The organism is Rahnella sp. CG8 (assembly GCF_023701875.1).
Taxonomy (GTDB): Bacteria; Pseudomonadota; Gammaproteobacteria; order Enterobacterales; family Enterobacteriaceae; genus Rahnella; species Rahnella aceris.
On the sequence record NZ_JABAED010000012.1, the window covers coordinates 1 to 57,671 of the forward strand.

The following is a 57,671-nucleotide window of genomic DNA, read 5'->3' on the forward strand; positions in this document are numbered from 1 at the left end:
ATCGGGCTGCCGTGGGCATCAGCGGGAGCCATCCCGGGTCATCTGAAGCATTTTTACAGCAACGCAGCGATGCTAAAGCTGCCCTCGAGGCGTGAGCGTGAATATGCGAGGGAAGTGAGAGAAAAAAGGTCAAAATATCCCTTAAAAAACAATGCCGGTCACCTTAAGTGACCGGCATTACCTGCAAAGGGTGCCTTTTTATTGTCACACGGCTCGCGCAGCCGTAGGATCAGGCGCGGCGATCAAGGATTTCGAAGCAATAACCATGAGAGTTCTGCTCATCCGCATCGTGGAATTCGCTGAATGTGCTTTCCCAGTCATCCGGCTCATAATCAGGGAAATGTGTATCCCCTTCGACTTCGGCATCAATGTGAGTCAGATATAAACGATTGGCCTTCGGCAGCAGTTGCTCATACACGCGGCCGCCCCCCATCACCATCACTTCTTCCACATCGCCGGCAGCCGCCAGCGCAGCGTCAACAGACGTTACCCAGGTCACACCTTCATGCTCGCCCGGTTTAGAGCTGATGACAATATTCAGCCGGCCAGGCAACGGGCGTCCGATTGACTCAAACGTCTTTCGCCCCATGATGACGGGTTTGTTGAGCGTATTACGCTTAAACCAGGCCAGATCACCAGGTAAATGCCAAGGCATAGCGTTTTCCATGCCAATAACGCGATCGGTCGCCAGTGCGGCGATCAGGCTAATAATCATTGTGAAGCCCTGTGTAGAAAAAGGATTTGTGCGTGACCCCAAAAAAGAGCTGCCACTATACGGAAAGCCCCATCAGCCGTCGATAGGGAGACCCACGCTTTACAAAGATATAAGAGAGCTCTTACCCTGCCGGGATATTCCCCGCCAAAAGTAGCGGTTCCGGCGGTAAAGGACGCTCAAAAGCAGGAAGGTACCGCCGTAATCCAGTCGAAAATGCTGAAGCGCTCACCTGCTTTTTTGCATGGTAGCTCCACGTTGTACAACAACGCTTACACACCGGGGCGTTTACGGTACAGCCACAATCCCGGTAACGATAATCCGATAGATAATGCCCCGACGATAAAACTGGCTTTCAGAAAATTGGTGAGTGCCGTCGATAGCAATGCTTCGCTGTAGCCCAGATGCGAAATCTCCACGACTGAGATCATCGCCGTGTAGGCAGAAATGCCGGGGAACATCGGTATAACAGCGGCAACGGTGAAAACTTTAGGATGTGCCAGTAACCAGCGTGACCATCGAATGCCCATAATGCCAATCAGTATAGCTGCCAGCAGGGAGGCCCATTCGATGTTTATCCCGCCGTGGATCAGCAACATCCGCGTGCCATGGCCAACTGCGCCGAGCAGTGCGCAATAACGTAATGCCCGCGGCGGCACATTAAACACCATCGCAAAGCCCAGTGCGGGCACGGCAGCGAAAAGCATATCCTGAATCAGTGCCCATAAAAGGCTCATGACCACCCCCGTAAACCCCACAATGCCATTGCCATGACCACACCAATGCAGGTCGCCAGTGTCAGCAGGCTGGCCATAGTCCAGCGCGCCAGTCCGGTGTTCACATGCCCTTTGAACATGTCCGCCACGGCATTAATCAGCGGAAAACCCGGCACCAGCAATAACACGCTGGCAGCCATTGCGACGTTTGATGACTGCTGAAAAATGCCCAGCCGCAACAGCAACCCTGAAATGGAAGTCGCCACGAATGCCGTGCAGCAAAAGTTGATGAGCGGATTCATATGCCGTGCAGTAAGGCTCTGGCGTACGGCCATGGCGACGCCGCTGGCAAAAAAAGTGACAATGAATGCATCCCAGCCGCCACCATTAAGTTTGCTGAAACACCCGCAGGAGAGCGCCACCATCAGGATCATCAGCCAGCGCGGATACCGCAGCGGTTTGATTTTTTGCAGGCGTTTTGCCACCAGTTGACTGTCGAGCAGTTTATGCTCGGCCAGGATCACCGTATGTTGGACTTGTGTCACAACCTGCATGTTGATCCCGCGGTCAACATTTTTACGCGTCGAGGTCAGACAATAACCGCCGCTTAAGGTGCTGAGCACAATGGCATTGGCGGAAATCGAGCTTTCCACCCGGTCCATTCCCAGCGCGACGCCAAGCCTCGCCGACAGCTGTTCGACCAGCATACTTTCGGCACCATGCTGCAACAGCATCAGGGCACATTCGATGCACAAACGGGTAATTTCACGTTGATGATGCGCCTCGGGGCTTTCACGCACCGGGTATTCTATGACCGGATCCTGCATACCATTCACCGCCCGCAAAAAAAGCAATAAGAGTGATTTAACTTACTGAGGATTGGCGTATCATGCCGCCTTCTTTTGTTCCGAACATTGACGACGGTTATTTTCATGCTTGAAACCACCCTTTTTGTTGCCAGTATCGCCTTCCTCGGCATGCTTTCTCCCGGTCCCGATTTCTTTCTGGTCATCAAAAATGCGGCCCGCTATCCGCGCATCGCGGCACTCATGACGTCACTGGGTGTTATTTGTGGTGTGATTACGCATATGTCTTACTGCGTGGCCGGTCTGGCAGTGGTGATCACCACCACGCCGTGGTTATTTGATTTACTGAAATACGTCGGTGCGGCTTATCTGATCTGGGTCGGTATTCAGGCGTTGTTTTCCCGCAGCAACAGCAAAATGAACCTCGACGGACTGGAGCCACAGCAGGTAAAACTACGCACCGCGTTCGTGCAGGGTTATCTGTGTAACCTGCTCAATCCAAAGGCGACACTTTTCTTCCTGGCGATGTTTACGCAGGTCTTGCAGATTAACTCCACCTTCGGTGAAAAGCTGTGGTACGCCTCTATAATCGTCGGTTTGTCGGCCATTTGGTGGCCTTCGCTGGCGTTACTTATCCAGAGCCCGCCGGTGCGTCGTGGTCTGGCGAAAGCGCAGAAACTTATCGATAAACTGCTGGGCGGTGTACTGATCGGTTTGGGCATTAAAGTCGCACTGAGCTGAGTTCAGAAAGAAAAAACCGGTGCATCAGGCACCGGTTTTCTGTTTTAACGGCGGCTTAGCCCTTCGCTTCAATCACCTCTTTCTCAGGCGCTTTTCCGTCAATACTGCCACGCCAGCCCTGTTGCTGACCAGAAGCCAGACGCTCCTGATCCTGCTCGATAGCGGCTGTCAGCATATCTTTCGCACGCTGCATGCTGGCGATACGGAACTCAGTATCTTCGTAATTCTCGATAGTAGCCTCCAGCATTTTCAGGTTATAGCGGCGGAACAGATCTGCCTTCTCGCGGGCTTCATACGCATCCAGCCCCAGCGCCTCCAGCACATCGCGGCCGACGCGCAAGGAGCCTTCAAACAGTTCACGTTCCGGCGCTTCGACACCCAACTGACGCAACTGATACCAGTGATCGACATCACGGGCGCGGGCAATTACTTTCAGATTCGGGAAATGCTCTTTCGCCAGCGCCGTCAGCTGAAGGTTGGCTTCCACATCGTCGATGGCATTAATCAGAACCTTCGCCTGCGCGGCACCGGCGGACTCCAGCAAATCAACGCGTGTGGCGTCGCCGTAAAACACTTTGGTGCCAAATTTACGCAGCGTTTCGATGTGATCCGGATCGTGATCCAGGACCACCGTGTGGACGTTATTTGCCAGCAGCAAACGACCGGCAATCTGACCAAAGCGCCCGAAACCGGCAATAATTACCTGCGCGTTCTCATCATCAATGGTGTCATGCGGACGGTCATCTTTCGGCGCATTGCGCTCAAGGCGCGCGGACAGTACCAGCAGCAATGGCGTCACCGCCATGGAAAGCGCCACGGCCAGCGTCAGAGCTTTCGACCATTCTACCGGCAACACACCTGCCATTTGAGCGGTGCTGAAAATCACAAACGCGAACTCACTGCCCTGCCCGATTAAGATGGCAAACAGGCCGCGCTGCTTTTTCGGCACACCCAGCCACGGCGCAACCAGCCACAACAAGGCGGCTTTCAGCGCCATAAAACCGACCAGCAATGTGGCAATAAGCAGCGGCTGATGGACCAGCGTGCCGAAGTCAATAGACATGCCGACGCCGATAAAGAACAAGCCGAGCAGCAGACCTTTGAACGGCTGGATATCGCTTTCCAGCGCGTGACGGTATTCAGAGCTTGCCAGCAATACGCCCGCCAGAAATGCGCCCATCGCCATCGACATACCGGCCATTTCCAGCAGAATACCGAAGCCGAATACCAGAAACAGCGCAACGGCACTGAACACTTCACGCATGCCGGAGCGTGCCACGAAGTGCAGCAAGGGCCGCGTAACATAGCGCCCGAGCAACACCACCAGCACCAACGCACCGACCACTTTTGCCGCTGACAAACCAAAACTCATCAGCGTTGTGGCTTCGCCGGTGCTCGCCAGTAAGGGGATCATCGCCACCAGCGGGATGGCGGCGATATCCTGGAACAGCAACACCGCAAAAGCGCTGCGGCCAATGGGTGAAGCCGTCAGGCTGCGCTCACTCATCGCCTGCATGGCAATGGCCGTTGAAGAAAGCGCCAGCGTCAGGCCGATCAACAGGGCGATTTTCCAGTCCAGTCCGAGGAAATAACAGAATGCGCTGAGCACTGCGCCGCAGCCCACCATCTGAATGCTGCCGCCGCCGAAAACCGAGGCACGCATCGTCCACAACCGTTTGGGATCCAGCTCAAGTCCGATGACAAACAGCATCAGCACCACGCCGATCTCCGCAAAGGTCAGAATTGATTCGGCATCAGAGACCAGTTTCAGCCCCCACGGGCCGATAATGCAGCCCGCAATCAGGTAACCGAGCACAGAACCCAGACCCAGACGTACCGCAATCGGCACAAACAGCGCCGCCGAGCCGAGATAAATCAGGCCTTCAATCATCAGGTTATGGTTATCCAAGGCTCACCTCCGGCGGGCAGCCTTCTTTCAGACTCAGGCAGGCGGTTAAACGGCGACGATATTCTTCTCCCGCCGCTTTCAGCGCCACTTCATCGCAAATGAAGGTGTTGTGCACGGCGAAATACGGCAGCCAGTGCATGCCGCAATAAATGGCTGTCGCCTGTAACGGCTGCGCCAGCACGTCAAAATCGGGGTGATCACCCAGCTCGAAATGGTGCTCGTTACCGCCGGTCGTTACCGCCCACAAGCAATGTTTGCCATTTAAGGCATTGCCTTCATGGCCGTACGCCCAGCCGTGCTCGAGCACTTTGTCGATCCACAGTTTCATCAGTGGCGGCAAGCTGTACCATTGGAGCGGATGCTGGAAGACCACCAGATCTGCACGTTCAACGGCTTTCTGTTCAGCGGCAATGTCGATATTGAAATCGGGATAGAGGTCGTAGAGCGAACGCACTTCGACGTTGGGCAAATCACTGACTGCCGACAGCAGCCCCTGATTGGCTCTTGAATGGCGCGGATAGGGATGGGCGTAAATTATTAAAATCATCTGTGAACTCATATCGACAAAATATGCATTCATCATAAAGTATTTTTAACATTTATTAACTGCCGTAAATACGATGAAAAACAGGGCCCTCAGGCCCTGTCGATTTACATGAAAGGATTCACGGACAACTGACTGCCCCGAGATCCAGCCAGTTGTCACCTGCAACCGGCGTGACACCCCGAGTCCAGACCTTCGCTTTCCAGTTATGGCCGCCGTAAGTGGCCATTTCCCCCTGAACATAGGTGGCCGCATTGTCGTAAGGCAATGTGATATTGCTGACGAGTTGCCACTGATCGCTGCTGCGCGATGGCGGGTTGTTTTGTGTCCAGTATTTCGCCTTCCATATCAGCTGGTTGTAGCTGACGGCATCGCCGGTATTGTAGATTTTGCTGCTGTCCCAGGCAGGCACTTGCGCCGCCGCAGGATCCGTTGTCACACCACACCCGCCCGTGCTCGCCGGGTTAACCGTCAGTTGTAAGCTGGCAGACGTGGATGATTTTCCATCGCTGACCATCACACTGACCGGATACACTGTGCTGCTGGTGACCGCCGGAGCGGTAACGTTGATGGAGCTGGTGGTCAGCGAGCTGGCGCTCAGACCGGCGGGCAACGTCCACTGATACGTGAGCGGATCGTTATTGGCATCCGTCGCCTGTGCCACCAGCGCGAAGGTATTACCTGCCGTTACAGCCATGGTCGCTGGCAACGTCACCACCGGCGGCTGGTTCGCCTGAACCGCCGAGTTTGTCACCTGAACCTGCGCCGTGGCGCTCAGCCCTTGTGGATCGGTCACTTTCAGCTGGAATACCCACACCTGATCTTGCGCGGTAGTAAGGACGTTAAACTGCGCTTTGGCTTTGTCTGCATTGGTCAGCGTCACCGCAGGCCCGGAGACTTTGGTCCACAAATACGTCAGGGCTGCATTTTCCGGATCACGGGAAGCAGAACCATCGAGCGTCACTGTCAACGGACCGGTCACGTTCTGATTTGTCCCGGCACTGGCCAGCGGCGCAAGGTTCGTCGTGCCGCCGCCGGTGCCATTCCCTAAGCCTTCATGCATGGCATTTAAAATATCGCCATTATCCGCATCAATTTCCCATGCAAACAGGCCACCCAGCTGATTAGCCAAAACATATTTACCTTTCGCGACCACTGAACGGTTGTCGTCGTAAGTGATCAAATCGCCGGTGGAAGGCTTCCACAAATACGGTGCTTCAGCTGCGGCATCATACTTGTACTGCCAGTCACTGTTGGCTTTAAGTTTCGCCACCTGACGGTAATCAAGAATGCCATTTTCCCAGGTACCGGCGGTCGGGCCGGTCGCGGTCCCGGTGAAAGGATCGTTATTCTGGAAATTCTTCACCCCCGTCCAGCCGCGCCCATACATGGCCGCACCCACTACAATTTTGCCCGGCGTCACGCCCTGTGAAAGCAACGCCTGCACGCCATGATCGGTGGTGTAATCGGTATCGGGTTTCGAGGCGGAGCCGTACAACGCAGTTTGGTGTCCCAGCGTCGTCAGTGAGAAAGCGCCATAGAAGTCATAGCTCATCAGGAAAATATGATCCATATACTGCTGCGCGGCGCTGTAATCCACGTTATCAATTTTGTCCCGGCCTGCACTGATCGCCGAACTCAGTTCATAGGTTTTTCCGGTTTGGGCGGATAATTCATTGAGCATAGTCCGCAGCTCTTTCATCAGCTGCACATAGGTATCTCCATCCGCCGTGCTGCCCAGTGCAGGATTTTCACCGCCACCGCCCGGAAATTCCCAGTCGATATCCACACCGTCGAAGAATTTCCAGGTTTGCAGAAACTCCTTCACCGAGGCCACAAAAACATCCCGCTTCGCTTTGTCTTTCATGAAATAGAACGGGTCGGATAGCGTCCAGCCACCGATGGAAGGGACAATTTTCAGATTCGGGTAGGCTTTCTTCAGCGCCATCAGCTGGCCGAAATTGCCTTTGTAAGGCGCAGAATATTCACTGACACCTTGCTGAGGCATTTGCACTGCAGCCCAGGGATCATGGATCGCGACTTTAAAATCCTGACGCCCTGCACAGGCGCGTTGCAAGGCCTGAAAACTGCCCTCAATGCTTTTTAAGCTGTCGTTAATCCCATCCCCGCCGCAAATCGGCGTAAAGCCGTACAGGATATGAGTCAGGTTCTGCGCAGGGATTTTATCCACCGGGAACCCGCGACCGTACACGCCCCACTCGACAAAATAAGCGCCTACGACCTTGCCGGATTTATTGTTATAAGGCTGGTTGTTTTCCTTCAGCGTGCTGGTCAATGGTAGCAAATGGCTGCCATCGGTATCCGCCACTACAATTTGTTTGGCGTCACTGGTGGTACAGCCTTCGCTGTTACATAACGCAACCTGCAACTGATAGCGCCCGCCTTTATTGACAGCAAACGTGGCGCTGCCCGTTGCGCCGGAAGGGCCGCTCCAGACCTGCGCACCGTTCAGTAACACTTTGGCCGTCTGCCCCGCATCGCCGGTCCACAAATTCCAGGTGACGGTGACATCCGCCGCATTCTTTACAGTGACCAGTTGATTGTAGGCCGAGGCGGACTGATTGATATCAATGATGGCAAAGGTGGTTTCATCCGCACCGAGTGTCGGCTTTCCGGGAAGTGCCGCCTGTGAGACCGGCGCAAGAACCGCGCCGATGAGTAAAGCCAGAAGGGTGACAGGTGTTTTGTACATGTGAAATTCCTCATTTTGACTGAAAGCGCTGCAAGAAGGGTTAATTCTCGATGTGAACTAACCCAAGCTCCGAGTATAAAATCAGGAACAAAAACATAACAATAATTAAACATTAAAACATCATGACACCCATCACATTAACACAAAATATCGATCTAAAATAATAACTTATGATAAATTCACTTTCATATGAAGACTTTCATACATAAAAAATATAATTTTAATGATAAACATATTTAATGATTATATTTAACATTCTAGCCAAACACATATAAAAAGACGCCCGCCCCTTTCGGGAACGGGCGTCTTAACGACCGGATGGAAACAGAAGATACTTATTTGCTGATTTTGGCGTGCATTTCCTGCACCGAAATTACCTGTTCAGTCGGGTCAGAAGATAATGCCATTGCCGTCGCGAAACCACCGTTCAGCGTAGTGTCGTAATGCACTTTGTATTGCAGCGCACTGCGACGGATAAGCTTGGAGTCTTCAATCGCCTGACGACCCGCCGTGGTGTTCACGATATACACATATTCGCCGTTCTTGATACGGTCCTGAATATGCGGACGGCCTTCATGCACCTTGTTGACCAGACGCGGGTTAATCCCGGCTTCGCCCAGCACTACCGCAGTACCGTGAGTCGCATCCAGCTCGAAACCGCGTTTCAGCAGTTTCGCGGCCAGATCCACCACACGGCCTTTGTCGCCTTCACGAACCGACAACAGTGCGCGTCCGGCTTTCTTCATGCCGGAGTTGCTTCCCAGTTGCGCTTTGGCAAAGGCTTCTGCGAAGGTACGGCCAACACCCATCACTTCACCGGTAGAACGCATTTCCGGCCCAAGAATCGGGTCAACGCCAGGGAATTTGTTGAACGGCAACACCACTTCTTTCACGGAGTAGTAAGGCGGGATGACTTCTTCGGTAATGCCCTGCTCTGCCAGAGTCTGACCTGCCATCACGCGCGCGGCGACTTTTGCCAGCGCCACACCGGTCGCTTTGGACACGAACGGAACGGTACGTGCAGCACGCGGGTTGACTTCAATCAGGTAGACTTCGTTGTTCTTCACGGCGAACTGGACGTTCATCAGGCCGCGAACGCTCAGCTCGAAGGCCAGTTTCTCGACCTGCTGACGCATCACATCCTGAATCTCTTTGCTCAGCGTGTAGCACGGCAGCGAACATGCAGAGTCACCGGAGTGAACGCCCGCCTGTTCGATGTGCTCCATGATACCGCCAATCAGCACGCGCTCACCGTCGCAGATAGCATCAACGTCAACTTCTACGGCGTCGTCAAGGAAGCGGTCCAGCAGAACCGGTGCGTCGTTCGACACGCTGACGGCGTTCTGGAAGTAACGGCGCAGGTCGATTTCGTCGTATACGATTTCCATCGCACGGCCGCCCAGAACATAAGACGGACGTACCACCAGCGGATAACCGATACCCGCAGCTTTCTCAACAGCCTGTTCGATAGTCGCGACTGTGGCGTTTGCCGGTTGTTTCAGGCCCAGACGGTTAACCGCCTGCTGGAAACGTTCACGGTCTTCGGCGCGGTCGATGGCATCCGGGCTGGTGCCGATAATTGGCACGCCAGCGGCTTCCAGTTCACGCGCCAGTTTCAGCGGAGTCTGGCCGCCGTACTGAACAATCACGCCTTTCGGCTGCTCGATACGCACGATTTCCAGCACGTCTTCCAGGGTGACGGATTCGAAGTACAGGCGGTCAGAGGTGTCGTAATCGGTAGATACAGTTTCCGGGTTACAGTTAACCATGATGGTTTCGTAACCGTCTTCACGCAGCGCCAGCGAGGCGTGTACGCAGCAATAGTCGAACTCGATACCCTGACCGATACGGTTCGGACCACCGCCCAGCACCATGATTTTTGGCTTATCATTAGTCGGGTTAGATTCACACTCTTCTTCATACGTGGAGTACATGTAGGCGGTATCGGTAGAGAATTCCGCCGCACAGGTATCAACACGTTTGTAGACCGGGTGCAGGTTGTATTTGTGACGCAGTTTGCGCACTTCGCTTTCTGACACGCCGACCAGTTTAGCCAGACGCAGATCCGCAAAGCCTTTACGCTTGAGCATGCGCAGGTAGTCGTGGGTCAGAATGTTGAAGCCGCCCTCGGCCACTTCATTTTCCAGTTTTACCAGCTCTTCAATCTGCACCAGGAACCAGCGGTCCACGTTGGTCAGGTTGAAGATGCCGTCAACAGACATCCCGGCACGGAAAGCATCAGCGATATACCAGATACGCTCGGCACCGGCTTCTTTCAGTTCACGACGAATTTTGGTCAGCGCTTCCGGATCATCCAGACTCACTTTCGGGTCGAAACCGCTCGCGCCGACTTCCAGGCCGCGCAAGGCTTTTTGCAGAGATTCCTGCTGTGTACGACCAATCGCCATCACTTCGCCGACAGATTTCATCTGCGTGGTCAGACGGTCGTTGGCACCGGCAAATTTCTCGAAGTTGAAGCGAGGAATTTTAGTCACAACGTAGTCGATAGAAGGTTCAAACGACGCTGGCGTTTTGCCGCCGGTGATATCGTTCATCAACTCATCGAGGGTGTAACCCACCGCCAGTTTCGCCGCCACTTTAGCAATCGGGAAACCGGTCGCTTTGGAGGCCAGGGCTGAGGAACGGGAGACACGCGGGTTCATTTCGATAACAATCAGACGACCATTTTTCGGGTTCACCGAGAACTGAACGTTGGAGCCACCGGTTTCTACGCCGATTTCACGCAGCACCGCCATCGAGGCGTTACGCATGATTTGGTATTCTTTGTCGGTCAGGGTCTGCGCTGGCGCCACGGTGATGGAGTCACCGGTGTGGATGCCCATCGCATCGAAGTTTTCAATGGAGCAGACGATGATGCAGTTGTCGTTTTTATCACGCACCACTTCCATCTCGTACTCTTTCCAGCCAATCAGCGACTCATCAATCAGCAGCTCTTTGGTCGGGGAAAGATCCAGCCCGCGTTCGCAAATCTCTTCGAACTCTTCACGGTTGTACGCAATACCGCCACCGGTGCCGCCCATAGTGAATGACGGACGGATGATGCACGGAAAGCCAACGTCAGCGGCAACCGCCAGCGCTTCTTCCATCGTGTGTGCAATACCGGAACGTGCGGTGTCGAGGCCGATTTTTTTCATCGCCACGTCGAAACGGCGACGATCTTCAGCTTTATCAATGGCGTCTGCGGTCGCGCCAATCATGGTCACACCGAATTCTTCCAGCACGCCCTGACGTTCCAGTTCCAGTGCACAGTTCAGTGCGGTCTGGCCGCCCATGGTTGGCAGCACGGCATCGGGACGTTCTTTTTCGATAATTTTGCGCACAACTTCCCAGTGGATCGGCTCGATGTAAGTCGCATCCGCCATTTCAGGGTCAGTCATGATCGTTGCCGGGTTGGAGTTCACCAGAATGACGCGGTAACCCTCTTCACGCAGCGCTTTACACGCCTGTGCGCCGGAGTAGTCAAATTCACAAGCCTGGCCGATAACAATCGGGCCGGCGCCCAGAATCAGGATGCTTTTTATGTCTGTACGTTTTGGCATTTTTTATTCGCTCCTGTTATCTGGCGTTGTTTGTGCGAAAAGCTTCAATCAGTTCGATAAAGTGGTCAAACAGCGGTGCCGCATCGTGCGGGCCCGGGCTCGCTTCAGGGTGGCCCTGGAAGCTGAACGCCGCTTTATCGGTACGGTGGATACCCTGCACCGTATGGTCAAACAATGATTTGTGCGTCACGCGCAGATTGGCTGGCAGGCCGGATTCATCAACCGCAAAGCCGTGGTTCTGTGCGGTGATCATCACGATATTTTTATCGAGATCTTTTACCGGATGGTTACCGCCGTGGTGGCCGAGTTTCATTTTCACGGTCTTCGCGCCGCTGGCGAGTGCCAGTAACTGATGGCCGAGGCAGATGCCGAAGACCGGTATGTCGGTTTCCAGGAAGGTTTTGATGGCGGCGATGGCGTAATCACAAGGCTCCGGATCGCCCGGGCCATTGGACAGGAAGATGCCGTCCGGATTCATTTTCAGGACGTCTTCTGCCGGAGTCTGTGCAGGAACGACCGTCAGGCGGCATCCGCGATCCACCAGCATGCGCAGGATATTGCGTTTCGCGCCGTAGTCATAAGCCACCACGTGGAATGGCAAGTCTTCGGCTTTTTTTGCTTCAGGCAGTTCGCCTTCCAGAGTCCAGCTACCTTGTTGCCAGCGGTAAGATTCCGTCGTGGTCACTTCTTTCGCCAGATCCATGCCTTTCAGGCCCGGGAATGCTTTGGCTTTTTGCAGCGCCAGTTCAGCATCCGGTGAATCGCCCGCGATAATACAGCCGTTCTGTGCGCCTTTTTCGCGTAACAGACGGGTCAGTTTGCGGGTATCAATATCGGCGATGGCAACGATATTGTTGCGCTTGAGGTAATCAGAAAGATTTTCTTCACTGCGGTAGTTGCTGGCTATCAGGGGTAAATCGCGGATGACCAGGCCTTGAGCATGTACTGCGGAGGATTCTTCATCAGCGGCATTGGTGCCGACATTACCGATATGGGGATAAGTGAGAGTGACAATCTGGCGGGAATAGGAAGGATCAGTGAGGATTTCTTGATAACCGGTCATCGACGTATTGAAGACCACTTCCCCCACTGCCGACCCTTCTGCCCCGATGGCCCGACCGTGGAATTGGGTTCCGTCTTCCAGAACCAATAGCGCTGACTTTATCAAAGCATCCTCCAAGAATAATAAATCACAATATCTGCATATTAATTCAGATAACCCGATCTAAATCAATGCAAAAATCGCTCCCGAAGCCAATTTTTGGCAAATTGCGCGCATTCTAATGATGGCAGTTCGGTTTGTCTACCAAAAGCGCCAATATTTCTCTGTTTTTCGCACAACTCAGTGAAAACAGACTCTCACTGCCATAAAAACACAGCCTAAGTCAGTATAGTAACCGTTTGCGGAAGAGGATGTCTGAAAAATGACGAAGAAAGGAGTTTTGTTACAGCTCAGGGAAACAAGGGAGTACAAAAAACAAACAATACAGCAAGAGAAATCGGGATAAAGTCAGTAAAACACAGGATTCAAAATTAAAACAAACCCAAATAGCCATTTTAAACAAAAAAGAGAAGGGCAATCAAGGAACTGCCCTTTTATCAAAAGATTATGACCAAAACAACCACATCACATCTAAAACGTTGACTACAAATCTTCTAAACCAAGGACATCCCGCATGTCATAAAAACCACTTTTATGCGAGAAAAGCCATTTTCCTGCACGAACTGCGCCATTTGCGAAGGTCATACGGCTGGAAGCCTTATGGGTAATCTCAACACGCTCCCCGATATCGGCAAACATCGCGGTATGTTCACCGACGATATCGCCGGCACGAATGGTGGCAAAACCAATACTTTTTGGATCACGTTCACCGGTATGACCTTCACGGGCATACACCGCACAATCTTTCAGATCACGCCCTAACGCATCAGCAATCGCTTCACCCATTGCCAGTGCTGTACCTGATGGTGCATCAACTTTATGACGGTGGTGCGCTTCTACGATTTCAATATCCGTGTAATCGCCCATGACTTTGGCCGCTTTTTCCAGCAGCTTGAGGACAACATTCACGCCCACGCTGAAGTTGGCCGCAAAAACCACCGGAATGACCTCAGAAGCCTGCTTAATTGCAGCCTTACCGGCATCGTCAAAGCCCGTAGTGCCGATAATCATACCTTTATGGTGTTTCTGGCAAAATTCCAGATGAGCCAGGGTGCCTTCCGGACGGGTGAAGTCGATCAAAATATCGAAGTCATTCTTCACGGCATCCAGATTGTCATGCACTTTAATGCCAGCAGTACCCACGCCAGCCAGTTCACCCGCATCGGTGCCCACTAAGGAAGAACCGGTACGTTCCAGCGCTGCGCCCAACACCACGCCTTCGGCGTCAGAGATGGCCTGAATCAGCTGCCGGCCCATACGGCCACCCGCGCCAACAACAGCCATGCGAATATCAGCGTTACTCATAATTACTCTCTTCTTTTTGTGGTTCTGCCGTGAAACAGAATCAGGTTATCGACCCCGCGATCTGGGAGCCAGCAAAATTGCCTCATAATTAGAAAATTATGATACAGCCCCGTTAATATCAGTAAAAGCCATCTGGTTTCAGGTTACGCAATCTGTGATTTTGTGTTAAACGACTGGCAAAACTGGAACTAACGGACAAAAAAACACCAAAAAGCCCGCCTTAATGCGGCTCGCATAACCATGCAATGTAGTGCATAAGTTTCAGCTTTCGTCCGCCCTTCTCCCTGCATCTTTCGCGACACTGATTTTATCACTCTCCCCCAGGGCACCGTCTGACAATATGTATTAAAGGAGAAAGAAGAATATGACGGTGATTTCTGAAAACGCGTATTCACATCCTTGCGTGAGACAGATAAGCAGCAAACAAAACATTTCTTAGATCTGAAACATTAAATTTTTATTATATATGGCGAAATAATATTGATAAAATCAATGATTATGATAATAAATAGCAACCTAATTTTAACTGCCGAAATTTGATTTAAACGACAGTCAAAATAAGTAGCCTGGCTTCATAAGGCGCGTCTTCACCCTTACCAGACAGTCATCAGTAAGGGGAATATAAAAAATACACACTGCCAATTTTGTTGCTGATTTTTCAGATCAGTATATTGGCACAGGGACTTAACATGAAATTCAAACTGAACAAAGTCACACAAGTGGCGACTGCAGGTCTTTTATTTGGTTTAGCTTCTTTTGCTGCACACGCAGAAATCACTCTGATTAAACAAGACCCACAGCCGAACGATCCGCTGAGCCGCCTGAACTTCCAGGTTGGCGGCAGTATTCGTCCGCAGTTCCAGTTCCAGAACGGGGTGAAAAACTACAAGACCAATGGTTTTGATGGCGGTACACGTTTCCGTTTTTCTGCTGATTATTATCTGTTTGATGACATCAGCTGGATTAACTACTACGAGCTGGGTGTGAATATTCCTGCCCTGACTGGCTGGGATAATCACCACGCAGATGGCGCGCATAACACCAGCCGTCGCATGCTCTACACCGGTCTGAAAAGCAAAACTTACGGCCAGTTGACCTTCGGTCAGCAAAACAGCGTTTATTACGATGTGGTCGGTGCGAAAACCGATATCTGGGATTACGACATGCTCGCCCAGGCACCGGGTAATGGTGTGAACGGCGATTACGATGGTTCTTACCGTTCCCGTAAGATGCTGAAATACAAAAACACCTTCGGCGATGCAGATGTGTATGCCTCTTACCTGTTCGAAGACAATGAGTTGCTCACCGGCAAAAACGGGCTGCGTTACAAACGTAACGGCGGCGGTTCTGTCGGTGTGGATTACCACATCACCAAAGATCTGACCTGGGGTACGGCGTACAACTACACCGACGCAGAAATGAGAAACCCGGGCGACAACACCTCTAAAGATTACAACCAGAGCATTGTTGGTACTGCGCTGAGCTGGAAACCCGGCAACTGGACAGCGTCCTTCGGTGGCGGTTACTACCATGACTTCCTGACGACTGGTGTGAAAACTGAAGATCGCTTCCTCGCGGGCGATGCTTATGGTCTGGAATACTTCCTGGGGTATGCTTTCCCAATCAATCAGCTGGCGGTCAAAACCATTCAGCCGTACTTCATGGGTGACCGTCTGACCTATGTAACCGGCCGTAATTACCAGCGTATTGATAACGGGTTGGGTGTGTCCTTCCAGCTCGATTACGGCTTCCGTGTTGATTACGAGCACGTGTTCACGTCCTCTACCGATAATCTCGGTGATATGAATCTGATCCGTCTGCGTTACGATTTCTAAATCTTAACGACTGAACTTTTGGGGCCAGCTTTACGTCTTATTGACGGGCTGGCCCTTTCTTTTTACACCATTTCATCTATCCCACGTACGCAAAGCCAGACTAAACTCATAGAGACAGCTGTCGCTATATCCACTATGTAACCTGCAGGAGAGCTTTGCGATGTCAGCATTTTTCCGGTCCGACGTGACTGCCATTGGCGACTACCGAGCCGAATTGGGTGAAACTCCCGTCTGGTGCCAGCGTACACAATCTTTGCTTTGGGTCGATATTCTGGCTCAGTGTGTTTTGCGCTACTGGCCCGACAACGGGCAAACTGAAATTCATGAACTCCCCTCGCTGACCAGCGCCGTGTTGCTGACCGAAAAAAGAAATCAATTTTTGCTGGTTTCCGTCGACGGGATCCATCTTTACGAGTACGAACAGAAAACCCGCCAGAAGCTTTGTGATTATCCCGGCGCAGAAGGCACCCGCCCGAATGAAGCAGCCATCGCGCCCGATGGTTCTCTGTGGTTTGGTACGCTGGATATAAAGGAAGAAAAAGATAACGGCGAATGGTTCCGCTATGAAGCGGGCGCAGAAAAGCCGGAAATGATGCTCGATGGCGTCGGTTGTACCAACACACTGGTCTGGTATGAAGGCAAAGTCTGGTTTGCAGACAGTAAGAAAAAACGCTTTTTCTCCGCCAACGCCCGCCGCATCAATCCACTGAAAATATCCTGTTTTTCTTCGGGCGATAAGATCCCCGATGGCTCTGCGCTGGCACAGAATGGCTGGCTGATCACTGCCTGCTGGGGTTCAAAATGCCTGCTGCGCCAGCAGATCAATCAGGGCGAATTACTGACACTGGATACCCAGCCAGTCCCGGTCACACAACCGAGTTGTTGCACGTTTGGCGGGCCGGATATGACTGAGCTGTTTATCACCTCGGCGCGAAAAAACCTCGATGCGCCACATGCTCTGGAGGGAGCGTTGCTGCACGTTGAAACCACCACCGTGGGTGCACCGCAGAATTTGTTTAAACTCCCGCCTCATTGATGCCGCAGGAGTGCAGACATAAAAAAACCGGCCACTTTGAGCCGGTTTTTCATTTAGGGTCTGAGATCAGTCGATCTGACGCACATCAACACGCAGCTCTTTTGGCACTTCGAACACGATATTTTCCTCGCGCCCTTCGATGTTGATCACATCAAGCCCGCCAAAGGTTTTCAGCTTGCTGATCACGTCCTGCACCAGAATATCCGGTGCGGATGCGCCTGCCGTAACGCCAATGCTTTTCGCATCTTTCAGCCAGTTTTCCTGAATATCTGCCGCAGAGTCGATCAGATAAGAAGGTACACCGACACGTTGCGCCAGTTCGGCCAGGCGGTTGGAGTTCGACGAGTTCTTTGAACCCACCACCAGCACAACATCTGCTCCGTCAGCCAGCGTACGCACGGCTTCCTGACGGTTAGTTGTGGCATAGCAAATATCATCTTTACGCGGCCCGATGATTTTCGGGAAGCGATCGCGAAGCGCATCAATCACCGCAGAAGTGTCGTCAACCGACAGCGTGGTTTGCGTCATAAAGCACAGGTTGTTTTCGTCTTTCACCTGCAATTTATAAACATCTTCCGGCGCCTCGACCAGATACATTCCCCCGTTCGGATTGCTGTACTGCCCCATGGTGCCTTCCACTTCCGGATGCCCGGCGTGACCAATCAAAATGGCTTCAGTGCCTTTACGGCTGGCGCGCGCAACTTCCATATGAACTTTGGTCACCAGCGGACAAGTCGCGTCAAACAGCATCGTCAGATCACGCGCTTTCGCTTCTGCACGTACCGCCTGAGAAACACCGTGGGCAGAGAAAATCAGAATAGACCCATCAGGTACTTCGCTGATTTGCTCGATAAAAACAGCACCGCGCTGACGCAGGCTGTCGACCACGTAGCGGTTATGCACCACTTCATGGCGGACATAGATAGGTGCGCCGTAAATTTCCAGCGCACGTTCTACAATACTGATTGCGCGGTCAACACCCGCACAAAATCCTCGCGGATTAGCCAGCAATATCTGCATGTTTCCCCTCAAGCTCCGGGTCAATTTCCAGCACTTCAATATCGAAATCGATATGTTGCCCTGCCAGCGGATGGTTGAAATCTACAGTGATTGAATCTTCTGTCACTTCACGGACAACGCCCGGCATTTCGCTGCCATCACGACCACTGAACAACATGATGGTGCCGACATCCGGCACCCCAGTTTCCTGAAAGTCACGGCGGGAGAAGAACTGAACCAGATCCGGACTTTTGCTACCGAATGCCGATTCAGGGGCTAACGTGAACGCCCGTTTATCCCCTACGTTCAACCCTAACAGCTGATTTTCCAGCGCGTCAGACAAGCTGCTGTCGCCAAGGCGAAACAGTGCAGGTTTGCCATTGGCGCGGGTTGATTCCGCCGTAGAGCCATCTTCCAGCTTCAACGTAAAATGCACCAGTACAGCGCTGTCATGTTTCACCTGTTGAGACATAGACCTTATCCTTTACTCTTTGTAGCTTCTGATGGCTTTGCCAGAAAACCTTCCAGCACCACCATGGCTGCGCCGACACAGATAAAGCTGTCAGCCAGATTGAACGTAGCAAAATGCCAGTTACCGACGTAAAAATCGATAAAATCGACCACAAAGCCGTGATACAGGCGATCAAACAAGTTGCCCAGCGCCCCGCCGATAATCATCGCAAAAGCGATATTGTTCAGCTTTTGCTTCGCGGTGCCGCGGTACATCAGCACGACCAGCGCCACGACAATCACCAGCGCGATTAACGCAAAGAACCAGCGCTGCCAGCCGCCTTTATCAGCCAGGAAGCTGAACGCAGCGCCATGATTTTGGGCGTAGAACAGATTTAAATACGGGATCAACGGCATGGATTCACCGAGCTGGAAGTTTCCCATAATGAGAAACTTACTGCCCAGATCCACGATGATGACCACGACCGCCAGCCAGAGCCAGCGGAGTCCGGTGGAACAAATCGATTTACTCATTATGCAAACTTACGCTCTTCGCCGTCACCGGCGATGTTAGTGACACAACGGCCACAGATGTCGCTGTGTTCCGCGTTCTGACCAACGTCAGTTGTGTAATGCCAGCAACGCGGACATTTGTCACCTTCCGCTTTCGCCAGACCGATTTTCAGGCCTTTGAGCAATTCACTCGGCACAGCGGCATCGTCAGCTTCAGACAGCGCTGCGACTTTCGCGCCTGACGTCAGCAGGACAAAGCGCAGTTCGTTGCCCAGAGAACGCAGGTCCGTTGCCAGCGCATCATCAGCAAACAGCGTGACCGCCGCTTCCAGAGAACCGCCCAGACGTTTATCAGCACGCGCCTGTTCGATCACTTTGTTCACTTCGCCACGGACTTTCAGCAGTTCATCCCAGAACGCATCGTTCATGGATTCGTTGCCCGCCAGACCGAACAAACCGTCATACCATTCTTCGGTAAAGACGAATTTCTCACGACTTCCCGGCAGTTCTGCCCAAATTTCATCGGCAGTGAACGACATGATCGGTGCCATCCAGCGAACCAGTGCTTCGCTGATGTGATACAGCGCGGTCTGACAGCTGCGACGTGCAACGCTGTCGCTTTTCGCGGTGTACTGGCGATCTTTGATGATATCCAGGTAGAAGGATCCCATTTCGATCGAGCAGAACTGCATCAGGCGTTGAACGACGCCATGGAAATCATAGGCTTCGTACGCGGCAATGATTTCGTCCTGTGCGGCTTTCGCACGGCCAACAGCCCAGCGATCCAGAACAACCATGTCTTCCGGTGCCACGCTGTGCAGCGCCGGATCGAAACCGTTAAGGTTCGCCAGCAGGAAGCGCGCGGTGTTACGGATACGGCGGTAAGAATCCGCAGCACGTTTAAGGATTTCGTCGGACACGGCGATTTCGCCGGTGTAATCCGTAGATGCCACCCACAGACGCAGGATGTCGCCACCCAGCTTGTTCATCACGTCTTGCGGCGCGATGGTGTTGCCGATGGATTTAGACATTTTGCGGCCCTGACCATCCACGGTGAAACCGTGCGTCAGCACTTGCTTGTAAGGCGCTTTGCCTTTCATAGCAGTCGAAATCATCAGGGAAGACATGAACCAGCCGCGATGCTGGTCAGACCCTTCCAGATACAAATCAGGAGAATGACCATTAAACTCAGGACGCACATCCACCACAGAAGAATGCGTTGAACCGGAGTCAAACCACACGTCCAGCGTATCCGGCACTTTGACGTAATCGGCAGCGTCCGCACCCAGAATGTCTTCCGGATTCAGATCCCACCACGCCTGAATGCCATCCACTTCAACACGTTTCGCCACTTCTTCCATCAGCTCAAGGCTGCGCGGATGCAGTTGCTCAGTGTCTTTGTGAACGAACAGAGACATCGGTACGCCCCAGGTACGCTGACGGGAGATACACCAGTCAGGCCGGTTAGCGACCATGTTTTCGATGCGCGCCTGGCCCCAGTCCGGGATCCACTGCACGCCTTTGATCTCTTCCAGAGATTGCTGACGCAGGCCTTTCTGATCCATGCTGATGAACCATTGTGGCGTCGCGCGGAAGATGATTGGCGTTTTATGACGCCAGCAGCACGGATAGCTGTGCGTTATTTTCTCAACGTGCAGCAATGCGCCTTTCTCACGCAGCAGCTCAACGATCAGATCGTTGGCTTTAAAGACGAATTTACCGTCCAGCGTCGGGTAAGTGCCTGGCAGATAGCAGCCGTTCGGCCCTACCGGGTTCGCCACTTCCAGACCGTATTTCTGGCCGATAACAAAGTCGTCCGGGCCATGACCCGGTGCGGTATGCACGGCACCGGTACCGGCATCGAGCGTCACGTGATCGCCCATGATCGCCGGAACATCGAAACCGAGGAATGGATGTTTGAAGCGCAGCAGTTCGAGGTCCGCGCCTTTACATTCGCCCAGTACAGTCCATTCTGCGATACCAGCGCGTTTCATGACGCTTTCAACCAGATCGGTTGCCAGGATCAGACACTGACCTTCTGCCTGAATCAGTTGATAAGAAAACTCAGGGTTCAGTGAAATAGCGCGGTTGGCTGGCATGGTCCACGGCGTTGTGGTCCAGATCACCAGAGAAATCGGGCCGTTAAAGGAAGATACGCCAAACTTCGCAGCCACTGCTGCAGCGTCAGTCGCGTTGAACGCCACATCAATAGAAGGAGACGCTTTGTCGTAATACTCAACTTCGGCTTCTGCCAGTGATGAACCGCAATCTGTACACCAGTGAACCGGCTTAGCCCCTTTGTGCAGATGGCCGTTACCGATGATTTTGCCCAGTGCACGAATGATGTTAGCTTCAGTTTTGAAGTCCATGGTCAGGTACGGATGATCCCAGTCGCCCAACACACCCAGACGGATGAAGTCTTTCTTCTGGCCTTCAACCTGCTCTGCTGCGTATTTACGGCAAGCTTCACGGAATTCTGCTGCCGTGACTTTCTCGCCGGGCTTGCCGATCAGTTGTTCGACTTTAAGCTCGATTGGCAGACCATGACAGTCCCAGCCCGGCACATACGGCGCATCAAAGCCCGCCAGTCCTTTGGACTTAACGATCATGTCTTTAAGAATTTTGTTTACTGAGTGACCAATATGAATGCTGCCGTTCGCATACGGAGGGCCGTCATGCAAAATAAAGGTTTTCTTGCCTTTCTTGGCAGCACGAATAATCCCGTACAGATCCTGTTCATACCAATTTTTCAGCATGTCAGGTTCACGCTTGGCCAGATCGCCACGCATCGGGAACCCTGTTTCCGGCAAATTCAGGGTGTTCTTGTAGTCACTCATAGATTCTCGGTTCCGTTTTCGGCTGGATTCCAGGCTTTGTTACACGCCTGTCAGTACATGTTTAGCGCAGTGTCTTTAACCCAAAGAATTCACGGGCCGTCACTTCATCGTTCGCAATTTGTTGCTTTAAAGCATCAAGCGAGGAGAAACGCTGTTCGTTGCGCAATTTCGCGCGGAGCACCACATCAATGTGGCGCCCGTATAAATCTAATGTGGTGTCGAGAAGGTGCACTTCCAACTGCTTGCGCACGCCTCCGACTGTAGGACGTATTCCAATGTTCGCCACACCCGGCAGAGGTTCAGGCCCGAGTCCTAAGACTTCAACCGCATACACGCCGCGCACCGGAGACACGACCCGCTTCAACGGCACGTTTGCCGTCGGGAAGCCAATGGTGCGTCCCAGTTTATCGCCGTGTACGACCCGGCCCGAGATACTGAACGGATGGCCCAGTAAATTCTCGGCCAGCGCCAAGTCATCGTCGCGCAACGCATTACGGATCGCCGTGCTGCTGATGCGGTTCTCGCCTTCACGGAACGTTTGCGTGCTGATCACTTCAAAACCGTATTCTTCACCGGCTTTCTGCAATAGCTCAAAATCCCCCAGACGGCTGGCACCAAAGCGGAAATCATCCCCGACAGTCAGGAATTTAACACCCAGCTTCTCTACCAGCAGTTGTGAGATAAAGGCCTGCGCCATATGCGCTGCAAACCGGGGTTCGAAACGCACACATAAAAGGTAATCAACCCCGCACTCCGCCAGATACTTGGCTTTGTCACGCAAACTGGTCAGGCGTGCAGGTGCTTTATCACCGGCAAACAATTCCAGAGGCTGTGGCTCGAAAATCATTACCATCACCGGCAGCCCCAGACGTTGACCTTCCAGCTTAAGCTGTTCAATCAGGGCCTGATGACCACGGTGTACACCATCAAAATTGCCAATAGTCAGCACACATCCATGATGACGTGCTCGAATATTGTGTATTCCGCGAATTAGCTCCATAGCTGGCTCAAATCCAATGCTGACTCATAACGATGGAAATCGGCGGATTATACCTTGTACAGCCTCCAAGGTTAACCAGCGATTAGCAGGATCACACCATTCTCTCTTGCATACGGCAGATATTGCGGTTCAAATGGCGGCGTGGCGATGAAAATCTTTCGTTGCATACAGGGAATGCGTGACTTTTCGCATAAACAAAGCGTTAATGGCCGTAGTGGGCAGTTTGTACACTCTCCTGTCGATTTTTCTCGCGAAAGACTGTATTCCGATGCCGGAAGCTGTTAAAATCCTGCGCCATCACAACGTAACAAGCGACGAGTAAAGTTCACTCTTTAAAACGCCGCTTATTTGCACAAATCCGTTGACAAAAGAAGACCGAAAAGGCATATTCCTCGGCCTTTGAATTGTTCATCAATAGAAAAATATTTGGGAGTTGGCCTTGGCTAATATCAAATCAGCTAAGAAACGCGCCGTACAGTCAGAAAAACGCCGTAAGCACAACGCGAGCCGTCGTTCTATGATGCGTACCTTTATCAAGAAGGTATACGCGGCTATTGCAGCAGGCGACAAAGCTGCTGCACAAAACGCATTTAACGAAATGCAACCAATCGTGGACCGTCAGTCTTGCAAAGGCCTGATCCACAAAAACAAAGCAGCGCGTCATAAGTCAAACCTGACTGCGCAAATCAACGCAATGCAATAATCGCATTACGCTGAAATGCTTGATAAAAAAACCGGCTCACGCCGGTTTTTTTATATCTGAAATTTGAGTTCAACACTAAAAGCTATTCAAACAACGCTGAAAAGTCCGTATGGCAAATCCGCTGTACCGAAGGATGCTGAATCATTCTTTCAGCAAATATCACGTAGTACTCTTCCATAATCCCTTCCACCCGTCCGACTTCCTCTATTTTTTCATCCTGAAATTCAGTTGATGAATAAATAGCCGGGGCGACAAATATCGCGTCGTTGTTCATTCCAAACGCTTTCATCAGCGCGGCATCATCAAACTCACCGAGAATATTGACCTTCAGCCCCTGCGTATTAAACCAGTTCAGCAGTTTGCGCCCCAGCATTGAACGCCTGCCGGGGATGAGTAATGAACGACGCTCCAGACAAGCCGGGAAATTCATGCCTGCCGGTGGATTACAACAAAAGAAGCTGATCGGACTTTCACCCAGTTTGACCGAGAACAGCCCTGCCTGCTGCGTGGAGTCCACCGGGCAATCAGACAAAATCATGTCCAGTTTATGCTGGCTCAGTTGTTCGAGCAGCATTTCGTGAGTCGATTCAAAACAGCGCAGATGAATTTGGGCGTTGTCCGGCACGGCAGCTTCCAATACGCGACTGACCAGTCGTTTGGATAACGCATCCGCCACACCCACATCAAACAACAGGCTCGCCTCTTTGCGGTAATTCACGATATCCAGCATTTCCTGACTAAGGGTGAACATTTTATCCGCATAGCGGTAAACCAGTTGCCCTAACTCAGAAGGCACCAGCCCACGCCCCTGCCGTTTGAAGAGTTTCCCATCCAATCTTTCTTCCAGGGATTTAATCTGCCCGGTGATCGTTTGCGGAGTAAGGTGCAACACTTCCGCAGCTCCCACAACAGAACCTGATTTACACACGTGCCAAAAATAATACAAGTGGTTGTAATTGATATGAGGCATGGTTTCACCCTTTCCGAAAGTATGAAGTCAGCGTCATTATTAATTTGCACGTTTCTTAGGCAAGGCCCGGCTCAGGAGCAGGTATCCCAGAACCGCTGATGCGACTGATCCCATCAGGATGCCCATTTTGGCGTACGTCAGCAACGCAGGCTCCAGCGTCGCAAAGGCCAGAGAACCAATGAAAATCGACATCGTAAAACCGATACCGCACAGCACGGAGACTGCCGAAATTTGGCTAAAAGTTATGCCGGATGACAGCCGTGTAATCCCTGATTTCAAGGCGATCCCGCCGAACAGAATGATACCCAGCGGCTTACCGAGAAGAAGCCCGGCAGCAATACCCATGGGTAATGTCGAGAATGAACCCGCAACTGTCACGCCCTGCAAAGAGATACCCGCATTGGCGAACGCAAACAGCGGCAAAATAAACCAGGAAACATAGGGGTGGATCCCATGCTCCAGGCGGCGAGCAGGTGACCTTTTATTCTCTTTGGTTCTCAGCGGAATTAAGAAGCCAAGAATGACACCCGCCAGCGTCGCGTGGATACCTGATTTCAGCACACACACCCAGAACACAGCACCAATCAGCAGGTACGGCGTCAGCTTCGTTACCCCCCGCCAGTTCAGTAGAGCCAGTACAGCGATGCACACCGCCGATAACCCCAGTGCCATCATCGACACATCGTGACTATAAAACAGTGCGATGATCACGATGGCCCCCAAGTCATCAATAATGGCCAGTGCCAGCAGGAACACTTTTAACCCGGTCGGCACTCGTGACCCCAGCAGTGCCATCACCCCCAGCGCAAACGCAATGTCCGTTGCCGCCGGAATAGCCCAACCCTGACGGGCTATTTCATCGCTGCCGTTAAACAGTAAATAGATTAATGCCGGAACAACCATACCCCCGAGCGCGGCAATAGCAGGAAACATCGCCTGCTCGCGGTTGGCCAGCGCGCCTTCGCACATCTCACGCTTTACTTCCAGACCAATCATCAGGAAAAACACTGCCATCAGGCCATCGTTAATCCACAGCAAAAGTGGCTTGTCGATCAACAGCTCGGAAAAACGCAGGGTGACGGGAATATCCAGAAATGCCTGATAAATCCCCTGCAACGGACTATTCGCCATGATTAATGCCACAATGGCTGCGATGATTAATATCACACCACCGGCGGCTTCCATCCGTAAAAACTGACGAATGATATTTGACATTCTGACTCTCCTGTAGAAAAACGTGGCAAGAAAAAGCTCACCACAAGGGTATGTCTGAATTGTACGCAAACTATCACTTCGTAAAAAGTCGATTATTTCTGGATTATACTTCGCTTTTTACGAATCATTGGTTTTCACATTGTTGAATAAAAATCCATAAAAAATCCCCGGCGCGTCAACCGCTGCCGGGGATGTTATCTGGCTTTCCGTCGCTCGATTTAGCGAAAGCTTAGCGGGTCAGATCATCAAAGAACTTTTTCACGCCGTCCAGGAAGCTTTTAGAGCGCGGGCTGTTTTTCTCACCCGAAACGCCACCAAAGCTTTCTTCCAGATCACGCAGCAACTGCTTCTGCTTCTCGTTCAGGCTGACCGGAGTTTCCACTACCACCCGGCACATCAGGTCGCCCTGAACGCCACCACGGACAGATTTCACACCGCGCCCGCGCATACGGAACATTTTGCCCGTTTGCGTTTCAGCAGGAATTTTCAGGCTCACGCGGCCATCAAGCGTTGGCACTTCAATTTCGCCACCCAGTGCTGCCATGGCAAAATTGATTGGCACTTCGCAGTACAGGTTATTACCTTCGCGCTCAAAGATTTTATGCGCTTTAACCTGAACCTGAACGTACAGATCACCTGACGGAGCACCATGCTCACCGGCTTCGCCTTCACCCTCCAGACGAATACGGTCTCCGGTATCCACACCCGCAGGAATCTTCACTGACAGCGTTTTTGAACGTTCTACGCGACCATGACCATGACATTTGGTGCACGGATCTTTAATCACTTTACCGCGACCCTGACAGGTCGGACACGCCTGCTGGACTGTGAAGAAGCCCTGACGCATCTGAACCTGACCTGCACCATGACAGGTCGGACAGGTGGTCGGAGAGCTACCCGCTTTCGCGCCGCTGCCGTGGCAAACGTCACATTCATCCAGTGTCGGGATGCGGATTTCTTTGGTGACACCACGAACGGCCTCTTCCAGAGTCAGATCCATGTTGTAACGCAGGTCTGAGCCCCGGCTGGCACGCTGACGGCGACCGCCGCCAAAGATGTCGCCAAAGACGTCACCAAAGATGTCGCTGAAATCTGCACCGCCGCCGCCGTAGCCACCACCACCGCCCATGCCACCTTGTTCAAAGGCTGCATGACCATACTGGTCGTAGGCCGCACGCTTTTGCGCATCGGTCAGAATTTCATAAGCTTCTTTAATTTCTTTGAATTTGCTTTCAGATTCTTTATCGCCCTGATTTCGGTCAGGGTGATGTTTCATCGCCAGACGCTTATAAGCCTTTTTGATTTCACGCTCATCCGCTGTTTTGGATACGCCTAAAATCTCATAATAATCTTGCTTCGCCATGCTTTAACCTACCCTCAACATGCGTGCACGGGCGTAGAGTTTCCTCGACGCCCGTGCTGGTTATCAGTAAAGCTTCTTACTGTGCCCGCTTAAGGGCGATTATTTTTTGTCTTTAACTTCTTCGAATTCAGCGTCAACAACGTCGTCATCTTTCTGCGCGCTGGTATCGCCGCCTTCAGCCTGACCTTGTTGCTGAGCCATTTCCATCAGTTTGCCGGAAACCTGTACCAGCGCCTGGATTTTCGCTTCGATATCAGCCTTATCTTCACCTTTAGCAGACACTTCCAGTGCTTTCAGGGCTTCTTCTACTGCGGTTTTGTCTTCAGCTGGCAGTTTGTCGCCGGCTTCTTCCAGTTGCTTACGGGTACCGTGGATCAGATGGTCCGCCTGATTGCGGGTCTGAACCAGTTCTTCAAACTTACGGTCAGATTCAGCATTGGCTTCAGCATCGTTAACCATTTTCTGGATTTCTTCTTCGCTCAGACCAGAAGATGCCTTGATGGTGATCTTCTGCTCACGGCCGGTATTTTTGTCTTTCGCAGACACGTGCAGGATACCATCGGCATCAAGGTCGAAGGTGACTTCGATCTGAGCCTGACCGCGTGGTGCTGCCTGAATACCGTCCAGGTTGAATTGACCCAGAGATTTGTTATCACTTGAACGCTTACGTTCACCCTGCAACACATGGATGGTGACTGCAGACTGGTTGTCTTCCGCAGTAGAGAACACCTGACTGTGTTTGGTCGGGATGGTGGTGTTTTTAGTGATAAGCGGAGTCATCACGCTGCCCATGGTTTCGATACCCAGAGACAACGGAGTCACATCCAGCAGCAGAACGTCTTTCACGTCACCTGCCAGGACACCACCCTGAACTGCTGCACCGATTGCCACAGCTTCATCCGGGTTCACGTCTTTACGTGGTTCTTTACCGAAGAAATCAGCAACTTTCTTCTGAACCATTGGCATACGGGTCTGACCACCCACCAGGATAACGTCCTGAATGTCAGAAACTGACAGGCCTGCGTCTTTCAGCGCCACTTTCAGTGGTTCGATAGAACGGTTAACCAGGTCCTCAACCAAAGATTCCAGTTTTGCACGGGTCACTTTGATGTTCATGTGTTTTGGACCTGACGCATCAGCAGTGATGTACGGCAGGTTCACGTCAGTTTGCTGAGCAGAAGACAATTCGATCTTCGCTTTTTCAGCGGCTTCTTTCAGACGTTGCATCGCCAGTGGATCGTTACGCAGATCCATGCCTTGCTCTTTCTTAAATTCTTCAACCAGATAGTTGATCATACGGCTGTCGAAGTCTTCACCACCAAGGTGAGTGTCACCGTTGGTCGCCAGTACTTCAAAGGTTTTTTCGCCGTCAACTTCATCAATTTCGATAATAGAGATATCGAAAGTACCACCACCGAGGTCGTATACCGCGATAGTACGGTTGCCGATTTCACGATCCAGACCATAAGCCAGTGCCGCAGCAGTCGGTTCGTTGATGATACGTTTGACTTCCAGACCTGCGATACGGCCAGCGTCTTTCGTTGCCTGACGCTGGGCATCGTTGAAGTAAGCAGGTACGGTGATAACAGCTTCAGTTACAGGTTCACCCAGATAATCTTCAGCGGTTTTCTTCATTTTCTTCAACACTTCTGCAGAGATCTGCGGAGGTGCGATTTTCTGACCTTTAACGTCGATCCAGGCGTCGCCATTGTCAGCGCTTACGATCTGGTAAGGCATGATGCCTTTATCACGTTGTACTTCTTCATCCTGGAAGCGACGGCCAATCAGGCGCTTGATCGCGAACAGGGTGTTCTGCGGGTTAGTCACAGCCTGACGTTTAGCCGGAGAACCTACCAGAGTCTCGCCATCTGCCGCATAAGCGATGATGGAAGGAGTGGTGCGGTCGCCTTCAGCATTCTCCAGTACACGAGCAGTCGTGCCATCCATGATAGCTACACAAGAGTTGGTGGTGCCCAGGTCGATCCCAATAATTTTACCCATCTAAAACGTCTCCACTTAAATTCATATTCGTTCAGGTTGCTACTGTATATGTGGCCGATCTTTTCGATTTCAACAGCCCCATTTAACGGATTTCCCGACGGTAACAACTGCGGTTGGGAATAAGATGGGGCCATGCAGCTCAGCATCAAGGGGCAAAGTGAAAAAAAATCTTCAATTGCTGTTACGCCAGATCAATGTTTGCTGACGCAACCCTCCTTATGATGCCGCGCGCTTCTAAAGATATGTGGGTTTTTTACTCATTTCCCAAGCGTTTCTTCCCCCGATTATCAATTAATAATAATTCCGATACAGAGGATCTATGCACAGCAAAACGTTGGCAAATCCAGGCCCGCTCGGGTTGATGGGATTTGGTATGACCACTATCTTATTGAATTTACACAATGCAGGCTTTTTTCCCCTGACAGCAGTGATTGTCAGTATGGGGATTTTTTATGGTGGTTTGATTCAGATTCTTGCCGGGATGATGGAATTTAAAAAAGGGAATACGTTCGGCACGACCGCATTCACTTCTTATGGCGCATTCTGGTTAAGCCTGGTTGGCATCCTGATGCTGCCGCGCATGGGCATGGCTGAAGCCAGCAGCGAAAGCTTCCTTGGCGCTTACCTCGGCATCTGGGGCGTGTTCACCTTATTCATGTTCTTTGGCACCCTGAAAGCAAACCGTGGTTTACAGATCGTTTTCGGCAGTCTGGTTATTCTGTTCGCGCTGTTGTGCTTCGGTAATATGACCGGAAACACGGCGGTACTGCATTTTGCCGGTTTCGAAGGGATCTTCTGTGGCGCCAGCGCGATTTATCTGGCGATGGCCGAAGTGCTGAACGAGCAATATGGCCGTACCGTTTTGCCGGTCGGTGAGCCGAAAAACCACGCTCCCCAGGTTGACGCGATTGTGGCATAAGCCCCCTCAGCCAGACGCAAAAAGCCCTGCGATGCAGGGTTTTTTTATGCATAAAAGAAATCACTGGCCGGAAGTTGCGCCTTCGGCAAATTTCTCTGTACGGATCGTTTCGCTGTTCAAATCGCGGCTAAGGTAAATACCGGTCAGCAAGCCAATCACCGACAAGGCCAGCACATAATAAGCCGGAGCCATCGGCGTCAGACGCATAATCAGCGTGACGAAGACCGGAGTCAGGCCGCCGAAAATCGCGTAGGCCATGTTGTATGAGAAAGAGATGCCGGTAAAACGCACTTCCGCCGGGAAGGCCCGCACTATCACATAAGGTACTGCGCCGACCACACCTACGCTCAACCCCGCCAGCGCATACATGCCCATCAGCACCGAGGCATCAGCCGCGACCATGTGATAGAAAGACCAGCTGCAAATCCCGAGGAAGAGACTGCCGAAAATAAAGGTTTTGCTGGCACCGAGGCGATCAACAATGCTTCCCGAGATAATGCATCCAAACATCAGCGCTACTGTAGCCAGACAGTTGGCTTGTAATGCGGCTGCCGCCGGAATGCCGAATTGCTTCTGCAACCAGGTTGGCGTCATCAGGATCACCACCACGATACCGGCGGATAACAGCCAGGTCATCAGCATCGATACCACGATTTCTTTTTTATGATTGGCCACGACAGATTTCAACGGCAATTCTTCCGCCAGCGCCTTATGCGCTTTCATTTCCATAAAGACAGGCGTTTCCTGTAACCATCGGCGCAGATACATCGCGATCAGACCAAAAATGCCGCCGATGAAAAACGGAATACGCCAGCCGTACTGACTGATGGTCGCTGGCGTCAAGCTGGTGTTCAGTAAAGTTGCCACCAGAGAACCCAGCAGAATCCCCAACGTTAAACCGGCGGTGAGGGTGCCGCAGGCGAAACCAATGCGGTTACGTGGCACATGTTCAGCGACAAACACCCACGCGCCCGGCACTTCGCCGCCGATCGCCGCGCCCTGTAACAGACGCATCAGCAGCAGCAACAGCGGTGCTGCCATGCCAATCGAGGCGTAGGTTGGCAACAGCCCCATTGCCAGTGTCGGTAAAGCCATTAATAAAATACTCAGGCTGAACATGCGCTTACGGCCAACCAAATCACCGAAGTGCGCCATGATGATACCGCCCAACGGGCGCGCCAGATAACCGGCAGCGAAAATACCAAAAGTCTGAACCTGACGCAGCCAGTCGGGCATATTGGCCGGGAAGAAGAGATCGCCAATTACCGCAGCGAAAAAGACGAAAATGATGAAATCGTAGAATTCGAGGGCGCCACCCAGTGCCGCCAGGGAAAGCGTTTTGAAGTCCTGCCGGTTCAACCGGCGCGATTGTGTGTGTTGCATAGGATACCGTCAGACACCAGAGTAAAAAATGGAAAAAGGTTTTGCCACCTTATGTAAAGTAATCCTTACTATAGCGGCAAATATTTTTCACACCAGTGGTGTCTGACGCTTAACGTCGCTAAATTTCAAAAAGGAACTGTATTCAGTTTTTTATCTCGCGGCGGGCACTTTTCGGACGGAAAGCTGCTACCACCTCATCATGCGTCTCAACGTAAGGTCCGTCGAGCAACTGGATGCAATAGGGCACACTGGCAAAAATGCCGGAAACAATCACTTTACCGTCGGCATCTTTCAGTCCTTCCAGCGTTTCCTGAATAGATTTCGGCTGGCCAGGTAAATTCAGGATTAAAGCCTGTTTGCGGATCACCCCAACCTGACGTGACAAAATTGCCGTCGGTACAAAGTGCAGGCTGATCTGACGCATCTGTTCGCCGAAACCGGGCATTTCACGATCGGCAACAGCCAGCGTGGCATCCGGTGTGACATCCCGGCGCGCAGGCCCGGTTCCCCCGGTGGTTAACACCAGATGGCAGCCGCTTTCATCAACCAGTTCACTGATAGCCTGTTCAATCAAAGGCTGCTCGTCCGGGATCAGCTTTTTCTCCAGCTTAAAAGGCGTAATAAGCGCTTTTTCCAGCCATTCTTCCAGTGCCGGAATACCTTTGTCCTGATAAACACCGCTTGAGGCGCGGTCCGACACTGATACCAGACCAATCCGTAATGTATCCATGCTATTTCTCCACAGCATTTTTCTTCGTAGTCACAGCACTCAGTATATCGGTAACCGGCCGGTGGTTTTATCGCAGGCACAAAAAAAGCGGCTGATTAGCCGCTTTATGCTGGAACTGAATGCTGATTACAGCAGGTCAGAAATCATTTTTTCCAGTTTACCCTGGTCGATTGCAAACTTACGGATGCCGTCAGCCAGTTTATCGATCGCCATTGGATCCTGGTTGTGCTCCCAGTAGAACTGAGATTCAGTCAGTGGCGCAGGACGTGGCTTGGTTTCGCCGGAGAAGGACAGTTTACGTTCCAGCGGGCCTTCGCTTTCTGCCAGTTCTTTCAGCAGTGCAGGGGCGATGGTCAGACGGTCACAGCCAGCCAGTTCGATGATTTCACCGATGTTACGGAAGCTTGCGCCCATCACGACAGTTTCGTAGCCGTGTTGTTTGTAGTATTCGTAGATTTCGGTTACGGACACAACGCCCGGATCTTCATGCGGTGCAAACTCTTTTTTGTCACCATTGGCTTTGTACCAGTCAAGGATACGACCAACGAACGGAGAAATCAGGAACACGCCCGCTTCAGCACAAGCACGCGCCTGAGCGAAGGAGAACAGAAGGGTCAGGTTACAGTTGATGCCTTCTTTTTCCAGTTTCTCTGCAGCGCGGATGCCCTGCCAGGTAGAAGCCAGTTTGATCAGGATACGGTCGTTGGTGATGCCCGCATCGTTATACAGTTTGATCAGGCGTTTGGCTTTGGCCACGCTCGCGTCAGTGTCGTAAGACAGACGGGCATCAACTTCTGTTGAAATGCGGCCCGGAACCAGTTTCAGAATTTCCAGACCGATGTTTACTGCCAGTTTGTCAGCGGCATCAGTAATCTGCTGGTCGTGATCGCTGCTCTGGTCACGTGCCCAGGCGATTGCTTCGTCGATCAGTTTACGGTATTCAGGAATTTGCGCAGCGCTGAGGATCAGTGACGGGTTCGTGGTCGCATCCTGCGGCTGGTACAACTTCATTGCCGCGATATCTCCGGTGTCAGCAACAACCTGAGTCATTTGGCGTAGGGAAGTCAGTTTATCGGTCATTTTGGCATATCTCATCGTTTGGACGTTTTCGTATAGGCATTTTCATGCCTTGCCTTTGGCTGATGATAACATGCAAAAAGCCAGGCGCAAGGCGCATATCACGGCATGCTCGGCTACGAACATCTATGGATTTCTCACCTTCCAAAACACACAAAATTAGCCAAAATGCACATGTTACCCGTTCGATAAAACAGGTATGTTAGCCACCCAAAGTGGTCATTGCCCGCAAGCAAACAAATAAAAATGATGAAGGGCAAATCAACCAAGGACAATTTATGAACGACCTGCTGGATTTTTTCGATACTATTCTCTGGAGTTCAATCCTGATTTACCTGCTATGCGGCACCGGCATTTACCTTACGTTCCGTCTTGGTTTCATTCAGTTTCGTCACTTTGGCCACCTTTTCTCCCCCACTCTTTATAAGCGAAAACACATCACACGAGGTATTTCCCCGTGGCGGACGCTGTGTCTCAGCCTTGCATCGCGTATTGGTACCGGTAATCTCACCGGTGTCGCCATCGCCATTACGCTCGGCGGCCCTGGCGCTATTTTCTGGATGTGGATTATTGCAGTTTTCAACATGGCGACGGCAATGATAGAAAACACGCTGGCGCAGATTTACAAAGGCAATGTAGCCCATGAAAAATTTCGCGGCGGGCCGGCTGATTACATGGAAAAAGGGCTTGGAATGCGCTGGATGGGTATCTTGTTTTCCTTGCTGATGGTGATTTCCTGCGGCTTTATTTTCAGCGCCTTACAGGCCAATTCCATTGCTCAGGCTTCTTTCCATCTTCTGCATGTACCGGCGCTGTCCACCGCCTGCATTTTATCCGTGCTGGTCGCGATACTGATTTTTGGCGGTATACGCGCAATCACCTGGCTTTCGAAATGGCTTGTACCGCTGATGGCCTTCGCCTACTTGTTGCTGGCCATCTGGGTTATTGGTCATCACATTGAAAAGTTGCCACAGGTGCTGGCGCTGGTATTCAAAAGCGCCTTCGGCTTACAGCAGGCCGCTTCCGGCGCACTGGCGTATGGCGTGACACAGGCCATTACGCAGGGCATGCAACGCGGCGCCTTTGCCAGCGAAGCCGGTGTCGGCTCTTCACCCAATGCAGCGGCGATGGCGGGCGTAAGCCACCCGGCCATGGTGGGGTTCAGTCAGATGTTTGCCGTCTTCATCGATACCATGGTGATTTGTACCGCAACCGCGCTGATCATCCTGACGTCAGGAGCCCTTGATCAACCTGACGCCCCGGTTGGCATCCGGCTGATACAGCAATCGATTATGCCGGTAACCGCAGGCTGGAGCCATGTGGTTCTGGCCATTCTGGTCTTCTCTTTTGCGTTCACGTCGATTGCCGGAAACTATGCCTATGCCGAAAACAATCTGAATTTCTTTCACGGTTCTTCGCCCGTTAAATTACTGATTTTCCGGTTGATGGTCATCAGCATGGTGTTCTGCGGATGCCTGATGGAATTACAAGTCCTGTGGAAACTGGCCGATATCGTCATGGCGCTGATGGCAATACTCAATCTCACCGCACTGTTGCTGCTTTCGGGCATCGCGGTCAGCGTGGTGAAAGATTATGAACGCCAGCGACGGATGGGGAAAACGCCGGTGTTTAATCCTGATCACTACCCTGAATTACGCGGTCAGCTCCAGCCCGGCGTCTGGGATAAAAAAATGCCTCCGCGCTGATTTCCTGCGCTTTTACCTATCGATATCATGCCTCCATCGCAGTGACTTTTTTGCTACAGTAAGGCAACAAAAATCCTGAATGTGAACCGTCACTGACCAACGGACGAGACTATGCTGACCATTATTTCACCTGCTAAAACGCTCGATTACGAAAGCCCGCTTGCGACAACGCGCTATACCCAACCGGAGCTGCTGGATAAATCCAGCCAGCTGATCACCGTGGCGCGTAAAATGTCTCCTGCGCAGATTTCTTCACTGATGGGGATCAGCGACAAACTGGCCCATCTGAACGCCGAACGTTTTAATGACTGGCAGCCAGATTTCACGCCGGATAACGCCCGTCAGGCCTTGCTGGCCTTTAAAGGCGATGTGTATACCGGTCTGCAGGCAGAAGATTTCAGTGAGAAGGATTTTGATTTTGCACAGAAACATCTGCGGATGTTGTCAGGTTTATACGGCCTGCTGCGTCCGCTGGATCTGATGATGCCTTACCGTCTGGAAATGGGTATCCGTCTGGAAAATCCCCAGGGCGCGAATCTGTATGCCTTCTGGGGAGATTTGCTGACCGAAAAACTCAACCAACTGCTCAGTGAACAAAAAAGCAAAGTGCTGGTGAATCTGGCGTCTGATGAATACTTCAAAGCGGTGAAACCCAAACTGCTGGATGGCGAAATCATCAAGCCGGTATTCCTCGACGAGAAGAACGGCAAATACAAAGTCATCAGCTTCTACGCCAAAAAAGCGCGTGGCCTGATGAGCCGCTTTATTATTAAAGAGCGTCTGGATAAGCCGAAACAGCTTCAGGATTTCAATCTGGAAGGTTATGAATTTGATGAATCACGTTCGCAGGGCAATGAACTGGTGTTTACCCGTCCTGAGCGCTGATTGACCTGATCTGCGGATACAAAAAAGCCCTCACGAAGAGGGCTTTTGCCTGTCTGAAACACAATCTTTATTCAGGCAGCGCCATCAGGAATGCACGCATCTCGCTGAAATCAGCCGGAAGATTATGCGACAACAATGGCAGGTCAGCGCGATCCGCCAGTTCTTTCGGTAAACCGATGTCCTGATCCAGAATCGCTTCCACGCTTTCCTTGAATTTTGCCGGATGTGCAGTACCGATGAACAGGCCGAACTCGCCCGGTTGCAGCTGGTCACGCAGTACACGGTAAGCAATTGCCGCGTGAGGTTCAGAGATATAACCGATATTGGCCAGCTCGCGCATCGCGTCTTCGGTGGTGTCATCGCTGACCGCACCGAAGCCCAGATCTTTCAGCTGCCAGGTTTTACGACGATACAACTCTTCCACACGCGGCCAGTTGTTTGGCTGGCTGACATCCATAGCGTTCGACAGAGTGGCAACGGTTTTCTTCGGTTCCCACTCGCCGTTAGACAGGAAACGCGGCACCGTATCATTGGCGTTGGTCGCCGCAATAAAGCGTTTCACCGGCAGGCCGAGGGATTTCGCCAGCAGACCGGCTGTCAGATCACCGAAGTTACCGCTTGGTACGGAAACCACCAGCTGATTGCGCGCTTCCTGAGGCAGTTGGGCAACCGCTTCAAAGTAGTAGCAAATCTGCGCCAGCAGTCGGCTGATATTGATGGAGTTAGCTGAGTTCAGTTTCAGCGCGTGTTTCAGTTCTTCATCATCAAACGCCTGTTTCACCAGCGCCTGACAGGCATCAAAGTCGCCGTCGATAGCGACGGTATGAATATTTCCGCCAAGCGTACAGAACAGTTTTTCCTGCAACGGGCTGATTTTGCCGCGCGGATACAGAATCACCACACGAACATTTTTCAGACCGTGGAACGCATGTGCCACTGCCGCACCGGTATCACCGGAGGTCGCGGTCAGAATAGTCACCGGCTGATCGCCAGATACCTGAGTCAGGATCTGCGCCATGAAGCGGCCACCGAAATCTTTAAAGGCCAGGGTCGGGCCGTGGAACAGTTCCAGACAGGCAATGTCGTCTTCTACTTTGGCAACGGGTGCCGGGAAGGCAAACGCATTTTTTACACGCTGATATAATTCTTCTTCCGGAATTTCATCGCCGATGAAAGCAGAAAGAATTCGGCTGCTGCGGGTGACGAAATCCAGTTCCAGCAAGCGATCAATTTCGGTCAGTTCAAACTCAGGCAATTCCAGCGGGAAGAATAATCCCTGCTGTTTTCCAAGACCTTGTTTGACGGCCTGAGCAAAGCTGACCTGCTCGTTGTGATCCTTCAGGTTGTACAGTTTCATTAGTTATCCCAATAAATTATCGAGTTATCCCAATACCCGCGCGCCCGCGGTATCAAGACGACAAATATGAACAAAGCCTTCGTCATTTTGCAGATAATGCGTCTGCAACCAGTCAGCCATACGTTTCGCTGTCGCACTGTCGTTGCACACCGCGAACAACGTCGGGCCGGAACCGGAAATCCCGCAAGCCAGCGCACCAATTTCTTCTGCGGCGCTGCGGGCTTCGGCAAAGCCCGGCAGCAGACGGGTGCGGTAAGGTTCAGCAATCACATCTTTCATCAGTTTTGCGGCCAGCGCAGGTTGCTGAGTGTGGCAGGCATGAATAAAGCCCGCCAGATAACGTCCGTGGCTGATGCAATCCTGACGGCGATACTGCGCAGGTAAAATGGCACGCGCCTCGGCCGTCGAGACTTTAATCCCCGGATACGCCATCACCCACAGCCAGTCATCAAAGCCTGGCACGTCCTGGCTGATGATATCGAGTTCTTCCAGCATCAGCTGAATGCCGCCTAAATAGCATGGCGCCACATTATCGAAATGTACGCTACCGGAAATCCGCCCTTCCAGCTCGCCCATCAGCAACAGCATCTGGTTTTCATTCAGCGGCTTACCGCAAAACTCATTCATCGCCATCAGACCGGCGACCACCGAACAGGCGCTGGAGCCCAGACCTGAGCCGATCGGCATGTTTTTTTCCAGCGTCATCGCCACCGGCACTTCTTTGCCGATTTCCTGACAGAAACGCTGCCAGCACTGATAAACGATATTGTCTTCCATGCGATCCGGCAGTTTAGACACAAACTTGCCTTCGTTTTTCAGACTGAACACTGTGGCCGCCTCAACGGAAACACAGTCGCCCAGCAGCGTGCCATCCACCGGAGACACGGCCGCGCCCAGAACATCGAAGCCTACGCTGACGTTCCCGATTGAAGCCGGGGCATACACCTTAACCATATTAAACTCCTAACTTCCATGACAGCGTTCTCAAAAGATCGGCAAACACACCTGCCGCCGTCACATCATTACCGGCACCGTAGCCACGCAGAACCAACGGCAACGGCTGATAATAGCGGCTGTAAAACGCCAGCGCATTCTCCCCATTTTTTACTTTATAAAGCGGGTCATTACCATCGACGGCATCGATTTTTACTTTGCATTGTCCGTCTTCGATAGCACCGACATAACGCAATACTTTACCTGCGGCGGTGGCATCCGCAACACGCCTGGCAAATTCGGCATCCAGTTCCGGCAGACGCGCCACAAATTCATTCACAGTGCCTTCGCTATTGAAGGACGGCGGCAGAACGGATTCCACGTCAATATCCGTCAGCTCCAGTTTGTAACCGGCTTCACGCGCCAGGATCAGCAATTTACGGGCAACGTCCATACCGGACAGATCATCACGCGGATCCGGTTCGGTATAGCCCATCTCTTTCGCCTGCAATGTTGCAGCAGATAACGACATGCCTTCATCCAGCTTACCGAAGATGAAGGACAGCGAGCCGGAGAGGATGCCGGAGAAACGCATCAGCTCATCACCGGCATTCAGCAGGTTTTGCAGGTTTTCGATGACCGGTAAACCCGCGCCGACGTTGGTGTCATAGAGGAATTTACGGCGTGAACCATCCGCCGCTTTACGCAACTGATGGTAGTAATTCATGGAAGAAGTATTGGCCTTTTTGTTCGGCGTTACGACGTGGAAACCGTCGGCAAGGAAATCGGCGTATTGATCAGCCACTTCCTGACTGGAAGTACAGTCAACAATCACCGGATTCAGCAGGTGGTATTCTTTCACCAGACGGATCAGACGTCCCAGATTCAGCGGCTCTTTCGCGGCACCCAGTTCATCACGCCAGGTTTCCAGCGCAATGCCGTGAACGTTAGTCAGCAATGCGCGGGAGTTGGCGATGCCGCAAACGCGCAGATCAATATGTTTGGTTTTCAGCCACGCTTGTTGACGGCGGATCTGTTCAATCAACGCCCCGCCCACGCCGCCTACGCCGATCAGGAAGACTTCGATAACCTGATCAGTGTTGAACAGCATCTGGTGGCTTACGCGCACACCGGTGGTCGCATCGTCGTTATTGACGACCACCGAGATAGAACGTTCAGACGACCCCTGCGCAATCGCCACGATATTGATATTGGCGCGCGCCAGTGCCGAGAAGAATTTCGCCGAGATACCGCGCAGGGTACGCATGCCGTCGCCGACGACAGAAATAACCGCCAGCTTCTCCATCACATCCAGCGGCTCAAGCAGACCGTCTTTCAGCTCCAGATAGAACTCGTCTTCCAGCGCTTTACGGGCGCGTTCCAGTTCGCTTTGCGGCACACAGAAACTGATGCTGTATTCAGAAGAAGACTGGGTGATCAGCACCACCGAAATGCCTGAACGGGACATCACCGCAAACACGCGCGCCGCCATGCCGATCATCCCTTTCATACCCGGACCGGAAACGTTGATCATCGCCATGTTGTTCAGATTAGTGATGCCTTTCACCGGCGTATTATCGCCGAGGCTTTCGCTGCCAATCAGCGTGCCTGGCGCCTGCGGGTTGGTGGTGTTTTTGATCAGGCAAGGGATCTGGAACTGGGCAATCGGCAGGATGGTACGCGGATGAAGCACTTTCGCACCAAAGTACGACAGCTCCATCGCTTCCTGATATGACATGGATTTCAGTAAGCGGGCGTCCGGCACGATGCGCGGATCGCAAGTATACACACCGTCGACGTCAGTCCAGATCTCACAACAGTCGGCACGTAAACAGGCAGCCAGCACGGCGGCTGAATAATCGGAACCATTACGTCCGAGCACCACCAGTTCGCCCTGCTCGTTACCGGCAGTGAAACCGGCCATCAGCACGATGTGATCGGCTGGAATAGCGCTGGCGGCGATACGCCGGGTGGATTCGTTGATGTCCACAGTCGATTCAAGGTAATGCCCCTGCGCGAGCAGTTTTTCGACCGGGTTAATGACGGTGACGCCAAAACCTTTGGCCAGGAACACCGCTTCCATAATAGCGATAGAGAGCTTTTCACCACGACAGATGATGGAGGCATTTACACTGTCCGGGCATTGTCCCAGCAGGGCAATACCGTGCATCAGTTGTTTAAGCTGAGCGAATTCGTGATCGACAAACGCTTTCACTTTCGGCAAATCAAAACCCGGTTGCGCGGCCGCCAGGCCGGTTATCAGCTGACCAAAAATGTTTTCCGCATCACTCATGATGGTCTGAATGTCCTGCCCTGCGACAGTTCGTTCAATCATAGCAACCAGATAGTTGGTGATTTTGGCAGGCGCGGATAATACCGTCGCGACCTGTCCCTGACGTGCATTGCTTTCCATAATGTCCGCAACCCGCAAGAAGCGTTCTGCGTTTGCTACCGAGGTCCCGCCAAATTTCAACACTCGCATTTCTGGTTCTCTCCTGAAGCTCTCGTTTAAATGTAAAAAAAAAGCCCGCACTGGTTAGGTGCGGGCTTTTTTTCTTTTTCCTGTACGCGTCAGCCCGCCCCGTTACCTGTGGTATCGGTGGTGGTAATAATTGTTGTGTTCAGGCTGATGATTCGCATTTTTATTTTCTGTCTGTCTTTAGGTTTGTACTCTGTCTGCCTCTATTAGCTAAAGCATAAGGCACAATAAGTCAATTTTTTTCTATTTTCGGCAGGTTAATCACGGACAGAATGAAATGGATAATTATCTGCCTTTAAAAGCATTTCCAGTACGATCGATAACTCTGCTATCACCGCACCGGATATCGAACTGTAGCGGTAAGGATTCCCCTCACATCATTGGGTCAGTTTTTTTTCGATGTCATGTAGCAAAGTATGCAGCATTGCCGCATCGCGCTGCTGCAAAAGACCGAGACGCTGATGCAGCCAGTCGGACAATTTCTGGTCATCTTCTGCCCCGACATTTTCCAGTAATCGCCCGACCCGTGCACGCAATGCCGACAACTGTCCCGCTTCGGCATTTTCAGGTTTCACTGAGGTCACCTGATTGAGAGACGATAACTGATAACAGAATACCATCACGGCCTGCCCCAGATTCAGCGACGGGTAATCCGCCACCATCGGAACGCCGGTCAGCACATCAGCCAGTTCCAGCTCTTCATTGGTCAGCCCGGAATCCTCACGGCCAAATACCAGCGCAGCGTGATTCACCCACTGGCTTTTCTCTTCAAGCTGCACCTGCAACTCCTGAGGCGTGCAGTAATAGTGAAATTTAGCCCGGCTGCGGGCCGTCGTCGCGACAGTAAAATCAATATCAGCCAGAGCTTCTGCCAGTGTGCTGAAATGCAGAGCATTTTGCAGGATGTCCTGCGAACCATGTGCCACCCAACCGGCTTCCGGCTTGAGATGTGCCTCGCTGTCCACAATACGCAAGGAAGCAAAGCCCATGGTTTTCATTGCGCGGGCTGCCGCACCGACATTTTCCGGGCGAGCCGGTGACACTAAAATAATATGAAGTTGCATATGACGCCTTTGCAGGAAGGAAAAAGAATTTGCCGCCTGTATTTCAGCGATGAAATTTTATCCTGTTTCAGACCTATTCATCGTTTATATTCTTCACAAGAACTTAACAGTCGACTTGATATATTCCTTTATTTTATCGGAAAAGCTTAACCGGGAGGTAAAAAAGCTGCTGGCAGGGTTAAGCACGTTCCCTTAAAAAATTAGTCATTATTTTTCATATGGATATATAATAATGATACATACAGATTTTGCATTTATCTTGGGTTTCCTGAGGATTAGCTGAATCGTGTACAATAAAGGCCGAAATGTGACTCAAACGTGCATTCTTGTAAGTGTTTTTCACTGTTCTGTTACCGTGCTACAATTGAACTTGATATATGTCAACAAACCGTAATTTTGTTGGGTGGTAATTTCGACACTCGCTGTTATATTGCTGTTAATAGGGTTAGGATATGCGCCGCTTTAGGACCCCGTGGAACTGCAGAAAGTGGAATCCCTGACCGAGCTTGCGATGTTGTTGCCGTTGATGGAAATTGCATCGAGAACGCATTTACGTACTTTAGTCATGTAACGAGTGAGATGGCCAATAAGGCATCGAAATTCATTGGGATATCAAGGACTTCTGTACTCCTATTTTCTATTTGTTGGCAATCTTAGGTAGCAATCATGCAGACCCCTCACATTCTGATCGTCGAAGACGAGTTAGTGACACGTAATACGTTAAAGAGCATTTTTGAAGCAGAAGGCTACATGGTGCATGAAGCCAATGATGGCGCTGAAATGCACCACATTCTGTCCGAAAATGATATCAATCTGGTTATCATGGACATCAACCTGCCAGGCAAAAATGGCCTGCTGCTGGCACGCGAACTGCGTGAACAAGCCAGCGTTGCTTTGATGTTCCTGACCGGCCGCGACAACGAAGTTGATAAAATTTTGGGTCTGGAAATCGGCGCTGATGACTATATCACCAAGCCATTCAACCCGCGCGAACTGACCATCCGCGCACGCAATCTGCTGTCCCGCACGATGAACCTGGGTACTACCGGTGAAGAACGTCGTCTGGTTGAAAGCTACAAATTCAATGGCTGGGAACTCGATATCAACAGCCGTTCGCTGATAAGCCCGCAGGGCGAACAGTATAAGTTACCGCGCAGTGAATTCCGCGCCATGCTGCATTTTTGTGAAAACCCGGGCAAAATCCAAACCCGTGGCGATTTGCTGAAGAAAATGACCGGCCGTGAGCTGAAACCTCATGACCGTACTGTTGACGTGACTATCCGTCGCATCCGTAAGCATTTCGAAGCGACTCCGGATACGCCGGAAATCATCGCCACTATCCATGGTGAAGGTTACCGTTTCTGCGGTGATCTGGAAGACTGATACAGAAGGTTGCCAACCGCTCTGCAGTCGATGTGATAAAACGTAAAGGCCAGCGAAAGCTGGCCTTTTGATTTGGATCCCTTGGTGAAACTCAAGGCTCAGCATGTCCCCACGGAATGATCGGCACCGCGCTGAGGGCATTTTTAGGTGAACCGTCCACGACTTTATCGGAATAACTCAGGTAGATAAGCGCATTACGTTTTTCATCATAAAAACGCACCACCTGCAGCTTTTTAAACACCAGAGAGGTACGTTTCTGGAAAACTACAGTGCCTTTGTCTTTGCCCTGCTTAATCTTATCGCTGAGCTCGATAGGTCCTACCTGCTGACAGGAAATCGCCGCATCCGATGTATCTTCGGCCAGACCTAATCCGCCCTTGATGCCGCCGGTTTTTGCACGACTGATATAACAAGTTACATTTTTAATATCAGGATCATCAAAGGCCTCGACCACAATTTTATGGTCCGGACCGAATAATTTGAAGACGGTATCCACTGATCCCACTTGCTCTGCACGCGCTGCTCCAGAACAAAAAATAAACATCCCAAATACAAAAATCCAACATTTATTCATTAAGTTACTCCACGTCATCAGCATGACGTTGTTTTCTAAAGAAACCACAATCAGAAAGCGTGCATTCACACTTTCGGAATGAAATACTCTGTAACACCTGTAAATAGCACAGATAGCCAAAAAAATCTTAAGCAGTCTTATCGGGAAAAAGTTGCTATTATGCCGCCCATCATTCTGTGCATTTATCTTAGTTCAACGAGGACGATCTATGGATCAAGCAGGAATCATTCGTGACCTTCTTAGCTGGTTAGAAACCCATTTAGACCAGCCCTTGTCACTCGACAATGTCGCAGCCAAGGCCGGCTATTCCAAGTGGCACCTGCAGCGCATGTTTAAAGACGTCACGAATAATGCCATTGGTGCTTATATTCGTGCCCGCCGCCTGTCGAAAGCGGCTGTCGCTTTGCGTCTCACCAGTCGCCCGATATTAGATATCGCCCTTCAGTACCGTTTTGACTCCCAACAAACGTTTACCCGGGCTTTCAAAAAACAATTCGCACAAACGCCGGCATTGTATCGTCGTGCTGAAGACTGGCATTCGTTTGGTATTTGCCCGCCTATCCGACTGGGTGCATTCATTCTGCCGCAACCGGAGTATGTCTCATTACCAGAACAGCATCTGATCGGCATGACGCAAAGCTATTCATGTACGCTGGAGCAAATCACCACGTACCGCAACGAGATGCGTCGTCACTTCTGGCGTCAATATATTGGGGAAGCGAAAACGCTGCCGCCCATTCTTTATGGCCTGCACCATTCACGTCCAAGCCAGGAGAAAGATGACGAGCAGGAAGTATTGTACACGACAGCGCTGGAAGCTCAGCACCTGCCGGAAAACGTTGAAGGTCAGCCTATTGTGTTGCAGCACGGTGAATATGCCATGTTCCACTACAATGGCACGCCGGAACGTTTGCAGGAATTTATTCTGACGTTGTACAGCACCTGTCTGCCAACATTGAAACTGACCCGCAGAAAGGGACAGGATATCGAACGCTTTTACACGAATGGCCATGCCCCCGGCACTGCGCCAACCGAAATACAGTGTGATTACCTGATCCCAATCCGCCGCTAACGCCTTCTGGCGTTAGCGTTGCAACTCGTCTAACGCGGGCAGATCAAGATGTGAGACATCGCCCGCCGTTTCCACAATCCATCCATTTGCCAGCCAGGCGCTTTGCTGGTGATCAACACGCGACAGCGAACAGTTACGCAGACGCAGACGGCGTTCCGCATAGGCAGGCAAGCCAAGGATCGTACTGATCAGACAGCCCAGCGCAATACCGTGGCTGACCAGCAGCGGCTTGCTTCCCGCCGGTAAATCCAGACAGCTGTCGAGCGCGGCACGCATACGCACGGCCAGTTCAGTCATCGTTTCACCTTCGGGGATGCGCCCTTTGGGTGAACCATCAACCATCTGCTTACGCCATATTTCTTCCTGCTCCGTCAGACCATCCAGAATACGTTCTTCCAGCACGCCCATGTGCAGTTCGCGCAAACGTGGCTCATTGATCACTTCACACCCGCAGGCATCAGCGATAATCTGCGCCGTGTGGCGGGTACGTCCTAAATCACTGGTGATAACGTGAGTGATCCCTTCTTTACGCACGCGCTCAGCAACCTGACGGGCCTGGTAAAGACCTTTAGCCGTCAGCGGGCTGTCTGACTGCCCCTGAATACGGCGGGCGGCGTTCCATTCTGTTTCGCCATGACGGACGAGATATACCTGTAACATGAGTGTTTTCCGTTATACTGCGTGAAATTTGCTAAAGGATGCTAAAACTCTATGTATCATGTTGTCGCTGCAACCACTAACCCGGCAAAAATCAAAGCTATCGCCATGGCTTTTGAAGACATTTTCGGCGCTGAGGCATTTCGCATTGAAGGCGTTGATGTCGACAGTGGTGTTCCAAATCAACCTATTGGCAGTAATGAAACCCGTACCGGGGCACGCCATCGTGTAATCGGTGCGCGTCAGGTTCGTCCCGAAGCAGACTTCTGGGTCGGCGTGGAAGCGGGTATCGAAGACAATATGACATTCGCCTGGATGGTGATTGAGAATATGCACCAGCGCGGCGAATCACGTTCAGCCAGTTTAATGTTACCTGAAATCATTTTACAGGGGATCAACCAGGGCAGTGAATTGGGGGATGAGATGGAAAAACTGACGGGTATCGCAGAGGTGAAGCGTAAAGGCGGCGCCATCGGCATTTTTACCGCCGGGAAACTGAACCGCACCAGCGTTTATCATCAGGCACTGGTGCTGGCTTTAGCGCCTTTTCATAACCCGGTTTATCAAACCCGCGCCCAGACCCATTAAAATTTCAGACTGAAACGGGCACTTCATTCGCCCGTTTTGTCTGCCAGCAGTTGCCCGCTCAACCAATCCTTTAGCGCTGCCGGAGCCGTTTTCAGGCCATTCGATCCGCGGGTTATCGTAGCGATACCGGCACCCAGCTGGCTTTTCAGTTCGCGCTGACTCATCTCTCCCCGCATCAGCTCCTGAATAATGCGTACCCGCGTTCCCAGCGCCGCACGTTCGTCGGGCGTCAGAAGCAGTTGCAGCAAATCCTGATGCAGATTTTCAGCAAAAGATTGCTGTAGCAGTGCCAGAAAGCACTGCCAGTCCTCATTGCCTTGTTGGGAAAGAGCAGGGTCAGTGATGGGTCGTTGATTCATGATTGGGCTGCCATACTATTAAACTAGTACAGCAGCTTATCATAAACGATACGGGATCAGTAACGCCTCTGCCATTCGGCATCCGTCAAAATCTTGGCCGGTTGATGTAAAAAATAGCGATAAAATGCATCATATGCCAACACATTTTTAACATATCGGCGAGTTTCGGAGAAAGGGATACTCTCAATGAACGCGACCGAATCCACCCTGCCCGCGCTGTTGCCCAGCCAGGTATTCACACGGGAAGGCCCGGCGTTGTAAGCAGCGCTGGATAAAATACGGTTGCGGCCAAACATCTGATAGACATATTCCAGATAGCTGGTACCGATGGTGATGTTCATTTGCGGATCCAGCAGCTGAGCCGGATTGCTGTAGCCCTGCAAACCAAACATATCCACGGTATGCTGCGCTGTCGCAGGCATCACCTGCATCAGACCAGAGGCTCCTACCGGCGAACGGGCTTTCGGGTTCCATGCGCTTTCCTGACGGGCAATCGCCATCGCGTAGCTTTGCGTGATGCCTTTGTCATTGGTCGCACGGCGGAATTCATCCGGCCACGCCAGCGGGAAACGTTCTTCAAGATAATCCCAAAGCTTGCCGGTAATGGTCGCCTGCACGCTGAGATCGGGCCATTTCTGCTCGAAAGCGTAACGCGCCAGTGCCGACTGCTGAGATTCAGAACGACTGCTGACCAGATAGCTCCATTCAGTGCGTGCAAGATTGTCCATCTGCCAGTACATCAGTTCACGAACGCGGGCGACTTCCGGCAATTTCGCAATGCTGGCATCAGGCTTCGCAGCCACAGAAATTTGCATCGGATAAGCAACATTCAGCTTTTGCGCGGCGGCCATCGGATAGAATCCCCGCCCCTTCATCAATGTGCGCAGCATCGCTTCACCTTGTGAGCGCTGACCGTTGTCGATCATCACTGACGCACGCCAGTACTGCCATTCATCTTCCTGCAGGGCATCCGAAGGTAAACGATCCAGCCACTGTCTCAGTCCCTGACGATCACCGGCGGCCAGCGCCATACGAATCCGACGCTCCACCAGCGTGGTGGAATGGCTGCGCAGAATAACGTTATCGCGCCATGCCGCCTGTTCCGGTGTGGCGTCGCTGCCCATATAGCGCCAGGCGACAGCTTCTTCCAGATCCAGACGTTCGCTGTCGCTCATCTTCTGCAGACGCACGAGAACGGGGATCATCGAACGGGCATTTTCCGCATCATCACGGGCGATACGCGCAAACGTAATGCTGGTGGCATTGCGGGTAAAATCAGTCGGCCCGACACTGCGCGCAAAGCTTTCAATGGTATTCGGGTTATTTTGTAAATCCAGCAGCGCATCGCGCATGGTCTGGTAATCCGGCGGTAACTGCTTCGCCAGGAAGTTCACCAGATTCGTATTGCCGGTTTTCATCGCCAGGCCGATGCGTTGCAGCGTAGTCAATGCAGTCTGATTGCCTGCGCCCTGCCAGACGGAGAACAGCTTGTCGCAGGTATTCGGCAGTGACGTGCCGGTCAGCCAGATATCTTTCGCGCCATCAAACGCGGTTTTCTGATCGCCGGTCGCCCATTTGGCGTAATAGTAGTTGCAACGTGCAGCGACCGGTTTCGGCGGCTGCGGGCTGAAAGAGAGCAAACTGTTCCAGTCCTGACGACGCGCCAGCTCATTCACAAAGCGGGCCGGGAGGGAACGCGCAGGCGGCAATGTCGGGTTGGCTTTAACAAAGGCATTCACCTGCGCGGGCGTGGCATCGCCCAGTTCCTGCGTCAGTTGCCGGTATTCCAGATAAGGGTAAAGCGGATAATCTTCCAGCGTGGGCATCAGCTGACTGACGACGTCCAACTGATTGTTATCCCACGCCTGTTTAATCTGCATATAGTGCTGGCGTTGCGAGTCCAGCGAGTCAGCTTTCGCCACGCCCGATACTGTTACCAGCAACACGCTCATTGCCAGAGAGTGCCATTTGTCCACCTTGACCATACTTACCTTTATCCTCACGGGTTGTGCCGAAACTGTTTTGCATTCTGTAGACAGCCACTACGCTAATCGATTCATTTTTAAAATTGAAGCGATGTGCGGACAGCATCACAAACTTTACACAGTGTGGTGCAAGCGACGGACAGTTACCAGACAGCGGCAGATCTATTTTCTGTCACAGAACGTGGCGGCGGGAATAATTTCTCAGGATTCAATATCCGCAATTAATTAGCGGGTATTGCCCGGTAAAACGCCAATAGATAGCACCCTTACCATTTCAACCAAAATAACCACGCTGACAAAACTGAGATTTACTTACTTCAATTTACTTAGATATTTAATTCCTAAACAAACCCTAAATGAAGTGTAATTAATACCGAAATTCCTAAAGTACTTATCAATCTGTTTTTAAAGAAATTTATCCATTAACGTTGATACAAAAAAAAGTATTTATTGGCTCAGATCAAATTTATTCCCAGATAATTAATTATGATCACACCCTATTGTAAAATTGATTTTTTGATATTCACTATTTCGCCGTCAGGATTGAAATATTAATAGCAGCGCAGTTCATGGCTTATGGAAAAGTATATGACTCACTCAACTTCATCTGTAAAAACGAATGCCAGCCCCTCTTCTTCTGTCGCGACAGAAAACAAAAACTGGTATCAGATTAGTGGTAACGACGCCATGCAGCGTCTGGGAACTGGCGAGAATGGCCTGACCCGGCACGATGCCAGCGAGCGTCTGAAAGAATATGGCCCGAACGCCTTACCGGAAAAAGCCGCCAAAAGCGCCCTGATGCGTTTTCTGGCGCACTTCAATGATGTCCTGATTTATATCCTGCTCGCGGCTGCCATCGTCACCGGAGCCATGGGACACTGGGTCGACACGCTGGTGATTTTGGGCGTGGCCGTCATCAATGCGCTGATCGGTTTTTTGCAGGAAAACAGCGCTGAGAAATCACTGAAAAGCATTCAGAATATGCTGTCAAGTCAGGCAGTTGTCATGCGTGACGGACAGATACAAACCATCAATGCCGACCAGCTGGTGCCCGGTGATATCGTGCAGTTGCGCCCGGGAGATAAAATCCCGGCGGACTTGCGCATTGTCAGCGCGCATAACCTGCAGGTCGAAGAAGCCATTCTGACCGGTGAATCCACCGTGGTGGTGAAAAACGCACAGGTCATTGACGATGAAGTCATGATCGGCGACCGCCACAACCTGCTGTTCTCCGGCACCATGATCAGTGGCGGCACCGCAACCGGTGTGGTTTATGCCACAGGTAAAGACACCGAACTGGGTCACATCAACCAGATGATGTCGTCGATTACGCCGCAGCGCACCCCGCTGTTGCAGCAAATCGACAAACTGGGCAAAGGCATTTTCGCCCTGATTCTGCTGATGATGGCGTTCCTGTTTGTCTTCGCCTTTATCCTGCGCGATATGCCATTGGGCGAACTGCTGTTGTCGCTGATTAGCCTGGCCGTGGCTTCGGTTCCCGAAGGTTTACCGGCGATTATCTCGATTATTCTCTCCCTTGGCGTGCAGTCGATGGCGCGTAATCACGCCATTATCCGCAAGCTGCCGACAGTCGAAACACTCGGCTCCATGACGGTTATCTGCTCGGATAAAACCGGCACGCTGACCATGAATGAAATGACTGTGAAAGCCGTCATTCTGGCAGACCGCGCTTATCAGGTTGAAGGCGAAAGCTATCAGCCTAAAGGCCGGATTGTTGACGCACAAACCCGGCAACAGATTGATGTCACTCATACACCGGTGCTCAATACCTTCATCACTGCAGTTGATTTATGCAACGACAGCCAACTGATGCAGGACGATAAAGGCCACTGGGGCATTACCGGCGGGCCGACTTCCGGCGCACTGAAAGTGCTGGCGGCGAAATCAAACCTGAATACCGGCAAAGTCGAGCCGCTGGATAAAATCCCGTTCGATTCCAAACACAAATACATGTCGACACTGCAACGCATCAACGGCAAAACCCGGTTGTTCGTGACCGGCGCACCGGACGTACTGTTCTCTTTAGCCTCGTTTGAACTGACCGAAAACGGCGTGCAGCCTTTCCGCCGGGAATACTGGGAAGAAGAGATGGCGCGCTATGCCCGTCAGGGTCTGCGCATGGTCGCTGCGGCATTGAAAGATGAGCCGGAAATCGGTGGCGACCTGAACCATAGCCATCTGCAACAGGGTCTGATTTTTGTCGGTATCGCTGGCATGATGGATCCCCCTCGCCCGGAAGCCATTGATGCGATTGCCCAGTGTCAGCAGGCCGGGATCCGCGTGAAGATGATCACCGGCGACCATCAGGAAACCGCGATGGCCATCGGCAAAATGTTAGGGATTGGCAACAGCAGTGATTCCATCACCGGTTACCAGCTCGAGCATATGGATGATGCAGAACTGGCCGCTGCCGCCAGCCAGTATGATATTTTCGCCCGTACCAGTCCCGAGCATAAATTACGGCTGGTAAAAGCGTTACAGGATGCCGGTGAAGTGGTCGGAATGACCGGTGACGGTGTCAACGATGCGCCCGCGTTGAAACAGGCTGACGTCGGTATCGCGATGGGGATCAAAGGCACCGAAGTTACCAAAGAAGCCGCTGACATGGTGCTGACCGATGACAACTTCGCGACCATCGCCAGCGCGGTCAGGGAAGGTCGTCGCGTTTACGACAACCTGAAGAAAACCATTCTGTTTATTCTGCCGACTAACCTCGCGCAGGGACTACTGATTATCCTGGCCATTCTGGCCGGGGCAGTCATCCCGCTAACGCCGGTTCAGATCTTGTGGATGAACATGGCGACGTCGACCACGCTGTCCTTCGGTCTGGCCTTTGAGCCGGGTGAGAAAGGCATGATGAGGCGCCGTCCGCGCGCGCCGGGTCAGCACGTCCTCGACCTGCATGCTGTCTGGCGTATCGCCTTCGTGGGTATTCTGATTGCCTGCAGTGCCTTTGTGCTGGAAGCCTGGATGCAACCGCGTGGTTACAGCAGCGATTTGATCCGCACCGTGCTGTTACAGACGCTGGTCACCGCGCAGTGGGTGTATATGTTTAACTGCCGCGTAATGGACCGTTTCCCGCTGACGCGCGAAGTGTTCGTCAACAAAGGGTTATGGATTGTTTCCGGTGTCTTACTGCTCCTGCAACTGGCGTTGATTTATCTGCCAGTCATGAACCAGTTGTTTGGCACCGTGCCGATGCCCCTGAAATTCTGGGGTATCACGCTGGTGGTTGGCGCGATGATCTTCGTGATCGTCGAAATCGAGAAATGGCTGGTTAACCGCTTCATCCGCAAGAAAGTCTGACGATTTATGCTTATGCCGGGTTACCTTGTGTAACCTGGCTTTTTCACATAAAAAACGTCACAATTCTGAAACTTTAGTCTTTTCCCCGCTCAATTCGTCTCAAAGATCTCACAAAACGTCCCAAAGCCCATTCTGCTGATTTACATCAATTCTTTAGCGCCTTATTACTCTCTCCAGGGGCATCCCTTCTCACAGCAATGTTAGTTTTGCCAGCGTCCGGCAACTTTTACGGGAATGCCCCATCGCTATACGATCAGTTTTATAAAAACGAGCTCTCTGGCTGTACCGCAGTCAAACAAAGGCCAACAAACAGGTAACACACAATGTCATCGCTCATTGTAGATAAGTGCTATTACACACAGCTGGCATTGCATTCGCTATTGCAATTAAACGGACAACATCCGAAAGATATTCTTTCGCTTAAGGACATCGACGAACTGCAAGCGACGTGCAATTCCCTGACGCCTGAAATCATCTTCGTGAATGAAGATTGCTTTACGTCTGATGCGCAATCAGGTCACGTTCTGCGGGAGGTGATCGACGCGCATCCCGGTACGCTTTTTTTTGTTTTCATTTCCAAGGAAAACCTGAATTATCAGAACTATGTGCCGATCCGTAAAAACATCATTATTTTGTCAAAATCCATCCGGACAGCCACTATTTATCAGTTGATTGCCCATAACCTGCTGCTGGCGCGCTCGGCAGAAACGGAACAACCGCTGGATCTCACGCCGGTCAGCCTGAGCCGGACTGAATCCAGTATTCTGAAAATGTGGATGTCGGGGCTGAACACGCAAAACATTTCTCAGCACCTGAATATCAAGCAAAAAACGGTGGCGTCACACAAAGGCAATATCAAGCGTAAAGTAAAAACTCAGAATAAACAGGCTATTTATCATGTTGTTAAACTCACCGACATTCTGACGTCCGGGATGTTTGTCGGGCGTATTCAGCCACTGCGCCCGGACCGCGAAACGGATGAATTCACCATTCCGTTCGGCTGATTTCTCCGCCACCTGCCGCCCGCCAGCAACATTCTTGCCTTACTGTGAACCTGATGGTTGGGAACCCGACTGAAACACGCTAAACTTCGCAGTCGGAACCCTTATCAGTCATGCCGCAATCAGGCGGGGCTGGCTTTAATTTGCCGCAGCGCCTGCCCTTCGCAGACAGCGCGCGGCCCGCAGAGAAAGAGGCTCAAAACAACGTGGCTCAATACGTATATTCCATGCATCGCCTCGGCAAAGTTGTTCCGCCGAAGCGTCATATTCTTAAGAACATCTCCCTGAGTTTCTTCCCTGGCGCCAAAATCGGTGTTCTGGGTCTGAACGGTTCAGGTAAATCCACCCTGCTGCGCATCATGGCCGGTATCGATACTGACATCGAAGGTGAAGCACGTCCGCAGCCGGATCTGAAAATCGGTTATCTGCCGCAGGAACCGCAACTGAACATGGAACACACCGTGCGTGAGTCCGTGGAAGAAGCCGTTTCTGAAGTCGTTGGCGCGTTAAAACGTCTCGATGAAGTGTATGCGCTGTACGCCGAACCGGACGCTGATTTCGACAAACTGGCGGCCGAACAGGGCAAGCTGGAAGAAATCATTCAGGCACATGATGGCCATAACCTGAACAGCCAGCTCGAACGTGCCGCCGATGCGCTGCGTCTGCCGGACTGGGATGCGAAAGTGGCAAACCTGTCCGGTGGTGAACGCCGCCGTGTGGCACTTTGCCGCCTGCTGCTCGAAAAGCCGGACATGCTGCTGCTCGACGAACCGACCAACCACCTGGATGCCGAATCCGTGGCATGGCTGGAACGCTTCCTGCATGACTTCGAAGGCACCGTTGTGGCGATTACCCATGACCGTTACTTCCTCGATAACGTGGCAGGCTGGATCCTGGAACTTGACCGCGGTGAAGGTATTCCGTGGGAAGGTAACTACTCCACCTGGCTGGAACAAAAAGATGCTCGTCTGGCGCAGGAAGCGTCTTCTGAAGCGGCCCGTCGTAAGTCTATTGAGAAAGAGCTGGAGTGGGTTCGTCAGGGCGCGAAAGGCCGTCAGTCTAAAGGCAAGGCACGTCTGGCACGCTTTGAAGAGCTGAACAACACCGAATACCAGAAACGTAACGAAACCAACGAACTGTTCATTCCACCGGGTCCGCGCCTGGGCGACAAAGTTGTCGACGTGAAAAACCTGAGCAAGTCTTACGGTGATCGCGTTCTGATCGACGACCTGTCCTTCTCCGTGCCGAAAGGCGCAATCGTCGGCATTATCGGCCCGAATGGTGCCGGTAAATCCACGCTGTTCCGTATGATGTCAGGTCAGGAAGAAGCGAACGGCGGCACCATCGAGCTGGGTGACACCGTGAAACTGGCCTCTGTGGATCAGTTCCGTGATTCCATGGATAACAGCAAAACCGTATGGGAAGAAGTGTCCGGTGGTCAGGACATCATGCGCATCGGCACCACTGAAATGCCAAGCCGCGCCTATGTGGGCCGCTTCAACTTCAAAGGTGTTGATCAGGGCAAACGCGTTGGCGAGTTGTCCGGTGGTGAACGTGGTCGTCTGCATCTGGCAAAACTGCTGCAGGTTGGCGGTAACATGTTGCTGCTCGATGAACCGACCAATGACCTCGACATCGAAACCCTGCGCGCGCTGGAAAACGCCTTGCTGGAGTTCCCTGGCTGCGCGATGGTCATTTCCCATGACCGCTGGTTCCTCGACCGTATCGCGACGCACATCCTCGATTATCAGGATGAAGGTAAAGTCGAATTCTTCGAAGGTAACTTCACCGAATACGAAGAATACAAAAAACGTACTTTAGGTGCTGAAGCGTTAGAACCGAAGCGCATCAAGTACAAAAAGATGATCAAGTAATCGTCTTTCGCCTGAATATAAGGCCCGAAAACGGGCCTTTTTTATGCCTCCAATTCACTGAAATCTAGCCTGCCAGCGCCTCGCTGTAACTCTTCGCAAAGCCATATTCTTCCAGCATAAACTCAATAAAACAGGCCAGTGCCGGAGAATTCAGTTTTCGTCCCGGATAGACCAGATACAGATCATTCCCTTCCGCTTCCCATTCCGGTAACACGCGCACCAGTGTGCCTTTCGCCACTTCGTCATGGCATAAAAATGCCGGTAACAGCGTGATACCTGCGCCTGCCAGCGCGCATTCCCGCGCATACAACAAATTGTCGGTGGTATGCGCCGCAGGCAGCAGCCAGCGGTGCCAGGTGTCGCCGCGATGTAGCACCCATTCCGACCACGCCCGGTGCGCGATACAGTGATGCGACGCCAGTTGCTGCGGCGAATCCAGAGACGGATGCTGCGCCAGATACGCCGGCGAAGCCAGCAGGTAACGCGGGCTGTGCCCCAGTTCGCGGCCAATCAGCGAGGAATCCTGTGGTTTACCCGTACGCAGCGCGATATCAAACCCTTCCTGCACCAGATCGACCAGCGCATCGGAAACGGAGACTTCCAGCGACACATCGGGATAACGCTTCTGAAACTCAACGTTCATGCGCGCCAGCAACGTCGCGCCGAGCCCCGCCGGACTGGTGATCCGCAGCCGTCCGCTCGGGTTATCGCGTAAACGGCGGATGGCCAGTTCTGCCCGTTCGCTGGCCTGCATCATCTCCTGACAGTGGATCAGGTAGCGTTCACCGGCGAACGTCAGATTAAGCTGTCGCGTCGTGCGGTTCAGCAATCGCAGGCCGACGGACTTCTCCAGCTGGCTGATGCGATGACTGACACTCGATTTGGGCAATCCTGCGCGGCTTGCGGCCTGTGTGAAGCTGCCACACTCCGCCACCAGCGCAAACAGTGCCATATCCTGCAACTGCTTAAACATGATTGTTCACCTCAGACGAACACTTTGTTAGTTATTGTCCATCTTATCAGCTTCCCGCCGGAGGACTAGACTGTCTGTATACCTAACGGAGAGAGAGAACATGACAATCAAAGCTATTGCCGTAAACCCGAAAGATCCGGCCCACTTTATCGCCGTTGAATTGCCACAACCCGTCGCAAAGGATTACGACCTGCTGGTGGAAGTGAAAGCGGTGTCGATCAATCCGGTCGATACCAAAGTGCATAAAGGCGTGCAAAAAAGCGGTCTGGACGCGCCAAAAGTGCTGGGCTGGGATGCCAGCGGCATCGTCAAATCCGTCGGCAGCGCAGTGAAAAACTTCAAAGCCGGTGATGAAGTCTGGTACGCCGGGGATATCACCCGCTCCGGCAGCAACGCGACAGAACAACTGATCGACTCACGTATTGTGTCCGTCAAACCGCAAAGCCTGAACTGGGCTGAAGCCGCTGCCATGCCGTTAACCACGCTGACCGCCTGGGAAGCACTGTTCGAGCACCTTAAAATCCAGGACGCGTCTGCCGATAAAACCCTGCTGATCATCGGCGGGGCCGGTGGCGTGGGATCACTGGCGATCCCGTTCGCGTCACTGCGCAGCAAAGTGAAAGTTATTGCCACTGCTTCGCGTCCGGAATCCGCACAATGGTGTCTGGATCGCGGTGCGGATCTGACCGTGAACTATAAAGATCTGAAAGGTGAACTGGCCAAACACGACATCAGACAGGTGGATTTCATTCTGTGCCTGAATGACACCGACGGTCACTGGGAAGCGATCTCTGATCTGATCGCACCGAGGGGCCACATCTGTACCATCGTTGAAAATGAACATCCGCTGGATATGAATAAACTGAAGCTGAAAAGTGCCGCACTGCACTGGGAACTGATGTACACCCGCAGCATGTTTACCACGCCGGATATTGCCGAACAGGGCGAAATTCTTAAGCAGGTCGCGGCGCTGGTTGATGAAGGCAAAGTACAAACCACACTGAGTGAAACCCTTTCTGGCCTGACAGTGGAAAGCATCGAAGCCGCCCACGCCAAAGTGCTCGACGGCCATATGCAAGGTAAAGTCGTCGTCGCCTTCTAAGCACAATGCCGCTTTAAAAGAAAAGCCCCGTCACTTTCATGGCGGGGCTTTTTCATTCACGTATGTCCCCTATTCGCCATCGTCCACTTTTTGCCATTTGGCATCGGGGTCAAACGCCGTGATCGCTTTTGCCGCAGCGTCGGTATGCTCGCCTAAATCCTGCTGATATACCTCGCCCTGCTGATTGATCATAAAACTGGTTACGCCGGTATGGCCGTAAACCGCTGGCCAGGCGATCAGCGCAAAACCTTTGGTCATCTTGCCATTTTCGATGTAACTGTACGCTCCGCCGCTGGCGTTTGCGCCCTGCGCGGTGAGGATGCGGTAAAAGTAGCCGTGATAATCCGATCCCGGCTGATCATTGCCAAAGGCCGGACCTAACGGGCTGGGCGCTTCGCCCTGTTTCACCGGCCAGTACAGGCCGTCATGCTGGCCTTCCGTGCTGATAAAGCGCTGAGCATATTGCCCGGCAATCTGCTGATATTCGTGCTGCGCATCGGCGTAAGCGGAAACCGCCTGAATGGCGGAAAGCTCATTGCGGCCAATAGCACGGGTTTCGATTTCGGCGGCACCGGCGGCCATATCAAATGACCAGCCCTGCGCCGTGTGTTTCATCGGGATCGGCAACTGCCAGTTTTCCGGCCCGACATTCAGGTGTGCGGTGTCGCCGTGTTCTGCGATTTTATGGCTGATATGCCAGTCACGCAGAAAACGCGCCACCTCATCCGGATCCACCTCTTTTGGCGGCAGATACTCCTGCCAGTTATTCCCGAGAAGCTTTTGCATAGACGCATCATCGTGCGCTTCAATGGCTTTTACCAGTGCCTGCGCGGCAAGTTCCGGGGTGGTGAACGTCTGCTGTGCGAAACCGGTTAAAGGCAGCAACATCAGACCTGTGGAAATTAAAAAATTACGCAATCTCTTCATGACTTTTCCTCGTCAGTCTAGCGACGGTGCAAATGAGCTGGCTCTGTATTGGCAGGGCGTGACTGCTGGAAGTTCCGCATATGCTCGCGGCTCTGATTACCCCGCGATTGCTGCTGTTGCCACGACGGCCCGCGGCTGGAGTTACCGCTGAATGCCGTGCTGCGTGATGCATTAAGATTCTGCCGCTGATGCTGGTTGATTTGCTGTACTGGCTGGCGCTTAGCAT

The 57,671-nt window shown here is 52.1% G+C and carries 47 protein-coding genes, 1 pseudogene and 1 other annotated feature (1 of these 49 running past the window's edge); of the genes and pseudogenes, 15 read left to right on the top strand and 33 right to left on the bottom strand.

The genetic code is table 11. From position 1 onward, the window contains the following. Positions 1-171: pseudogene (locus HGO41_RS12895) on the top strand (IS4 family transposase); the annotation flags it as partial. 58 nt (positions 172-229) lie between these two features. Here the strand turns inward: HGO41_RS12895 and folA are convergent. The 3 genes from folA to HGO41_RS12910 all read right to left on the bottom strand — a co-directional run bounded on the left by folA (position 230) and on the right by HGO41_RS12910 (position 2,255). Next, positions 230-715 carry a type 3 dihydrofolate reductase gene (gene folA / locus HGO41_RS12900; protein ID WP_013577047.1) on the bottom strand — a complete coding sequence of 162 codons (486 nt, stop codon included), beginning with the start codon at positions 713-715 and terminating at the stop codon, positions 230-232. Positions 716-984: 269 nt separating this feature from the next. Beyond that, positions 985-1,449: a threonine/serine exporter gene (locus HGO41_RS12905; RefSeq protein WP_037033453.1), complete on the bottom strand. Its 465-nt coding sequence runs from the start codon at positions 1,447-1,449 to the stop codon at positions 985-987. Next, on the bottom strand, positions 1,446-2,255 hold the full coding sequence (locus tag HGO41_RS12910) for a threonine/serine exporter family protein (RefSeq protein WP_037033454.1): 810 nt from the start codon (positions 2,253-2,255) through the stop codon (positions 1,446-1,448). The genes HGO41_RS12905 and HGO41_RS12910 overlap by 4 nt, the downstream gene beginning before the upstream one ends. 105 nt (positions 2,256-2,360) lie before the next feature. Here HGO41_RS12910 and HGO41_RS12915 point away from each other — a divergent pair, with 105 nt between their 5' ends. Then, on the top strand, positions 2,361-2,975 hold the full coding sequence (locus tag HGO41_RS12915; protein WP_013577050.1) for a LysE family translocator: 615 nt from the start codon (positions 2,361-2,363) through the stop codon (positions 2,973-2,975). Positions 2,976-3,030: 55 nt separating this feature from the next. Here the strand turns inward: HGO41_RS12915 and kefC are convergent, their stop codons facing one another. The 6 genes from kefC to dapB form a co-directional block, all read right to left on the bottom strand. Next, positions 3,031-4,884 carry a glutathione-regulated potassium-efflux system protein KefC gene (kefC, locus tag HGO41_RS12920; RefSeq protein WP_112151002.1) on the bottom strand — a complete coding sequence of 618 codons (1,854 nt, stop codon included), beginning with the start codon at positions 4,882-4,884 and terminating at the stop codon, positions 3,031-3,033. Continuing rightward, entirely contained in the window at positions 4,877-5,431 is a 555-nt protein-coding gene (gene kefF, locus HGO41_RS12925; protein ID WP_013577052.1) for a glutathione-regulated potassium-efflux system oxidoreductase KefF, read from the bottom strand. Before kefF ends, kefC begins: the two co-directional genes overlap by 8 nt. Before the next feature lie 118 nt (positions 5,432-5,549). Further along, entirely contained in the window at positions 5,550-8,141 is a 2,592-nt protein-coding gene (locus HGO41_RS12930) for a glycosyl hydrolase family 18 protein (protein ID WP_013577053.1), read from the bottom strand. A gap of 335 nt (positions 8,142-8,476) precedes the next feature. After that, positions 8,477-11,701, bottom strand: a complete 3,225-nt coding sequence (carB, locus tag HGO41_RS12935; RefSeq protein ID WP_013577054.1) for a carbamoyl-phosphate synthase large subunit — start codon at positions 11,699-11,701, stop codon at positions 8,477-8,479. A 16-nt stretch (positions 11,702-11,717) separates the two neighbouring features. Beyond that, a complete protein-coding gene (gene carA, locus HGO41_RS12940) occupies positions 11,718-12,869 on the bottom strand; it encodes a glutamine-hydrolyzing carbamoyl-phosphate synthase small subunit (protein ID WP_013577055.1) in 1,152 nt (383 codons plus the stop codon). Positions 12,870-13,346: 477 nt separating this feature from the next. After that, positions 13,347-14,168, bottom strand: a complete 822-nt coding sequence (dapB, locus tag HGO41_RS12945; RefSeq protein WP_112151003.1) for a 4-hydroxy-tetrahydrodipicolinate reductase — start codon at positions 14,166-14,168, stop codon at positions 13,347-13,349. A 689-nt stretch (positions 14,169-14,857) separates the two neighbouring features. On the opposite strand from dapB, the gene HGO41_RS12950 reads away from it, so the two are divergent. Next, complete coding sequence (locus HGO41_RS12950) at positions 14,858-16,003, top strand: porin (protein ID WP_250981091.1); 1,146 nt, start codon at positions 14,858-14,860, stop codon at positions 16,001-16,003. A gap of 160 nt (positions 16,004-16,163) precedes the next feature. Further along, a complete protein-coding gene (locus HGO41_RS12955; RefSeq protein WP_013577058.1) occupies positions 16,164-17,039 on the top strand; it encodes an SMP-30/gluconolactonase/LRE family protein in 876 nt (291 codons plus the stop codon). Between the two features lie 66 nt (positions 17,040-17,105). Here the strand turns inward: HGO41_RS12955 and ispH are convergent, their stop codons facing one another. From ispH to ribF, 5 genes are all read right to left on the bottom strand, one after another. Next, positions 17,106-18,059 carry a 4-hydroxy-3-methylbut-2-enyl diphosphate reductase gene (ispH, locus tag HGO41_RS12960; protein WP_013577059.1) on the bottom strand — a complete coding sequence of 318 codons (954 nt, stop codon included), beginning with the start codon at positions 18,057-18,059 and terminating at the stop codon, positions 17,106-17,108. Continuing rightward, positions 18,040-18,510: an FKBP-type peptidyl-prolyl cis-trans isomerase gene (gene fkpB / locus HGO41_RS12965; RefSeq protein WP_013577060.1), complete on the bottom strand. Its 471-nt coding sequence runs from the start codon at positions 18,508-18,510 to the stop codon at positions 18,040-18,042. The genes ispH and fkpB overlap by 20 nt, the downstream gene beginning before the upstream one ends. Positions 18,511-18,515: 5 nt before the next feature. After that, on the bottom strand, positions 18,516-19,022 hold the full coding sequence (gene lspA / locus HGO41_RS12970; RefSeq protein WP_013577061.1) for a signal peptidase II: 507 nt from the start codon (positions 19,020-19,022) through the stop codon (positions 18,516-18,518). After that, on the bottom strand, positions 19,022-21,838 hold the full coding sequence (gene ileS, locus HGO41_RS12975) for an isoleucine--tRNA ligase (protein ID WP_112197251.1): 2,817 nt from the start codon (positions 21,836-21,838) through the stop codon (positions 19,022-19,024). Before ileS ends, lspA begins: the two co-directional genes overlap by 1 nt. 61 nt (positions 21,839-21,899) lie before the next feature. After that, positions 21,900-22,838, bottom strand: coding sequence for a bifunctional riboflavin kinase/FAD synthetase (ribF, locus tag HGO41_RS12980; RefSeq protein WP_013577063.1), 939 nt, complete (start codon positions 22,836-22,838; stop codon positions 21,900-21,902). Positions 22,839-23,277: 439 nt separating this feature from the next. Between ribF and rpsT the strand changes: the two genes are divergently transcribed. Beyond that, entirely contained in the window at positions 23,278-23,541 is a 264-nt protein-coding gene (gene rpsT, locus HGO41_RS12985; RefSeq protein ID WP_013577064.1) for a 30S ribosomal protein S20, read from the top strand. Positions 23,542-23,623: 82 nt separating this feature from the next. Here the strand turns inward: rpsT and nhaR are convergent, their stop codons facing one another. The 4 genes from nhaR to dnaK form a co-directional block, all read right to left on the bottom strand. Next, positions 23,624-24,511, bottom strand: a complete 888-nt coding sequence (gene nhaR / locus HGO41_RS12990; RefSeq protein ID WP_131638369.1) for a transcriptional activator NhaR — start codon at positions 24,509-24,511, stop codon at positions 23,624-23,626. 39 nt (positions 24,512-24,550) lie between these two features. Next, positions 24,551-25,726: a Na+/H+ antiporter NhaA gene (gene nhaA / locus HGO41_RS12995; RefSeq protein WP_013577066.1), complete on the bottom strand. Its 1,176-nt coding sequence runs from the start codon at positions 25,724-25,726 to the stop codon at positions 24,551-24,553. 229 nt (positions 25,727-25,955) lie between these two features. After that, positions 25,956-27,089, bottom strand: a complete 1,134-nt coding sequence (gene dnaJ, locus HGO41_RS13000) for a molecular chaperone DnaJ (protein WP_013577067.1) — start codon at positions 27,087-27,089, stop codon at positions 25,956-25,958. Positions 27,090-27,188: 99 nt separating this feature from the next. Beyond that, positions 27,189-29,090, bottom strand: a complete 1,902-nt coding sequence (gene dnaK / locus HGO41_RS13005; RefSeq protein WP_013577068.1) for a molecular chaperone DnaK — start codon at positions 29,088-29,090, stop codon at positions 27,189-27,191. A 319-nt stretch (positions 29,091-29,409) separates the two neighbouring features. Here dnaK and satP point away from each other — a divergent pair, with 319 nt between their 5' ends. After that, positions 29,410-30,009: an acetate uptake transporter gene (gene satP / locus HGO41_RS13010; protein WP_250981092.1), complete on the top strand. Its 600-nt coding sequence runs from the start codon at positions 29,410-29,412 to the stop codon at positions 30,007-30,009. A 60-nt stretch (positions 30,010-30,069) separates the two neighbouring features. Here the strand turns inward: satP and HGO41_RS13015 are convergent, their stop codons facing one another. From HGO41_RS13015 to tal, 3 genes are all read right to left on the bottom strand, one after another. Beyond that, positions 30,070-31,392 (bottom strand): MFS transporter, encoded by a 1,323-nt coding sequence (locus HGO41_RS13015; RefSeq protein ID WP_166860811.1) that lies wholly within the window; start codon positions 31,390-31,392, stop codon positions 30,070-30,072. Positions 31,393-31,534: 142 nt separating this feature from the next. Continuing rightward, entirely contained in the window at positions 31,535-32,122 is a 588-nt protein-coding gene (mog, locus tag HGO41_RS13020) for a molybdopterin adenylyltransferase (RefSeq protein ID WP_013577071.1), read from the bottom strand. 126 nt (positions 32,123-32,248) lie between these two features. Continuing rightward, positions 32,249-33,202, bottom strand: a complete 954-nt coding sequence (gene tal / locus HGO41_RS13025) for a transaldolase (protein WP_013577072.1) — start codon at positions 33,200-33,202, stop codon at positions 32,249-32,251. A gap of 275 nt (positions 33,203-33,477) precedes the next feature. On the opposite strand from tal, the gene HGO41_RS13030 reads away from it, so the two are divergent. Both HGO41_RS13030 and yaaA read left to right on the top strand, forming a co-directional pair. Continuing rightward, entirely contained in the window at positions 33,478-34,905 is a 1,428-nt protein-coding gene (locus HGO41_RS13030; protein WP_013577073.1) for an alanine/glycine:cation symporter family protein, read from the top strand. 111 nt (positions 34,906-35,016) lie between these two features. Continuing rightward, positions 35,017-35,790: a peroxide stress protein YaaA gene (gene yaaA, locus HGO41_RS13035; protein WP_112197254.1), complete on the top strand. Its 774-nt coding sequence runs from the start codon at positions 35,017-35,019 to the stop codon at positions 35,788-35,790. Positions 35,791-35,857: 67 nt separating this feature from the next. Here yaaA and thrC read toward each other — a convergent pair whose 3' ends face one another. The 5 genes from thrC to HGO41_RS13060 form a co-directional block, all read right to left on the bottom strand. Then, a complete protein-coding gene (gene thrC / locus HGO41_RS13040) occupies positions 35,858-37,147 on the bottom strand; it encodes a threonine synthase (RefSeq protein ID WP_013577075.1) in 1,290 nt (429 codons plus the stop codon). Positions 37,148-37,171: 24 nt separating this feature from the next. Beyond that, complete coding sequence (thrB, locus tag HGO41_RS13045) at positions 37,172-38,101, bottom strand: homoserine kinase (RefSeq protein ID WP_037033471.1); 930 nt, start codon at positions 38,099-38,101, stop codon at positions 37,172-37,174. Position 38,102: 1 nt separating this feature from the next. Next, positions 38,103-40,562 (bottom strand): bifunctional aspartate kinase/homoserine dehydrogenase I, encoded by a 2,460-nt coding sequence (gene thrA / locus HGO41_RS13050; RefSeq protein WP_013577077.1) that lies wholly within the window; start codon positions 40,560-40,562, stop codon positions 38,103-38,105. A gap of 34 nt (positions 40,563-40,596) precedes the next feature. Further along, positions 40,597-40,713: a sequence feature (Thr leader region), on the bottom strand. Beyond that, a complete protein-coding gene (gene thrL, locus HGO41_RS13055; protein WP_071823645.1) occupies positions 40,652-40,720 on the bottom strand; it encodes a thr operon leader peptide in 69 nt (22 codons plus the stop codon). Its footprint overlaps the feature before it by 62 nt. A gap of 216 nt (positions 40,721-40,936) precedes the next feature. Further along, positions 40,937-41,623, bottom strand: coding sequence for a tRNA/rRNA methyltransferase (locus tag HGO41_RS13060; protein ID WP_013577078.1), 687 nt, complete (start codon positions 41,621-41,623; stop codon positions 40,937-40,939). 666 nt (positions 41,624-42,289) lie between these two features. Here HGO41_RS13060 and arcA point away from each other — a divergent pair. Then, the gene (gene arcA, locus HGO41_RS13070; protein ID WP_013577079.1) at positions 42,290-43,006 is read left to right on the top strand and encodes a two-component system response regulator ArcA; all 717 of its coding nucleotides are present in this window, start codon (positions 42,290-42,292) and stop codon (positions 43,004-43,006) included. Positions 43,007-43,097: 91 nt separating this feature from the next. Here arcA and creA read toward each other — a convergent pair whose 3' ends face one another. Then, entirely contained in the window at positions 43,098-43,580 is a 483-nt protein-coding gene (creA, locus tag HGO41_RS13075) for a protein CreA (RefSeq protein WP_013577080.1), read from the bottom strand. A gap of 208 nt (positions 43,581-43,788) precedes the next feature. Between creA and robA the strand changes: the two genes are divergently transcribed. Continuing rightward, complete coding sequence (gene robA, locus HGO41_RS13080; protein WP_013577081.1) at positions 43,789-44,652, top strand: MDR efflux pump AcrAB transcriptional activator RobA; 864 nt, start codon at positions 43,789-43,791, stop codon at positions 44,650-44,652. Positions 44,653-44,664: 12 nt separating this feature from the next. On the opposite strand, the gene gpmB is transcribed toward robA, so the two are convergent. Continuing rightward, on the bottom strand, positions 44,665-45,312 hold the full coding sequence (gpmB, locus tag HGO41_RS13085) for a 2,3-diphosphoglycerate-dependent phosphoglycerate mutase GpmB (protein ID WP_013577082.1): 648 nt from the start codon (positions 45,310-45,312) through the stop codon (positions 44,665-44,667). A 51-nt stretch (positions 45,313-45,363) separates the two neighbouring features. On the opposite strand from gpmB, the gene yjjX reads away from it, so the two are divergent. Next, the gene (yjjX, locus tag HGO41_RS13090) at positions 45,364-45,897 is read left to right on the top strand and encodes an inosine/xanthosine triphosphatase (protein ID WP_013577083.1); all 534 of its coding nucleotides are present in this window, start codon (positions 45,364-45,366) and stop codon (positions 45,895-45,897) included. 23 nt (positions 45,898-45,920) lie between these two features. On the opposite strand, the gene trpR is transcribed toward yjjX, so the two are convergent. Further along, complete coding sequence (gene trpR, locus HGO41_RS13095) at positions 45,921-46,256, bottom strand: trp operon repressor (RefSeq protein ID WP_013577084.1); 336 nt, start codon at positions 46,254-46,256, stop codon at positions 45,921-45,923. A 56-nt stretch (positions 46,257-46,312) separates the two neighbouring features. Next, the gene (gene sltY / locus HGO41_RS13100) at positions 46,313-48,232 is read right to left on the bottom strand and encodes a murein transglycosylase (RefSeq protein ID WP_173362118.1); all 1,920 of its coding nucleotides are present in this window, start codon (positions 48,230-48,232) and stop codon (positions 46,313-46,315) included. Positions 48,233-48,829: 597 nt separating this feature from the next. Here sltY and HGO41_RS13105 point away from each other — a divergent pair. The 3 genes from HGO41_RS13105 (at position 48,830) to ettA (ending at position 54,443) form a co-directional block, all read left to right on the top strand. Further along, positions 48,830-51,568: a cation-transporting P-type ATPase gene (locus HGO41_RS13105; protein ID WP_250981093.1), complete on the top strand. Its 2,739-nt coding sequence runs from the start codon at positions 48,830-48,832 to the stop codon at positions 51,566-51,568. 323 nt (positions 51,569-51,891) lie between these two features. Continuing rightward, a complete protein-coding gene (gene rcsA / locus HGO41_RS13110; RefSeq protein WP_119262122.1) occupies positions 51,892-52,572 on the top strand; it encodes a transcriptional regulator RcsA in 681 nt (226 codons plus the stop codon). Positions 52,573-52,775: 203 nt separating this feature from the next. Then, positions 52,776-54,443: an energy-dependent translational throttle protein EttA gene (gene ettA / locus HGO41_RS13115; RefSeq protein ID WP_015690481.1), complete on the top strand. Its 1,668-nt coding sequence runs from the start codon at positions 52,776-52,778 to the stop codon at positions 54,441-54,443. A gap of 64 nt (positions 54,444-54,507) precedes the next feature. On the opposite strand, the gene HGO41_RS13120 is transcribed toward ettA, so the two are convergent. Beyond that, positions 54,508-55,416 carry a LysR family transcriptional regulator gene (locus HGO41_RS13120; RefSeq protein ID WP_013577089.1) on the bottom strand — a complete coding sequence of 303 codons (909 nt, stop codon included), beginning with the start codon at positions 55,414-55,416 and terminating at the stop codon, positions 54,508-54,510. A gap of 100 nt (positions 55,417-55,516) precedes the next feature. Between HGO41_RS13120 and HGO41_RS13125 the strand changes: the two genes are divergently transcribed. Next, a complete protein-coding gene (locus HGO41_RS13125) occupies positions 55,517-56,518 on the top strand; it encodes a zinc-binding alcohol dehydrogenase family protein (protein WP_217244635.1) in 1,002 nt (333 codons plus the stop codon). A gap of 69 nt (positions 56,519-56,587) precedes the next feature. On the opposite strand, the gene HGO41_RS13130 is transcribed toward HGO41_RS13125, so the two are convergent. Together HGO41_RS13130 and HGO41_RS13135 are read right to left on the bottom strand one after the other, a co-directional pair. Continuing rightward, positions 56,588-57,445 (bottom strand): DUF2950 domain-containing protein, encoded by an 858-nt coding sequence (locus HGO41_RS13130; protein WP_112151008.1) that lies wholly within the window; start codon positions 57,443-57,445, stop codon positions 56,588-56,590. A 17-nt stretch (positions 57,446-57,462) separates the two neighbouring features. Further along, positions 57,463-57,671: the final stretch of a DUF3300 domain-containing protein gene (locus HGO41_RS13135; RefSeq protein WP_112197256.1), read on the bottom strand. Its footprint extends 1,330 nt past the window's final position; the window shows 209 of its 1,539 coding nt (coding positions 1,331-1,539); the start codon falls outside the window, past its right edge; its stop codon occupies positions 57,463-57,465.

What these genes read in the sequence shown, in the direction of transcription:
- folA (WP_013577047.1), bottom strand. Translation starts at nt 715, where the DNA reads ATGATTATTAGCCTGATCGCCGCACTGGCGACCGATCGCGTTATTGGC.
- HGO41_RS12905 (WP_037033453.1), bottom strand. Translation starts at nt 1,449, where the DNA reads ATGAGCCTTTTATGGGCACTGATTCAGGATATGCTTTTCGCTGCCGTG.
- HGO41_RS12910 (WP_037033454.1), bottom strand. Translation starts at nt 2,255, where the DNA reads ATGCAGGATCCGGTCATAGAATACCCGGTGCGTGAAAGCCCCGAGGCG.
- HGO41_RS12915 (WP_013577050.1), top strand. Translation starts at nt 2,361, where the DNA reads ATGCTTGAAACCACCCTTTTTGTTGCCAGTATCGCCTTCCTCGGCATG.
- kefF (WP_013577052.1), bottom strand. Translation starts at nt 5,431, where the DNA reads ATGATTTTAATAATTTACGCCCATCCCTATCCGCGCCATTCAAGAGCC.
- HGO41_RS12930 (WP_013577053.1), bottom strand. Translation starts at nt 8,141, where the DNA reads ATGTACAAAACACCTGTCACCCTTCTGGCTTTACTCATCGGCGCGGTT.
- carB (WP_013577054.1), bottom strand. Translation starts at nt 11,701, where the DNA reads ATGCCAAAACGTACAGACATAAAAAGCATCCTGATTCTGGGCGCCGGC.
- dapB (WP_112151003.1), bottom strand. Translation starts at nt 14,168, where the DNA reads ATGAGTAACGCTGATATTCGCATGGCTGTTGTTGGCGCGGGTGGCCGT.
- HGO41_RS12950 (WP_250981091.1), top strand. Translation starts at nt 14,858, where the DNA reads ATGAAATTCAAACTGAACAAAGTCACACAAGTGGCGACTGCAGGTCTT.
- HGO41_RS12955 (WP_013577058.1), top strand. Translation starts at nt 16,164, where the DNA reads ATGTCAGCATTTTTCCGGTCCGACGTGACTGCCATTGGCGACTACCGA.
- ispH (WP_013577059.1), bottom strand. Translation starts at nt 18,059, where the DNA reads ATGCAGATATTGCTGGCTAATCCGCGAGGATTTTGTGCGGGTGTTGAC.
- fkpB (WP_013577060.1), bottom strand. Translation starts at nt 18,510, where the DNA reads ATGTCTCAACAGGTGAAACATGACAGCGCTGTACTGGTGCATTTTACG.
- lspA (WP_013577061.1), bottom strand. Translation starts at nt 19,022, where the DNA reads ATGAGTAAATCGATTTGTTCCACCGGACTCCGCTGGCTCTGGCTGGCG.
- ileS (WP_112197251.1), bottom strand. Translation starts at nt 21,838, where the DNA reads ATGAGTGACTACAAGAACACCCTGAATTTGCCGGAAACAGGGTTCCCG.
- ribF (WP_013577063.1), bottom strand. Translation starts at nt 22,838, where the DNA reads ATGGAGCTAATTCGCGGAATACACAATATTCGAGCACGTCATCATGGA.
- nhaR (WP_131638369.1), bottom strand. Translation starts at nt 24,511, where the DNA reads ATGCCTCATATCAATTACAACCACTTGTATTATTTTTGGCACGTGTGT.
- nhaA (WP_013577066.1), bottom strand. Translation starts at nt 25,726, where the DNA reads ATGTCAAATATCATTCGTCAGTTTTTACGGATGGAAGCCGCCGGTGGT.
- dnaJ (WP_013577067.1), bottom strand. Translation starts at nt 27,089, where the DNA reads ATGGCGAAGCAAGATTATTATGAGATTTTAGGCGTATCCAAAACAGCG.
- dnaK (WP_013577068.1), bottom strand. Translation starts at nt 29,090, where the DNA reads ATGGGTAAAATTATTGGGATCGACCTGGGCACCACCAACTCTTGTGTA.
- satP (WP_250981092.1), top strand. Translation starts at nt 29,410, where the DNA reads ATGCACAGCAAAACGTTGGCAAATCCAGGCCCGCTCGGGTTGATGGGA.
- HGO41_RS13015 (WP_166860811.1), bottom strand. Translation starts at nt 31,392, where the DNA reads ATGCAACACACACAATCGCGCCGGTTGAACCGGCAGGACTTCAAAACG.
- mog (WP_013577071.1), bottom strand. Translation starts at nt 32,122, where the DNA reads ATGGATACATTACGGATTGGTCTGGTATCAGTGTCGGACCGCGCCTCA.
- tal (WP_013577072.1), bottom strand. Translation starts at nt 33,202, where the DNA reads ATGACCGATAAACTGACTTCCCTACGCCAAATGACTCAGGTTGTTGCT.
- HGO41_RS13030 (WP_013577073.1), top strand. Translation starts at nt 33,478, where the DNA reads ATGAACGACCTGCTGGATTTTTTCGATACTATTCTCTGGAGTTCAATC.
- yaaA (WP_112197254.1), top strand. Translation starts at nt 35,017, where the DNA reads ATGCTGACCATTATTTCACCTGCTAAAACGCTCGATTACGAAAGCCCG.
- thrC (WP_013577075.1), bottom strand. Translation starts at nt 37,147, where the DNA reads ATGAAACTGTACAACCTGAAGGATCACAACGAGCAGGTCAGCTTTGCT.
- thrB (WP_037033471.1), bottom strand. Translation starts at nt 38,101, where the DNA reads ATGGTTAAGGTGTATGCCCCGGCTTCAATCGGGAACGTCAGCGTAGGC.
- thrA (WP_013577077.1), bottom strand. Translation starts at nt 40,562, where the DNA reads ATGCGAGTGTTGAAATTTGGCGGGACCTCGGTAGCAAACGCAGAACGC.
- HGO41_RS13060 (WP_013577078.1), bottom strand. Translation starts at nt 41,623, where the DNA reads ATGCAACTTCATATTATTTTAGTGTCACCGGCTCGCCCGGAAAATGTC.
- arcA (WP_013577079.1), top strand. Translation starts at nt 42,290, where the DNA reads ATGCAGACCCCTCACATTCTGATCGTCGAAGACGAGTTAGTGACACGT.
- creA (WP_013577080.1), bottom strand. Translation starts at nt 43,580, where the DNA reads ATGAATAAATGTTGGATTTTTGTATTTGGGATGTTTATTTTTTGTTCT.
- robA (WP_013577081.1), top strand. Translation starts at nt 43,789, where the DNA reads ATGGATCAAGCAGGAATCATTCGTGACCTTCTTAGCTGGTTAGAAACC.
- gpmB (WP_013577082.1), bottom strand. Translation starts at nt 45,312, where the DNA reads ATGTTACAGGTATATCTCGTCCGTCATGGCGAAACAGAATGGAACGCC.
- yjjX (WP_013577083.1), top strand. Translation starts at nt 45,364, where the DNA reads ATGTATCATGTTGTCGCTGCAACCACTAACCCGGCAAAAATCAAAGCT.
- trpR (WP_013577084.1), bottom strand. Translation starts at nt 46,256, where the DNA reads ATGAATCAACGACCCATCACTGACCCTGCTCTTTCCCAACAAGGCAAT.
- HGO41_RS13105 (WP_250981093.1), top strand. Translation starts at nt 48,830, where the DNA reads ATGACTCACTCAACTTCATCTGTAAAAACGAATGCCAGCCCCTCTTCT.
- rcsA (WP_119262122.1), top strand. Translation starts at nt 51,892, where the DNA reads ATGTCATCGCTCATTGTAGATAAGTGCTATTACACACAGCTGGCATTG.
- HGO41_RS13120 (WP_013577089.1), bottom strand. Translation starts at nt 55,416, where the DNA reads ATGTTTAAGCAGTTGCAGGATATGGCACTGTTTGCGCTGGTGGCGGAG.
- HGO41_RS13125 (WP_217244635.1), top strand. Translation starts at nt 55,517, where the DNA reads ATGACAATCAAAGCTATTGCCGTAAACCCGAAAGATCCGGCCCACTTT.
- HGO41_RS13130 (WP_112151008.1), bottom strand. Translation starts at nt 57,445, where the DNA reads ATGAAGAGATTGCGTAATTTTTTAATTTCCACAGGTCTGATGTTGCTG.